Genomic DNA, 56,682 nt, shown 5'->3' with positions numbered 1-56,682 from the left:
GACCTATGGCGAGGCGCGCGAGATCGTGCGGTCGATCGGGCAGGGGCTGCTCGACCTCGACCTGTCCGAGGAACGGCCGCTTGTCATCCTGTCGGGCAACTCGGTCGCGCATGCGCTGATGGTCGTGGCCGCGCATTACGTGGGCATCCCCTCCGCCGCGATCGCGCCGGCCTATGCGCTGGTGTCGGAAGGGTTCGAGAAGCTCAAGGGCGTGCGCGACCAGATCACGCCCGGCGCCGTCTTCTGCGAGGACACCGGACCGTTCAAGAAAGCCATCGACACCGTTTTCCCCGACCTGCCGCGTCTTGGTGTGAATGGGGATGACCTGGCGATCGCTTGGGACGACCTGAAGGCCACGCCGGTGACCGACGCAGTCGACAAGGCGAACGACGCGATCACGCCGGACACGGTGGCCAAGTTCCTGTTCACCTCCGGCACGACCGGCAGCCCCAAGGCGGTGATCCAGACGCAGCGGATGCTCTGCGTGAACATCGAACAGGTGACGGATTGCTATGCCTATCTCCGGGACGAGCCGCCGATGGTGCTGGACTGGGCGCCGTGGAACCATGTCGCCGCCGGCAACCTGATCTTCAACGTGGTGCTGTCCAACGGCGGGACGTTCCACATCGACGCGGGTCGTCCGACCAAGGACATGATTCACGAGACGATCCGTAACCTGCGCGACGTGCGGACCAACTGGTACTGGAACGTGCCGGCGGGCTTCGAGATGATCCTGCACGAAATCGCGAAGGATCCCGACTTCGCCCGCACGTTCTTCTCCGAGATGAAGCTGATGTATTACGCGGGCGCGGCGATGGCCCAGCACACCTGGGACGATCTCAAGGCTGCCGCCATCAAGGCGACCGGCGAGGAAATCCTGCTGGGCACCGGGCTTGGCGCGACCGAGACGGCGCCGTTCGCGCTCTACCAGACCGAGCCGCAGGACAGCCCCGGCAACATCGGTATCCCGGCCAAGGACCTGGTGCTGAAGCTGGTGCCGAACGAGGGCAAGATGGAGGCCCGCGTGAAGGGGCCGAACGTCACCCCGGGCTACTGGCGCAACGAGAAGCTGTCGGCCGAGGCCTTCGACGAGGAAGGCTTCTACAAGCTGGGCGACGCATTGCGCTTCGCGGACCCGGACGATCCGGCCAAGGGCTTCTTCTTCGACGGGCGCGTGGCCGAGAACTTCAAGCTCCAGACCGGGACCTGGGTCTCCGTCGGGGCCGTGCGGGCCAAGCTCACCGATGCGCTGGGCGGGCTGGCGCGCGACGTGGTGCTGACCGGCGACGGGCAGGAAAAACTGGGCGCGCTGCTGGTGCCGTTCCGGCCGGCCATCGAGGAAATCGTCCCCGGCGGCAAGGAAATGGACGAAGCCACGCTGTTCACCCACCCGACGCTGCGCGAGGCGATTGCCGAACGGCTTGCCGCCTACAATGCCAAGGCGACGGGGTCGTCGATGCGCGTGCCGATCGCGATGGTGCTGATCGAACCGCTCGATCTCGACAAGGGCGAGGTCACGGACAAGGGGTCGGTGAACCAGCGCGCGGTGCTGCGTGAACGGGCCGGGCTGGTCGACCATCTCTACGAGGAAGGCGGGGACGTGATCCGCGCCTGACACGCAGGGCTTCCATTGTGGGCCACGGATTGTATACATAGGCGTGTATACACCGGAGGGCCACATGACCGAAGAACGGGGCAGCACCCACGCGAAACGGGCCGCATACGAGCTGCGACAGCGCATCGTGAAGGGCGAACTGCCTGGCGGTACGCGGCTTTACGAGGTCGCGCTGGCCGATGAAATGGCGATCTCGCGCACCCCGGTGCGCGAGGCGATGAGCCGCCTGGCCGAAGAGGGCCTGCTCGAGCGCGCGCGCGGCGGCGGCTTCGTGGTGCGGTCGTTCACCTATGCCGACATGGTCGACGCGATCGAGCTGCGCGGCGTGCTCGAGGGCACCGCGCTGCGGCTGTCGGCCGAGGCGGGCGTGAGCCCCGAGGCACTGGCGGAGCTGTCCGCGCTGGTGGATCGGCTCGACCAGATCATGGTGTTCGGAAACGACCCGGACCTGGAGCGCTACAGCGAGCTAAACGCAATTTTTCATGACGCTTTGTCGGAATTGTGCCCCTCCGAAATCATCCGGCGGGAGCTTGAGCGGGTGAAGTCCCTGCCGTTCGCGTCCCCCTCCGCCTTCGTGTTCCGCAAGCGCGATCCGGACGCGGTGGCACGGTCGCTCGTCACCGCGCAGGAACAGCATCGTGCGATTGTCGATGCGCTGGCCGCGCGGCAGGGGTCGCGGGTCGAGGCGCTGGCGCGCGAACACGCCGGGATCGCCCGGCTGAACCTTGAAGCCAAGGCGAAATCCGAGATCGACACACTCCCCGCGATGGCGCTGATCGTGGAATAACTCCGCGCCTCGCATACATTTTCCGGCGCAGATGGACGAAATCGAGAATTTTCCCTTGCAAAACCGGATTGATCAGATGCAGATGTATACATCTTTGGATTCGGGAGGACCCCATGGTCAAGACGCTTGAAGATATCATGCAGGAGTCGAACATCGTCGACGTTCTGCGCAATTCCAAAATCGGTATGTACGTGTACCCGGTCGTTGCGCCGGAATTCACCAACTGGCGTTCGGAGCAGAACGCCTGGCGCAACTCGGTCGTCGTTTACGACCAGTCGCACCACATGGACGAAGTGACGGTCGAAGGCCCGGACGCCGAGGCGTTCCTGTCCTACGTCGGCATCAACTCCTTCGCCAACTTCGGCACCGACGTCGCCAAGCACTTCGTGCCCGTGACCCCGGAAGGCCACGTGATCGGCGACCACATCATCTTCCGCCTGGAAGAGAACAAGTTCGTCACCGTGGGCCGCGCCCCGACCTCGAACTGGATCATGTTCCAGGCTGCCATCGGCAAGTGGAACGTCAAGGTCAGCCACGACCCGCGCTCGGACTCGCGTCCGGACGGCAAGGCGATCTACCGCACCCACTACCGCTTCCAGATCCAGGGCCCCGACGCCGACAAGATCTTCGAAAAGATCAACGGCGGTCCGGTTCCCGAGGTGAAGTTCTTCCGCGTGGCCGACATCAACATCGGCACCCGCAAGGTGAAGGCGCTGCGTCACGGCATGGCCGGTGCGCCCGGTCTCGAGATCTGGGGCCCCTACGCCGACAAGCACTACATCCAGACCACGATCCAGCAGGCCGCCCGTGACGTGGGCGTCGAGATGCACTTCGTGGGCTCGCGCGCCTATTCGACCAACACGCTCGAATCCGGCTGGATCCCGTCCCCGCTGCCCGGCATCTACACCGGCGGTGGCATGATGAAGGAATACCGCGAGTTCCTGACGGAGAACTCCTACGAAGCGGCCGGTTCCATCGGCGGGTCGTACGTCTCCGAGAACATCGAAGACTACTACGTGAACCCGTTCGAACTGGGCTACGGCTTCTACATCGGCTGGAAGAAAGACGACTTCATCGGCAAGGACGCCCTGGCCAAGCTCAAGGACGCGCCGTCGAACCGCAAGAAGGTCACCTTCGAGTGGAACGCTGACGACGTGATGAAGGTCATCTCGTCCTCGTTCAAGCCGGGCGAGAAGAACTACAAGTGGATCGACTTCCCGCAGCCGAACTACGCCTCGTCGTCGGCCGACATGGTCATGCACGGCGACAAGATGGTCGGCATGTCGATGTTCAACGGCTACTCGTTCAACGAACGCTGCATGCTGTCGCTCGGCGTGGTCGACTCGTCGGTCGAAGTGGGCGACGTGCTCGAGCTGGTCTGGGGTGAGCCGAACGGTGGTTCGGGCAAGACCTCGACCGAGCCGCACGAGCAGACGACGATCCGCGTCCGCGTGTCGCCGACCCCCTACTCGACGGAAGCGCGCACCAGCTACGCCGACAGCTGGCGCACCAAGGGCAACTGATAATCGCCCAGAGAACGGATGCGGCGCCCGATTTCCGGGCGCCGCATTCCCGCCATCGGAAGACCGGTTGTGCGGACAATCCGATTGGCATGCCAATAGCCACAGCTTATGGCTCCAATCGTGAATGTGATTTGTCCGGACCGTAGTTATTCCTAGGTTGCACAGCCATGTGCCCCTAAGGTGGCCAAAGATCAGACTCAACGGGAGGAAACCGAGAAATGATCACCAATCTTCTTCGCAACGCCGCCGCTGCGGCCGCGGTCACCGTCGCCGCCGCTGCGCCGGGTATGTCCGAAACCGTCAAGTTCGCGCACTGGGTTCCGCCCGCGCACACGCTGACGAAATCGACCATCGAGCCGCTGCAGGCCGCCGTCGAGGGTTCGGGTCTCGAGATCGAGGTCTACCCCGGTGGTGAGCTGGGCGCCGGCCCGCTCGAGCAGTACGTGCGCGTCGTTCAGGGCGTGGCCGACATCGTGTGGGGCCTCCAGGGCTACACATCGTCGCAGTTCCCGCTGACCATGGTCTCGGAACTGCCGGGCGCCAAGCCCGACGACATGACCGGCTACGACATGATCTGGAGCGCCTACGACGAGGGCCTGCTCGACGGTGAATTCCCGGGCACCAAGCCGCTCGCCCTGTGGCTGTCCGAGCCGAACGTGTTCATCATGAAGGACGTGGACGTGCGCACGCCCGCCGATCTCGAGGGTCTGAAGATCCGCGTGTCGGGCTCCGCCGCTGCATCCGCCGTGGAATCGCTGGGCGCGACGCCGGTGCAGATGCCGGCCGGCGAGATCTACAACTCGCTTCAGACCGGCCTGATCGACGGCGTCATCACCGGCGCCTCGGCCATCGGTGACTTCAAGCTCGACGAAGTCGCGAACTCCTACACGCTGAACGCGCCGCTGGGCCACATCTCGTTCTACGTCGTGATGAACCAGGCCAAGTACGACAGCCTGCCGGACGACCAGAAAGCCGCGATCGACTCGATCGCCGGTCGCGAGCTGTCCAAGTCGGCCGAAGAGGGCTGGTATGCCCGCGCCAACTCGGTGATCGAGGAAATCAGCGCAATGGACGACAACACCGTCTACACCCTCACCGACGAAGAGCGCGCCGCGTTCGAGGAACTGACCTACCCGATCCGCGACAACGTCGTGGCCGAAGTGGGCGGCGAGGAAGTGCTCGCCACGATGCGGGGCGAGTAAGACGTGTTCGCACGCATAAAAAACTGGGCAGACTGGCTTATCAGCCTGTCTGCCCTCATCGGCACCATCGGCCTCGTGGCCGAGGTTGCCGTGATCCTGATCGACGTGATCGGGCGGTTCTTCGGCAGCCCCCTGAGCGGGGCGCAGGACCTGGCGCAGATGGGCATGGTCCTGATCGTGTTCGGCGGCATGGCCCTGTGCGACAAGATCGGCGGGCACGTGAACGTCGACCTGTTCGAAGGCACCATGCCGCGCTGGATGATCTGGGCGGGTGACTTCGTGTCCGCGCTGATCGGCGCCGCGATCTTCATCGGGATCGCCTGGACGACGTGGCAATCCATCTACCTGATGCGGTTCCAGATGGGCATCGTCCAGACCACCAACATCATCGATCTTCAATTCGACTGGTTCAAAGCGGCCATCGTGGTCATGTCGGCCATCACCGCGTTCGCAATGATCCTGCGCGCGATCGGGCTGATCCTGACCGGCGACAACGGGCAAGAAAGCAGGGGCCACGCATGAGCGTTGAACTGATCGGCCTTCTGGGCCTCATCGCGCTGTTCATTCTTCTCGGACTGCGCATTCCGGTGGCGTTCGCCATGTTCGCCGTGGGGTTCACCGGGGTTTCGATCCTGAACTCGCCGCAGGCGGCGCTGAGCCAGTTGGCCTCGGACAGCTTCTCGCTCGCCGCGAAGATCGAACTGGTCGTCGTGCCGCTGTTCATCCTGATGGGCAACGTGGCGACCGAAACCGGCATGAGCCGGAAACTCTATGACGCGGCCTATGCCTGGATCGGGTCGATCCGGGGCGGGCTCGCCTCGGCCACCGTCGTCGCCTGTGGCGGTTTCGCGGCGCTGTCGGGCTCTTCCGTCGCGTCCGCGCTGACCATCGGCCGGGTGTCGCTGTCGGAGATGAAGCGCTTCGACTACGACGATCGCCTGTCCACCGGCGTCGTCGCGGCCGGCGGCACGCTGGGCATCCTCATTCCGCCCTCCACGGGCTTCGTGATCTACGCGCTGCTCACGCAGGAAAGCATCGGCCGCCTGTTCCTGGCCGGCGTCCTGCCGGGCCTGCTGCTGCTGTCCATGTTCATCCTGACGATCATGGTCATCACCTGGATCAAGCCGAGCATGGGCCCCAAGGGTCCGCAGACCACCTTCTCCGAGAAGATGCGCTCCACCACCGGGGCCGCGCCGATCCTGCTCGTGATCGTGCTGACCATCGGCGGCATCTACACCGGCATCTTCTCTCCGGTCGAGGCATCGGCCGTGGGCGCCGGGCTGGTGATCCTGTTCGGTATCCTCATGGGCAAGCTGAACTTCAAGAAATTCTGGAAGGCCGCGCAGGACAGCGTCGTGACCACCGCGACCGTCATGCTGATCCTGATCTCGGCCTACATGATCAAGACGTTCCTGGCGCTGAGCCACATCCCGGCCTGGCTGGGCACCTACCTGGAATCGCTGGCGATCCCGGTCCTGGGCGTCCTGGCGATCATGCTGGCGATCTACCTGATCCTGGGCTGCTTCCTGGAAGGGTTCGCGATGATGGTGCTGTCCATGCCGATCTTCTTCCCGGTGGTGCAGCAGCTGGGCATCGACCCGATCTGGTTCGGCGTGCTCGTCGTGCTGACGCTCGAGATGGGCCTGATTTCGCCGCCGGTGGGGCTCAACGTCTTCATCGTGAAATCGGTGGCACCCGACGTGTCGCTGGGCAAGATGTTCCGCGGTGTCGCGCCGTTCTGGTTCGCGATGCTGGCGACGCTGGCCCTGCTTGTCGCGTTCCCGCAGATCGCGCTCATCCTGCCGGATACGATGATCAACTGATGACGGCCATCCTGATTCCCGGCCTGCTCTGCGACCGGTTCTGCTGGGAACCGGTCCTGGAGCGGATGAACGCGTCCGTCGCCGACCTGTCGTCGCAGGACACGATCGAGGACATGGCAGCCGATTGCCTGGCCATCGCCGAGGGGCCGCTCGAGGTCGCCGGTCATTCGATGGGCGCGCGCGTGGCGATGGAGATGGCGCGGATCGCGCCCGGACGCGTCCGTCGGCTCGCCCTGCTCGACACGGGGTTCCACCCCCTCAAGCCCGGCGAGACCGAGAAGCGCGCCGAGATCGTGCAATATGCCTACGAGCACGGGATGCAGGCGCTGGCCGACCGGTGGCTGCCCCCGATGGTCCACGAGCCGAACCAGACGCCCGAGCTGATGGAGAAGCTCAACGCGATGGTCCTGCGCAGCAACGAGGACCGGCACGCGCGCCAGATCCACGCGCTGGTGAACCGGCCGGATGCGGCGAGCTATCTCGACCGGATCGCCTGTCCGACGCTGGTGATGGTCGGGCGCCAGGACCGGTGGAGCCCGGTGTCGCAGCACGAAGAGATGATGGAACTCCTGCCCAATGCGCGGCTGGAGGTCATCGAGAACGCCGGCCATTTCGCCCCGGTCGAACAACCCGACGCGGTCGCCGATATCCTGGTGCCGTTCCTCGAGGAGTGATCCCATGTTCTTTCTTATGGAAAACATCCACCACGCCGACCAGGACGACGCCCGTGACCGGCTGCGCCCGACGCACCGCGACTGGGTCACCTCCGGGGGCGAGGGCCTGTGTTCGGTCCTGATCGGTTCGGCCACCTGGGACATGGAGGGCAACGCCGTCGGCCATTGGGGCGTGCTGGAAGCCGAGAACGAGGAGAAGGCCCGCGCCTTCGCCGAGGGCGACCCATTCTACACCGAGGGCGTGGTCGCCGACCTGCGGCTCATCCGCCTGGCCGACGGGTTCCAGGCGCATCGGATCGCCGACCGGATGAGCCCGCCGCTGGGCTGACTGGACCCCGGCCCCGGCTGAGGTTATGTGCAGGCGCAGACACCCCAGGAGGCCACCATGAGCTTTGACCGCACCATCAAGATCGCCCCGTCGATCCTCTCCGCCGATTTCGCCAACTTCGGGCAGGAGATCCAGGCCATCGAGGCGCAGGGCGCCGACTGGGTCCACGTGGACGTGATGGACGGTCATTTCGTGCCGAACCTCACGTTCGGCCCGCCGGCGGTGAAGGCGTTCCGCCCCCACGTGAAGACGGTGATGGACGTGCACCTCATGATCACGCCGGTCGACCCCTACATCGACGCCTATGCCGAGGCCGGGGCGGACATCCTGACCGCGCATGTCGAGGCGGGCCCGCACACGCACCGCACGCTTCAGGCGATCCGGGCCGCCGGGATGAAGGCGGGTGTGGCGCTGAACCCGGGCACACCGGCCGAGGCGGTCGAGCACCTGCTGGACCTCGCGGACCTCGTCTGCGTCATGACCGTGAACCCGGGCTTCGGCGGCCAGAAGTTCATCGACCTGACCGACAAGGTGCGCCGCCTGCGTGCGATGATCGGGGACCGCCCGGTGCATATCGAGATCGACGGCGGCGTCGACGCGACCACCGCGCCCAAGGTCGCCGCGGCCGGGGCCGACGTTCTGGTGGCCGGGTCGGCGGTGTTCAAGGGCGGTTCGGTCAGCGCGCCGGACGTCTACGGCAAGAACATCTCGACGATCCGCACCGCGGCGCAGGTCGCGGTCGGCCAGGCGGCCTGAGCCGTTATTTCCGGGTCCGGCGGACCTTTTTCCGGGTCTTGGCGTTCTTGCGCGCGGCCTGTCCGGGTTTGCGACGCCCGGGCTTGCCGGAACGGCCGCGCGGGGAGCTCTTGATGGGCTCCCCCTCCACTTCCAGCAGGTCGAACATCAGGCCCCCGGTGACCGGTACGGCCTCGGCCAGACGAACGAGCACGTTCTGCCCCACCGACAGCGTCGTGCCGGAGCGTTCCCCGCGTAGCGTCTGTTCCCGCTCGTCGTAACGGAAATATTCCGCCCCGATGCTGGCGACCGGGACCAGCCCGTCGGCGCCCGTCTCGTCCAGTCGCACGAAGATGCCGAAGCGCTGCACCCCGGCGATGCGCCCGGTCAGCTCGCTGCCCACCCGGTCCGACAGGAACGCGGCGAGGTAGCGGTCGGTCGTGTCGCGCTCGGCTTCCATCGAGCGGCGTTCGGTCTGCGAGATGTGGGTCGCCGTCGCCTCGAGCTGGTCGATGTCCTCCCGGCTCAGTCCGTCGTCGCCCCATTGGTGGCCCGAGATCAGGGCGCGGTGCACGATCAGGTCCGAGTAGCGCCGGATCGGCGACGTGAAATGCGCGTAGTGCTTCAGCGCGAGCCCGAAGTGCCCAAAATTCTGCGGGAAGTAATAGGCCTGGGTCATCGAGCGCAGGGTGGACATGTTGATGAGCTCGTCGAACTCGCTCCCCTCCGCCTGGCTCAGAAGCTGGTTGAGGTGGCGGGTCTTGAGCACCTGGCCCTTGGCGAGCGTGAAGCCGGACGCCTGCGCCACCTCGCGCAGCGCCTCGAGTTTCTCCGGCGAAGGTTCCTCGTGCACGCGGTAGAGCAGCGGGCGGCCCAGCCGGTCGAGCTCTTCGGCGGCGGCCACGTTGGCCAACACCATCATTTCTTCGATCAGGCGGTGGGCGTCGAAGCGCTCCGCGATGCGCACGCTTTCCACTTCGCCCGCGTCCGACAGCACGATCTTGCGTTCCGGCAGGTCGAGGTCGAGCGGCTGGCGCGCCTCCCGCGCGCGGCGCAGGGCGTAGTAGGCGTCGTAGAGCGGGGTGATCACCTCGTCCATCCAGGGCGCGACACGGTCGTTCGGATTGCCGTCCTGGGCCGCCTGCACCTCGCCGTAGCTCAGCGAGGCGCGCGACTTGATCATGCCGCGGATGAAGGAATGGCTGCGTTTCTCACCGTCCGCACCGATCACCATGCGTGCAGCGATCACCGCGCGCGGCACGCCTTCGTGGAGAGAGCAGAGATCGCCAGACAGGCGGTCGGGCAGCATCGGCACGACGCGGTCCGGGAAATAGCTTGAATTGCCCCGCTTGCGCGCTTCGCGGTCGAGCGCGGAGCCCGGGGTGACGTAGTGGGCGACGTCCGCGATGGCGACCCAGATGACGTGCCCGTCGGGGTTGGCCGGGTTCTCGTCCGGGTGGGCATAGACCGCGTCGTCATGGTCGCGCGCGTCCGACGGGTCGATGGTGATCATCGGCAGGTGGCGCAGGTCTTCGCGCCCCTTGAGCCCGGCGGGCTTCATCCGGTCGGCTTCCGCGATGACCTCGTCCGGGAATTCGTCCGGGATGCCGTGCTGGTGGATCGCGATCAGGGAGACGGCGCGCGGCGCGGTCGGGTCGCCAAGCCGCGCGACGATCTTGGCCTTGGGCAGGCCCATGCGGCCCTTGGGCCCCGATTGGCTCGCCTCGACCAGTTCGCCGTCCTGCGCGCCGTCGGTGGCGCCCGCCGGCACCTCCCATTCCTTGTCGGCGCCCTTGTCGATCGGCACGATGCGCCCGCCCTCGTGGCCCTTGCGGAAGATACCGAGGATGCGCCGCGCGTTCTGCCCGATGCGCCGGATCAGCCGCGCTTCGTAGGCGTGATCGTCCGCCTCGACCTCGGTCATCCGGCACAGCAGGCGATCGCCCGCCTTGAGCGCCGGGTCGCCCTGCTTGGCGACGAAGAGCACGCCGGGGGCGGGGCCGGTGCCCTGCCACTCCAGCGGGTTGAGGAAGATGTCGCCGTCGACCGTGATCTCGGACACTTCGAGCACCGACACGGGCGGGAGCTTGTCCGGGTCCCGGTAGGTCTTCTTGCGCTTCTCGAGGTGCCCGTCCTCTTCCAGCTCCTTGAGCACGCGCTTGAGATCGATCCGGTCGGCCCCCTTGATCCCGAAGGCGCGGGCGATGTCGCGTTTCGAGGTCTGGGTCGGGTTCTCGGAAATCCAGTCGAGGATTTCGTCCTTGGAGGGAATACGTGCCATGTGACCCGCGTATCACGCGGCACCGGGCGCGTCAGTCGGAAAGTCGTGCGAGGTCGGCGGCGGTGTCGACGTCATCGAGCACGGGGAGGAGGACCGGGGCGGGGAGCGTGGCGAGCGTATCGGCCAGCGCGTGTTCCGTGGACCAGCGGGTGCCGTGGAACAGGTCACGGGGCACCGGTCGGCGGGTGTCGAGCCCCACGGCCCAGTAACCGCCGTCGCGTGCGGGACCGATGACGGCCCCATGGCGGGCAATCTGCCGGAAAGCGTCGCGGACATGGGCGCGGGTGATGCCGGGGATGTCGGCCCCGATCACGAGCACCGGTCCGCGCGGTGCGGCCTTGAGGGCGCGCGCCATGCGGTGGCCCAGGTCGCCGGTGCCCTGGGGCATGCGCGGTGCAGCGGGCAGAAGGCCGGAGTGCAGCGCCCGGTCCGGCGCGACGGCGAGGCACGTGGTCCAGTGCGGGGCGCTGAGGTCTTGCACGAGTCGGGCCAGCCGGCGCCGCATCCAGAGCGCGGCGGGCAGGGGGCCGATGTCGGCGGCGAGGCGTGTCTTGACCCGGCCCGGGCGCGGCTCCTTCACCATTATGACGAGGGTCGCCGCGGGTCTGCGCCGGTCGCGATTTTCACTTTTCCGGAAAACCGGTTTTCCGGAAAACTGGTTTTCACGGGAAAGCGGCATCGCGGGGAAGATTCCTTGGATTCAGGAGATTATCGAAAGCGCGACACGCGGCCGCTTACCCTTCCTTAACCACGATAGGCGCCCAGGTAGCCGTCGATGATCCGCCGGTAGACGGCCTTGAGTTGCCCGATCTGGGCGGTCTCGACCCGTTCGTCCACCTGGTGCATCGTCTTGCCGACCAGCCCGTATTCCACGACCGGGCAGTGGTCCTTGACGAACCGCGCATCCGACGTGCCGCCCGAGGTCGACATTTCCGGCCGGATGCCCGTCTCGGCCTCCACGGCCTCGGCCACCAGCGCGGACAGATCGCCCGGCGGGGTCACGAAGCTGTCGCCTGAGACCTTCACCGACAGGTCGATCTCGATCCCCGTCTCGCCGCCCACGCGCGCTGCCTCTTCCTCGAGCCAGGCGATCAGCCCGTCCGGGCTGTGGGCGTCGTTGAAACGGATGTTGACCGTCGCGCGCGCCTCGGCCGGGATCACGTTGGTCGCCGGGTTGCCCACGTCGATCGTCGTCACGGCGAGCGTGGAGGGGTCGAAATGGGCCGTGCCCTCGTCCAGCACGTGATCGTTCAGCCGCGCCATCAGGCGGGCCAGCGCCGGGACCGGGTTGCGCGCCCGGTGGGGATAGGCGGCGTGCCCCTGCACACCGCGCGCGGTGAAGAACGCGTTGAGCGACCCGCGCCGGCCAATCTTCATCATCTCGCCGGGATGGTTGGGGCAGGTGGGTTCGCCCACGATGCAGGCATCCATCGCCTCCCCGTTCTGGGCCATCCAGTCGAGAAGCGCGCGCGTGCCGTCCTCGGCCGGCCCTTCCTCGTCCCCGGTGATGGCGAGGATCAGCGCGGTGTCGGGGGGCAGGTCGGCGGCCGCGTCGATCGCGGCGGCGACCCAGGCGGCGACGCCGGATTTCATGTCGGTCGCGCCCCGGCCCCACAGGAACCCGTCCTTCTCCTCGGCCCCGAAGGGCTGCACGGTCCAGGCGCCGGTGTCGCCCACCGGCACCACGTCGGTGTGCCCGTTGAAGCCCAGCGTGCGCGCCGCGCCCTTCGGCCCGATCCGGGCGAAGAGGTTGGCCACCTCGCCCCGGTCCACGCGCGTGCAGGTGAAGCCCGCCTGTTCCAGCAGGTCCGCGAGGTAGACGAGCGCGCCGCCTTCCTCTGGTGTCACCGAGGGGCATTCGATCAGCCGCCGCGTGATCTCGACCGGGTCCGTATGTGCCATGGGATGCCTTCTTTGCCGTTTCGGCAGAGATACACGCGCGCCGGACGGCCCGCAACGCGGCCGGGCGCGCGAAGACCTGCCGGTGCGGTGCGGCCTTGTGGACAGTCCCCGGGGCCGGTGACAGGGTAAACCCCACTGGTTGACGGGAGACTTGCCATGCGCCGCACGTCAATGGGCCTCGCCCTCGCCGCTGTCCTGCCGCTCGCGGGCTGCTTCGACGCCGACGTGACGGCGGATTTCACGGACACGTCCGCCGTGCGGTTGGACGCGGTCATGACGATGGATCCCGAGGTCTACGACCTGACCCAGGGCATGGGCGAGGATCCCTGCGAGGACGGCGAGGGAAGCGTGAACTCCGACGGCAGCTTCACCTGCACGATGGGTGACACGCGCACGCTCGACGACCTTCTGGCCGCGATGGATGATCCGGAGAACGATCTCGGCATCGGGGAAGGCGTGGAGATCCGCGAGCTGGACAACGGCAACATCTCCGTGTCCTTCGACCTCTCCGAAATGACCGAGGACCTGCCGCCCGAGGAAGAGCGCCAACAGGTCGCCGCCATGTTCGGCGAGGCGCTGGCGGGGCACGCGATGACGCTGACCGTGATTGGGGACGAGATCGTGTCGACCAATGGCGAGATTCTCGGGGACGGCACCGCCGCGCGGCTTGTCATACCGCTCACCGTGATGTTCGACCCGGTGCTCGCCGCCGAGCTTCCGCAGAGCTTCGACACGGAACTCGTTCCGGGAGGCTGAGGGCCTTAGTCGAAGAAGAGCCAGCCCGTCTCGGCGATGTAGACCGCCAGCCCCAGAGCCAGAAGCACGATGACCGAGGCGGCGTAGGATCCGAGGATGGAGGTCCTGCGATCTTCCGTGTCCCAATTGCGCGGGCGGATGCCCTTGAGGCGGAACACCACGAGCGCGGCCAGGTTGATCGCGGCGACGTTGATGACCACGGTCGCGAAGGCGCGGGTCGCCTCGACGTAGGATCCGTCCCCGATCAGAAGACCCATCGCCGCCAGCGGGGGCAGGAGCGCGGCCGCCACCATCACCCCGACGAGCGCCGAGGTCTGGCCACCCGCCACCATCAGCGCAGCGGCGGCCCCCGAGGCCAGTGGCAGCGCCACGGTCATCAGCGACAGCGACCCGTCGTAGGCCATGATCGAGCTTTCACCGTTGAACGGCACGACGAACCCGAGCGCCACCGCCGCCAGAACGCCGACGCCCAGCCCGGCCCCCAACGCGCGCAGGGCGACCAGCATCAGGGGCACGGTGCCCAGCGTGGTGGCGAAGGAAAAGGCGAGGATCGGGCCCAGGAGGGGCGCGATCACCATCGCGCCGATCACCACCGCGATCTCGTCCTGCAACAGCCCGATGGCCGCCACCACGGTCGCGAGTCCGATCTTGATCAGGTAATCGACGGTCAGCGCCGTTCCGCGCCGGATGTCGGCATAGATCTCTTCGCGCGAATTGGCGTTCTCGGCCTGCGCGATGCGTTCCTTCTCTTCCTCGTCGGTGACTTCCGGCAGGCTCGCCTCGGTCGGCAGCGCGTGCAGGGTCCACCCTTCGCGCCCGTCCATCGCCTCGGCGATGCGGTCGAGCACCTCCTGCATGTCGACGTGGTCGAGGGCGGCGATGATGACCTGCCGGTCGCCTTCGCCGGCGGGGAAGCAGTACCAGTTCTCGTCCTTGAGATCCTCGAGGCAGTCCGTGATCGTGGGCACGTCTTCCTTGCGCGCCACGATCTGGATCAGCCGGTCGCTCATTCGGCGTCTTCGTAGAAGGGGGTCATCTGGGCGACGATCACCGCGTTCTCTGCCAGGGCGCGCTCCATGAGCGCGCGTTCCTCGTCCGGGATGTCGTGGCCCTCGTCCAGCCGCTCGTCCAGCGTGCCGTAGCCCGACACGTCCAGCGGCGCCAATTCGGCCTGTTTCAGGATCGCGACGGTTTCGCGCACCGCCTCGGCCTCGTCCACGCCCGAGGCGTAGCAGACCAGCGCGGCGCCGGTGGCCGTCTCCGGCAGCCCGTCGCCGTCCTTGCGGCCGACTTCCACCAGCAGGGTGAAGACCTGTTGCCGCTTGGGTTTCTTCTCGGCCATGACATGCGCTCCTGTTTGCCGCAAAGGGGTGCGGCGCGGGCGCGGCAAAGTCAAGCGCGGGCAAAGACCTCGACGGCCACGGCGAGGCCGTAGAACGTGATCATCAGGGCGCTTTCGATGCCGATCCGCGCGGGCCCCTGTTTCTGGCGCAGGATGAGCCCGCCCAGCAGGATGGCGGTCATCAGCATGCCGGTGGCGAGCCAGTAGAGGTCCTGCATCCCGACCGCGTGGAACAGCGACCCGTCGCGGTAGGCCACGTCGGAAAAGACGAGGAACAGCGTGTCGAAGGTGTTGCCGCCGATGATGCCGCCCACGGCAAGTTGCAGGGCACCCCGGCGCACGGCGACGAGCGTGGTCACGAGCTCGGGCAGGGAGGTGACGACGGCGGTGATGAGCGAACCGACCAGTGACGAGGTCAGACCGTAACGGTCGATGAATTGCGACCCGACGTTCGAGATGACCCAACCGGCCGCACCCATCAGCGCCACGAGGCCCGCGAAGACAAGGATCGGCCCGCGCGGGGAACGATCGGATTCGTCCGCGTCCTCGGGCTCGTCATGCCGGGTTTCGTTGGTCTCGACGGGCTCCCACATCGGCCGCTCGCGCACGCTGGTCGAGAGGCGCACGCCCCAGAGATAGGCAAGGAACAGCACGACCGACGCCGGGTGGATGCCGAAATAGGCGACATCCGGCCCCGCCATGGCCGCGATGGGCATGCTGAGCAGGATCAGGAGCATCACCGCCTGGAACATGTTCGCGGGCTCCGCCGCCGCGTGTTCGAGGTTCGCCTTTCGGTAGATCAGGTCGGCCAGGGCCAGGAACAGGGTCTGGGCGGCGATCCCTCCGACCGCGTTCGAGAAGGCGAAGCTCGCGTCACCCGACCACGCGCCCGTCACGGACACCACCACGCCCGACAGCGAGGTGGCCCCGCCAAGGACGACGCCGCCGGCCATCGCCTCGCCCATGTGGGTGCGGTCGGCGATGGTATCGGCCAGCTTGGTCGCGCGTATCGAGGCCGCGATCACGACAAGACCGGCGACGGCGAAGACCGCGAAAAGCGGGATGGTGGCGAGAGACTCGAACATCTCGGGGTCAACCCCGCGGGGAGGCTTCTGTTCCCCGGGTGGACCGCCGCGCCATCCCTTGCGAAGGACTCCGCGCGGGCCTAGGCTTTCTGCGATGCGGCAGCGCGGGGACGCCATGCTCGAGGAATTCGCCGAGGGGATCTGGCTGGCCAACGGGCCGGCCGTGGTCGCCGCGATGGGCTTTCGCTACCCGACCCGCATGGCGGTGATCCGGCTGCCTGATGGCGGGCTGTGGATCTGGTCGCCCGTTGCGCTCGACCATCAGCTCAAGTGGAAGATCGACAACCTCGGCCCGGTGCGTTTTCTCGTTGCGCCCAACCACCTGCATCACGTCTTCCTGTCCGACTGGGTCGAGGCCTATCCCGAGGCGCAGGTCGCCGCCGCGCCGGGGTTGGCAGAGAAGCGGGACGACCTGAGCGTCGACATCACGCTGGGCCGGACGCCGGACCCGGCCTGGGCCGACGTGATTCAGCAGGTGCGGGTGGACGGCAATCGCATCACCACCGAGGTGGTGTTCTTCCACCAACCGTCGCGCACGGTGCTGGTCGCCGACCTGTTGCAACAACTGCCCGTCGGGTGGTTTCGCGGCTGGCGGGCGCTGGTCGCGCGGATGGATGGCATGGTCGGGCTGGAGCCCGCCGTGCCGCGCAAGTTCCGCGTGGCGTTCCAGGACAAGGAGGCCGCGCGCACCGCGGTGCGCCGCATTCTCGCCTGGCGCGCCCGGGCGGTGGTCGTGGCGCATGGGGCGCCGGTCACGACCGACGGCAACGCGCTTCTCCGGCGCGCCTTCGCCTGGCTCGACGACTAGATCCCGGCGATCAGAACGCCGAGGTAGGCGGCGTAAGCGAGCAGGAAGAGCCCGCCTTCGCGCCGCGACACGCGCCAGCCGGTCACCGCGAAAATCAGCATCGCGGCGGTGGCGGCGAGCATGACCCAGATGTCGAGCTGGATGATCTCGGGCGGGATGGCGAGCGGATGCACCATCGCGGTGACGCCGAGGATGCCCAGGATGTTGAAGATGTTGGAGCCGACCACGTTGCCGAAGGCCACGTCGCCCTGGCCCTTTCGCACGGCGATCACGGCGGTGACGAGTTCGGGCATCGAGGTGCCGATGGCGACGATGGTGAGGCCGATGAGGGTCTCCGACAGCCCGGCCGCCTGCGCGATCCCGACAGCGCCGAAGACCAGCGCGCGGGCGGCGAGGATCGTGATGACGAGCCCGGCCAGGGTGGTGCCGAGCGCGACGGGCAGGCTCAGGGACACGGGCGGCACCGCCTCCGCTTCGGCTTCGTAGACGGCGCCGGCGGCCGTCTTGCGCCGGCGTTCGACCAGCAGCGTGCCGACGAGGTAGGCGACGAGCAGCGCGAAGAGACCCAGACCCGCGAGCCGCCCGATCGCGCCGGTGAGCACGGCGGCCAGCATGACGAGGCTTGCAACGACCAGCACCGTGCCGTCACGGCGCAGCGCTTTGGCGTCGATCAGGACCGGCTTCAGGATCGCGGCGAGGCCAAGGATCAACAGGATGTTGCCGATGTTCGAGCCGACCACGTTGCCCACGGCGATGCCGGGCGACCCGGCGAGCGCGGCCTGGAGCGAGGTGACGAGTTCGGGGGCGGATGTGCCGAAGCCCACGAGCGTGAGGCCGATCACCATCGGCGACAGCCCCGCGCGTTCGGCGACCGAAACCGCGCCACGCACGAGCATTTCGCCGCCAAGGATCAGGCCCCCAAGGCCGAGGATCACGAAAAGGATGTCCGTCATGAAAAAATCCCACCAACACGGGTCTCGTGCTGGTGGGAGATGGCCATGACATTGGCCGATTCAAGCCCCGTTGCCGGGGATTTCGCGCCGGATCAGTCGCGCAGGAGCTCGTTGATCCCGGTCTTGGAACGGGTCTTCGCGTCCACGCGCTTCACGATCACGGCGCAGTAGAGGTTCACCCCGCCACTCGACGGCATGGAGCCCGAGACGACGACCGAGTAGGGCGGCACTTCGCCCATGAAGACCTCGCCGGTTTCGCGGTCGACGATCTTGGTGGACTGGCCGATATAGACGCCCATGCCAAGCACCGAGCCCTCGCGCACGATGACGCCCTCTACCACTTCCGAGCGTGCGCCGATGAAGCAGTTGTCCTCGATGATCGTGGGGCCGGCCTGCATCGGTTCCAGCACGCCGCCGATCCCGACGCCGCCCGACAGGTGCACGCCCTTGCCGATCTGGGCGCAGGAGCCGACGGTGGCCCAGGTGTCGACCATCGTGCCCTCGTCGACGTATGCACCAAGGTTCACGAAGGACGGCATGAGCACGACGCCGGGGGCGATGTAGGCGGACTTGCGCACGACGCAGTTGGGCACGGCGCGGAAGCCGGCCTCGCGCCAGGCGTTCTCACCCCAGCCGGCGAACTTGCTGTCCACCTTGTCCCACCAGCCGCCGCCCTGCGGGCCGCCCGGATGGATTTCCATGTCCTTGATGCGGAAGCCCAGCAGTACCGCCTTCTTGGCCCACTGGTTGACGGTCCAGTTGCCGTCCTCGCCGCGTTCGGCCACGCGGAGCTGGCCGCTGTCGAGCGCGTTCAGCGTGTCCTCGATCGCTTCGCGGGTTTCCCCCCCGGTGGACGGGTTGATCGTGTCGCGCGCCTCCCAGGCGGCTTCGATGGCGGTTTCCAATGCGGCGTTCGACATGGTGTCTCCCAGAAATCCCGTGTTACGTCTTCGATCGCGACGGCTATAAAGGCGCAACGCGCCCCGCGCAACGTGGCAGAGAGGACGAGCATGACAGAACAGAGCCGCGCCCATCCGTTCCGGGACAGTTCCGAGGACCGGCAGGCGAGCCATCACATCCCGGACACGCCGCAGACGCGCAGCCCGACCTACGCGCTGGCCTTCGACGACCCGGACTTCCTGCAACGCGAAGAGCTTCGACCGGTGCGTCTTCAGCTTGAACTGCTGAAGCCCGAGATGGCGATGAACGAGGCGGGCATCAAATCGACGGTCGTCATGTTCGGAGGCGCGCGCATTCCCGCGCCCTACGAAAAGAACAGCGCGCGGACCGAAACGCTGCGCGACCTGTCGCGCTACTACGACGAGGCGCGGGAATTCGCGCGGCTCCTGACGGTCGAGGGCCTGAAGACGCCCGAGCTCGAAAAGGTCGTGGTCACCGGCGGTGGTCCCGGCGTGATGGAGGCGGGCAGCCGCGGGGCCGCGGATGCCGGGGGCAAGTGCATCGGGCTCAACATCGTGCTCCCGCACGAGCAGGCACCGAACGAATTCGTGACGCCCGAGCTGTGCTTCAACTTCCACTACTTCGCGATCCGCAAGATGCACTTCCTGATGCGGGCCGAGGCGATCGCCGTGTTCCCCGGCGGGTTCGGCACGCTCGACGAGCTGTTCGAGAGCCTGACGCTGATCCAGACGGGCCGGATGAAGCAGATCCCGATCCTGCTGTTCGGGCGCGAATTCTGGGACCGGATCATCAATTGGGCCGCGCTCGAGGATGCCGGGACGATCTCGCCCGACGACCTGAAGCTGTTTCGCTATGTCGACACCGCCGCCGAGGCGATCGAGGCGATGGAGAACTGGGAAGAGAAGGGCCAGAAGCGCCGTGTCATCCCCGGACGCTGAGCTGATCCGATTCTGGGAAAAGCGCGGGGCGGTCGATCCGCTCGTCCGGTGGGTGCCGCTCACCGGGGGCAACACGAACCTGTTGTGGCAGGTGGGCGAGCGCGTGGTGAAGCTCTATCGCCCCGGGGGCGACACGCCGCTCTTTCGCAACGATCCCGCGGCCGAGCGCATTGCGCTGCGTGCACTGGAGGGCACCGGGCTCGCCCCTGCCTTCGTGGCGGCCGGGTCCGAAAGCCTGGTCTACCGGCTGGCCGACGGGCGCGGCTGGGTTCCCGAGGACGGTGTGGCCCGCGTCGCCGAAACGCTCGTCCGCCTGCACGCGATGGAGCCGCCCGAGGGCCTGCCGGAGAATACGATGGGCAAGGACGCGCTGGCGCGCCAGACCCGCGCGCTTGGCGAAGAGGTGCCGGACGTGCCCGCCGACATGCCGCGCGCGCGGCCTGTCTTCATCCACGGGGATGCGACGGCGGCCAATGCGCTGGTCTCCGATGACGGCGTGACGTTCATCGATTGGCAATGCCCGGCGGTGGGGGATGCCTGCGATGACATCGCGGTGTTCCTGTCGCCCGCGATGCAGGTGATCTCGGGCAACCGGCCCCTGCGCGAGGCGGAGGTGGACGACTTCCTCGCGGCCTATGGTGACACGGAGGTCGCGGAGCGCTACCGGGCGCTGCGCCCGCTCTATGCCGCCCGGATGCGCGGTTACTGCCGCTGGCGCGCGGCGCGCGGGGATGACGGTTACGCGCGGGCCGCCCGGCTCGAAACCTGATCGCCTCAGAGCAGCGCTTCGATCATCACCGCGGCCAGCGTGAGCGCGCCGCCCAGCGCGACGTAACCCATCGCGCGCAGCGGGCGGGCCCGGTCGCTTTCGCGCGGTTCGCGCGACTGGTTGATGAGCGCGGCCTCGGCCAGGCCGGGCAGGCGCGGGCCGAAGCGCGACAACACGCGCGCGGTCGTGAGCAGGTCGTTCATCACCGCCTTCGGGCCGATGGCGTTCTTGATGTAATCCTCGACGACCGGCCGCCCGATTTCCCAGATGTTCATGTGCGGGTTCAGCGACCGCGCGACCCCTTCGACGATGACCATCGTGCGTTGCAGCAGGATCAGCTCGGTGCGCGTCTGCATCCCGAAACGCTCGGTCACCTCGAAAAGGTAGGCCAGAAGCCGGCCCATCGAGATGCGGCTCGCGTCCATTCCGAAGATCGGCTCGCCGACCGCGCGCAGGGCGGTGGCGAATTCCTCGACATCCTTGTCGGCGGGGACGTATCCCGCCTCGAAGTGGACCTCGGCCACGCGCTTGTAGTCGCGCTGGATGAAGCCATAGAGGATCTCGGCATAGACGCGGCGGGTGTATTCGTCGATCCGGCCCATGATGCCGAAGTCGAGCGCGACGATTTCGCCGCTGTCGGTGAACTTGAGGTTCCCCTGGTGCATGTCGCCGTGAAACAGCCCGTCGCGCAGGGCGTGGCTGAGGAAGAGCTGGAGCACCCGGTTGCCCAGGTTCTCGAGGTCGAGGTTCGACGACTTGAGTTTCTCCAGCTCGTTGGCCGGCGTGCCGTCGGCCCAGTCCATCGTCATGACCCGGCGGGAGCTAAGGCTCCAATGGATCGTGGGGACGACGAATTGCGGGTCGTTCTGCGTGTTTTCCGCGAACTCCGAGGCCGAGGCGGCCTCCTGCCGCAGGTCGAGCTCGCCCAGAACCGTGTGTTCGAAATGCCCGACCACGTCCTGCGGGCGCAGGCGGCGTGTCGAGGGCAGGAGCAGCTCGATGAACTTCGCGGCGAAGTGGAACGCGTCGAGGTCCGTGCGGAAGGCGCGTTCGATCCGCGGGCGCAGGACCTTGACCGCCACGAGCTCGCCCGTGTCGCGCAGCCGCGCCTTGTGGACCTGCGCGATCGAGGCGGCGGCGACCGAATCGGAGAATTCCGAGAACACCGCGTCCACGTCGATCCCCAGCTCGGCGGCGACCGTGCGGCGCGCCACGGCGGTGGGGAACGGGTCGAGCTTGTCCTGCAGGTAGCGCAGCTGCTCGGCCATCTCGGTGCCGACCACGTCGGGGCGCGTCGACAGGATCTGGCCGAACTTCACGTAGGCCGGTCCCAGCGCGGTGATCGCGCGGGTGACCGGTGGCATGTTCGGGTCGCCCCGCTTGCCCAGCCAGGCGAAGGTCCAGCTGACCGTGCGCGTCGTCACCTTGACCAGCGGCGGGGCGTTCATGGCGTGCAGGATTTCACCCAGAGCGCCCGTGCGTGCGAAGGTCGCGCCGGTGCGGATCAGGCGCCAGATGTTGATCGGTCCGCGCATCAGATCTTCCAGCCGGAGTGCAGCGCCGCGATGCCCATCGTCAGGTTGCGGTATTTCACCTGTTCGAACCCCGCGTCGCGGATCATCGCGGCGAAGGTCTCCTGGTCGGGGAACCGGCGGATCGATTCGACGAGGTACTGGTAACTGTCGCGGTCGTTTGCGATCACCTGCCCCATGCGGGGAATGATGTTGAAGGAATAGAGGTCATAGACCTTCTGCATCATGTCGTTCGGGATCTGGCTGAACTCCAGCACCATGAGCCGCCCGCCGGGTTTCAGCACGCGGTAGGCTTCAGCCAGCGCGTCCGCGATGCGGGTGACGTTCCGGATGCCGAAGCTGATCGTGTAGACGTCGAAGCTGTTGTCGTCGAACGGCAGCGCCATCGCGTCGCCCACGACCCATTCGAGGCTGCCGGCCATCTGGGCCGCCTCGGCGCGCTTGCGGCCCTCGACCAGCATGGATTCGGTCATGTCGCAGACCGTCGCATGGGCGCCGGGCGCGCGGCCGAGGAAGCGGAAGGCCACGTCGCCGGTGCCGCCGGCCACGTCGAGAAGCTTCTGACCGGGGCGGGGGGCGAGCCAGTCCATCATCGCGTCCTTCCAGACGCGGTGGATGCCCATCGACATGACGTCGTTCATGACGTCGTATTTCGACGCGACATTGGTGAACACGCCGTGGACCATGCCCGCCTTCTGGTCTTCGTCCACCGTCCGGTAGCCGAAATGGGTGGTCTTCTTCGCGTCGGTCATGCGGATCGCCTCTTTTCGTCAGCTTGCAGATATACGCACCTAGGGCGAGAAACAAACACCTATACGTCGCAGGGGGAAGGGCGGGTCAACGGCAGGCGGGGCACCCGAGGATGGCGTCCCACCGCGACCGGGCCTATATAGCCGGGGCGGCCCCGGGGCCGATCTCTTGAAGCAGGTGCAGGCGACAGATGCCCGAACTTCCCGAAGTCGAAACGGTGCGGCGCGGGCTCGAGCCCGTGATGACAGGCAAACGGATCCTCAACGCCGACGTGCGTCGCGAGGGGCTGCGCTGGCCTTTCCCCGAGCGCATGGCCGAGCGGCTGACCGGCGCTCGGGTGCTGGGGCTGCGGCGGCGCTCGAAATACATCCTGGGGGATCTCGACACCGGCGAAACGGTGCTTCTGCACCTGGGGATGTCGGGCCGCGTCCTGATTTCCGGCGCGCAGATCGGCGAATTCCACCACGCGCACCCGGCGCCGGAGAAGCACGACCACGTGGTGCTCGATTTCGAGGGCGGGGCGCGCGTGACGCTGAACGACCCGCGCCGCTTCGGGGCGATGGACCTGTTCACCACCGGCACCGGAGAGCTTCACCCCCTGATCGCCGCGCTGGGGCCCGAGCCTTTGGGCAATGCGTTCAACGAGGAATACCTCGTCGCGCGTCTCAAGGGCCGCAACACGCCGATCAAGTCGGCGCTTCTCGACCAGAGGGTCGTGGCGGGGCTGGGCAACATCTATGTCTGCGAAGCGCTCTACCGCGCCCGCATCCACCCGGCACGCAAGGCCGGCCGCATCTCGTCCGCGCGGATCGCGTCGCTGGTCCCGATCATCCGCGACGTGCTGAACGAGGCGATCGCGGCCGGGGGATCGTCCCTGCGCGACTACCGGCAGGCGGATGGCGAGCTGGGGTATTTTCAACACACCTTCCGGGTCTACGACCGCGAGGGACATCCGTGCAAAACACCGGAATGTCAGGGCAAAATCGCGCGGATCGTGCAATCGGGCCGCTCGTCGTTCTATTGCCCGCGCTGTCAAAGATGACTTGAAGCCCGAAGCGAGACTCGCATAGGCATGAGCGGAAGCACTGGAAGGGGTTCCCGCAGACATGGCTTATGACAACATCATCGTGGACGTGGACGACCATGTCTGCACGATCCGCCTGAACCGTCCTGACGCGCTCAACGCGCTCAACCTCGAACTGCTCAAGGAGCTGGGTGAGGCGCTGGCCGAGGGCCAGAAGAACGACAAGGTGCGCTGCTTCGTCATCACCGGGTCGGAAAAGGCGTTCGCCGCCGGGGCCGACATCAAGATGATGTCGGACAAGAGCTTCGCCGATGTCTTCGCCGGCGACCTGTTCACCCCCGAAGAGGATGCGATCATGCGCATCCGCAAGCCGATCATCGCGGCCGTGTCCGGTTATGCGCTGGGCGGGGGCTGCGAGCTGGCCATGATGTGCGATTTCATCATCGCCTCGGACACCGCGAAGTTCGGCCAGCCGGAGGTGAACCTCGGCGTGATGGCCGGCATGGGCGGCACCCAGCGGCTCACGCGGCTCGTGGGCCGGGCGAAGTCGATGGACATGAACCTGACGGGCCGCTTCATGGAGGCCGAAGAGGCGGAGCGCGCCGGGCTGGTCAGCCGCGTGGTGCCCTGCAAGAAGCTCATCGACGAGGCGACCTCGGCCGCGAAGAAGATCGCGGAGAAGAGCATGATCAGCGTCATGGCGATCAAGGAAGCGGTGCACCGCGCCGACCAGATGCCGCTGACCGAGGCGATCCTGTTCGAGCGTCGCGTGTTCCACTCGATGTTCGCCACCGCCGACCAGAAGGAAGGCATGGCGGCCTTCATCGAGAAGCGCGAGCCGCAGTTCCGCGACAAGTAGGGCCGGACCACCTGCGGCCGGTCCGCCAGGAGGAGGGCAAGTCATGCGCGTTCTGTTCACCGGGGGCTCCGGCAAGGCCGGGCGTCACGCGATCGAGCACCTGCTGGCGCAGGGGCACCGCGTCCTGAACGTGGACAAGGTGCCGCTCGATCTGCCGGGGGTCGAGAACCGGATCGTGGACATCACCGACGCCGGGCAGGTTCACGACACGATGACCAGCCTCGCGGGTTTCGACGAGCTCGACGCGCCGCGCCCGCCGTCCTTCGACGCCGTGGTGCATTTCGCGGCGATCCCGCGCATCCTCATGACCTCGGACAACGAATGTTTCCGGGTCAACACTCTGGGCACCTACAACATCATCGACGCTGCGGTCCGCCTGGGCATCCGCAAGATCGTCTTCGCTTCGTCCGAAACCACCTACGGCATCTGTTTCGCGCAGGGCGAGCGCAAGCCGGACTACATCCCCGTGGACGAAGACCACCCGACGGTGCCCGAGGACAGCTACGCCATGTCCAAGGTCGTGAACGAAGCGACCGCGCGCAGTTTCCAGGCGCGCTCGGGCGTCGACATCTACGGGCTGCGCATCAACAACGTGATCGAGCCGCACGAATACGCCCGCGACTTCCCGGCGTTCGTGAAGGACCCGGCCCTGCGCCGGCGCAACATCTTCGCCTACATCGATGCGCGCGACCTGGGCCACATGGTCGACTGCTGCCTGAAGACCGACGGGCTGGGCTACGAGGTGTTCAACGTGGCCAACGACGACAGCTCGGTCGGCATGCCGTCGGCCGAGGTGGCAGCACGGTTCTACGACGGCGTACCGGTCACGCGGGAGATGGGGGAATACGAGAGCTTCTATTCCAACGCGAAGGCCCGGCGGCTCGTCGGGTTCGCGCCCAAGCATGGCTGGCGCGACCAGATCGACGGGTAGGCGCGGCCCTGCATTAAAGGGGTTCACAAGTCCCGAAAAACCCCATATACGCCGCCGCTACATGCGTGTGAGACCCGCCAAGGTCGGAATCAGCCGGTAGAGAACCCGGTCGGGTCGTTTTGATCACGCTACAGACATTGAAACGCACCCGACGAAGGGAAGATCACCATGGCGAATTCGCCCCAGTCCAAGAAACGCGCCCGTCAGAACGAGCGCCGCTTTGCCGTCAACAAAGCCCGCCGTTCGCGCATCCGCACCTACCTGCGCAAGGTCGAGGAAGCCATCGCTTCCGGCGACAAGGACGCCGCCCAGGCTGCGCTCAAGGAATGCCAGCCGGAGCTGATGCGCGGCGTGTCGAAGGGCGTGTTCCACAAGAACACCGCGGCGCGCAAGATGTCGCGCCTGTCCTCGCGCGTGAAGGCGCTGGGCTGAGCCCGACCTCACGCAAGGTCATGAATGACGAAACGCGGTCCCTCGGGGCCGCGTTTTTTCGTTCCGGTTTGTTCGTGTTGTTTCGGTCACGACAGGGCGCCCGGGACCGTGCCCCGACCCGGTCCGACGATTCGCCCGGGGTCCGGATTTCCCTTGCTTCATTGCATTAGTGAAAGCGGCGCTGGATTCTTTTACCCGTTGTTAGAGTCAAGCTCTAAGAACAGTTGCGACTCTCACGTCGCCCCTCCTATCTTCTGTCTTGCGACTCGCGTCGCTGACTTGGGACAGAGCGGAAGAAGGGGGTGGGGATCCCCGGATTTCGCACCGAGGGGATCTTAGAAGATCTAAGGGGAAGCCTTCGGTTTATGCCGGACGTATCCGGGGCCTGCGGTACACACCGAACAGGTTCTCTATGCGTTGGTATTTCGCGTCGGACCATCATGGCCCGCGCTGCAGTCGTGTCAGCACCTGGTTGCAAACTTGTCGGGCACATCAGTGCCCGGGCCGCGGTTCCGCGGGAAATGACATGAAGCAGGCAGAGAAGAGATGGCAGACAGCATGTGGGGACAGGTTCGTGAACGGCTTGAACAATCGGTGGGACAGAACAACTACCGGAACTGGATCGAGCCGCTCGAATTCGCTGACCTCGATGGCGGTGTCGCCACCTTCCTCGTGCCCACGAACTTCATGGGCAACTGGGTGCAGCGCAACTTCGGCGAGCAGATCCTCCAGCACATGAAGACGGTCGGGGCGAGCGTGTCCCGCCTCGAGTTCGTCGTGCCCCGTTCCTCGGGCCAGCCGCGTGCGGCGGCCACGGATGCCACGCCCGCGGTCTCGGCCAACGGCAACGCCCGCCCGGCCCGCACCGGCGGGGACGATCTGCCGGGCGCGCCGCTCGACCCGCGCTTCACCTTCGACAGCTTCGTTGTCGGCAAGCCCAACGAACTGGCCCATGCCGCCGCGCGCCGCGTGGCCGAGGGCGGGCCGGTCACGTTCAACCCGCTGTTCCTCTACGGCGGCGTGGGGCTGGGCAAGACGCACCTGATGCACGCCATTGCGCACGAGATGCAGGAGCGGAACCCGGAGCTGCGCGTCGTCTACCTGTCGGCCGAACAGTTCATGTACCGCTTCGTCCAGGCGCTGCGCGACAAGGCGATGATGGATTTCAAGCACCTCTTCCGCTCGGTCGACGTGCTGATGGTCGATGACGTTCAGTTCATCGCGGGCAAGGACAGCACGCAGGAAGAGTTCTTCCACACGTTCAACGCGCTCGTGGACCAGAACAAGCAGATCATCATCTCCGCCGACCGCGCGCCGGGTGAGATCAAGGATCTCGAGGAGCGGATCAAGAGCCGCCTGCAATGCGGGCTGGTGGTGGACCTGCACCCGACCGATTACGAGCTGCGCCTGGGCGTGCTCCAGTCCAAGGTCTCGGCCTACCGCACGCAGTACCCGGACCTGACGATCGCCGATGGCGTGCTCGAATTCCTCGCGCACCGTATTTCGACCAACGTCCGCGTGCTGGAAGGGGCGTTGATGCGGCTCTTCGCCTTCGCGTCGCTCGTCGGCGGAGAGATCACGCTGGAGCGCGCGCAGGAATGCCTGACGGACGTGCTGCGCGCGTCGGACCGCAAGGTCACGGTGGAAGAGATCCAGCGCAAGGTGGCCGAGCACTACGGCATCCGCCTGTCCGACCTGATCGGTCCGAAGCGCCTGCGCTCGATCGCGCGGCCGCGCCAGGTGGCGATGAAGCTCTCCAAGGACCTCACGACGCGCTCCTACCCCGATATCGGGCGTCGCTTCGGCGGGCGCGATCACTCGACCGTCATGCACGCCGTGAAGCGGGTCGAGGAACTGGTGAATGCCGACACGCAGATGGCCGAGGATGTGGACCTTCTGCGCAAGGCTCTGGAGCACTAGGGGGCACTTGACGCCCCCCGTATTCCCACAGACAGTGCAAAAAAACTTGAGACGGGCGGGGAACCGGGTAATGTCGCCGTCCCGGGGCCTCATCGGCCCACGTAAATCCGGGAGTGGGACATGAAGATTTCCGTCGAACGCGCCGTGCTGCTCAAGGCAGTCGGACAGGCGCAATCGGTCGTCGAACGCCGCAACACCATTCCGATCCTGGCCAACGTCCTGATCGAGGCCGAAGGGGATACGGTCAGCTTCCGGGCCACCGACCTCGATATCGAGGTCGTGGACAAGGCGCCGGCGATGGTGGAACGCGCCGGGGCGACCACGGTCAGCGCCGTGACGCTGCACGAGATCGTGCGCAAGCTGCCGGACGGGGCAATGGTGAGCCTTGCCGACGACGGCACCTCGGGCCGGCTGACGGTCGAGGCCGGGCGCTCGAACTTCTCGCTGGCGACGCTGCCGAAAGAAGACTTCCCGGTGATGACCACGTCGGAATACGCCGCGAATTTCTCGGCGCCCGCGCCGGTCCTGCGCCGCCTGTTCGACAAGTCGAAATTCGCGATTTCCACGGAAGAGACGCGGTATTACCTCAACGGCGTCTACATGCATGTGGCCGACGGCGAGGACGGCAAGGTGCTGCGCTGCGTGGCGACGGACGGGCACCGTCTGGCCCGGATCGACGCCGACCTTCCGGCCGGGGCCGAGGACATGCCGGGCGTGATCGTGCCGCGCAAGACCGTGGGCGAACTTCGCAAGCTCCTGGAAGACGACGACATGCAGATCGCGGTGTCGGTCGGCGAAACCAAGGTGCGCTTCGCGACGCCCGACATCACGCTCACCTCCAAGGTGATCGACGGGACCTTCCCGGACTACACGCGCGTCATCCCGCAGGGCAATTCCAAGAAGATGGAAGTGGACGCGAGCGAGTTCGCCAAGGCGGTCGATCGCGTGGCAACGGTGTCCTCGGAGCGTTCGCGCGCCGTGAAGCTGTCGCTGGGCGAGGACAAGCTCACCCTGTCCGTCAACGCGCCGGACGCGGGCGCGGCAGAGGAAGAACTGATCGTCGCCTATGGCGCGGACCCGATGGAAATCGGGTTCAACGCGAAGTACCTGCTCGAGATCGCGAGCCAGGTGGACCGCGAGAACGCGGTGTTCCTGTTCAACTCCTCCGGCGACCCGACCCTGATGCGCGAAGGCAACGACACCAGCGCGGTCTACGTCGTGATGCCGATGCGCGTGTGACGGCCCCCGCACCCCGTGACCGGCTTGCCTTCGGCGAGCGTATTTTCGGAAAGATGAAAGGGCGCGGATGACGGGCCTTTTCCTGCGTGAACTCACCCTGTCGCATTTCCGCTCGCACCGGCGCGCGGAACTGGCGCTCGACGGGCGGCCCGTGGCGATCTTCGGGCCGAACGGGGCGGGCAAGACCAACATCCTCGAGGCGGTGAGCCTGGTGTCGCCCGGCCGGGGCTTGCGTGGCGCGTCCGCCGACGAGATGGCGCGCAAACCCGAGTCAGTGGGCTGGAAGATCACCGGGCTTCTGCAATCGCGCGACCAGCTCCACGAGATCGAGACCTGGGCCGAGCCGGGCCAGTCACGCCAGGTGACCATCGACGGCAAGGCCGCCGCGCAGGTGGCCTTGGGCCGGATCGCGCGGGTGACGTGGCTCGTCCCGGTGATGGACCGGCTCTGGGTCGAGGGGGCCGAGGGACGGCGCAAGTTCCTCGACCGGATGGCGATGAGCTTCGAGCCGGGGCACGGCGAGGCCGTGCTGAACTATGAAAAGGCGATGCGCGACCGCAACCGGCTGTTGAAGGACGGGCACAGGGACGCGCACTGGTACGGGGCGCTCGAGGCGCAGATGGCGCGCGCCGGGGCGGCGATCCAGGAAAACCGGGCGCGCACCGTGGCGCTGATCGTGGGGGCACAGATGGCGGCCGAGACCGCCTTTCCCGCCGCCGAGCTTCAGCTTCTGCATGCCGAGGGGGCGGAGATCGGGCCCGAGGGCGAGGCGGAACTCGCCACGGCCTTCGCCGAGAGCCGGCCGCGCGACCTGATGGCCGGGCGCACGCTGGTGGGCCCGCACCGGGCCGACCTTGCCGCGACCTATGCCGACAAGGGGATGCCCGCGCGCGAGTGTTCGACCGGGGAGCAGAAGGCGCTGCTCGTCTCGCTGATCCTCGCCCACGGCCGCGCGCTGGCGCAGGACTTCGGGGCGCCGCCCATGCTGCTGCTCGACGAGGTCTCGGCCCATCTCGACGCGGACCGGCGCGCCGCGCTCTACGACGAGATCGTCGCGCTGGGCGCGCAGGCGTTCCTCACGGGCACGGGGCCCGAGCTTTTCACAGAGCTCGGCGCGCGGGCCATGCATGTCGAGGTGCGCGACGAGGCGGGGCAGTCGGTCATCCGGGAGGTCGCGGCGTGACGCTGACCCTTGCGGATGCGGGGCTCTATGCCTTCGCCCTTCTCGTCCTGTTCCTGACGCCCGGCCCGGTGTGGATGGCGCTGCTCGCGCGGGCCATGTCGGGGGGCTTTCATGCCGCCTGGCCGCTGGCGCTGGGCGTGACGATCGGGGACGCGCTCTGGCCGCTCCTGGCGATCCTGGGCATGAGCTGGGTCGCGACCGAGTTCGAGGGCGTCACGGTGGTCCTCAAGTTCGTGGCCAGCGGGTTCTTCCTCTGGCTGGGGTGGACCATCATCCGCCATGCCGACCAGCAGATCGCGGCGGACAGCCGGCTGACCCGGCCGGGCATGTGGGCGGGGTTCATGGCCGGGGTCGCGGTGATCCTCGCCAATCCCAAGGCGATCCTGTTCTACATGGGCATGCTGCCGGGCTTCTTCGACCTGGGCGGGCTGACGTGGCCGGACATCGCGGTGATCGTGGCGTTGTCGATGGTCGTGCCGCTCTTCGGCAACATCGTGATGGCGGCCTTCATCCACCGGCTGCGCGCGCTCCTGAGCTCGCCTGCTGCGCTGCGGCGCCTCAACATCGCGGCGGGGCTTCTGCTGATCGTCGTGGCCGCGATCATCCCGTTCACCTGACCCGTCCGGAGCCCTTGGGCGCCCCTGTGCCGCGGCCACCAAATATGGGGTCATCCGCGTGACATTCCCCCCCGGAAAAGCTACAAACGGGCAACAGAAAAACAGGAAGGCTCTCATGGCCGAAGACGTGCAGAAAGACGCTGAATACGGCGCAGATTCCATCAAGGTTCTCAAGGGGTTGGAGGCGGTCCGCAAACGCCCCGGCATGTACATCGGGGACACCGACGACGGCAGCGGCCTGCACCACATGGTCTACGAGGTCGTGGACAACGGGATCGACGAGGCGCTGGCGGGTCACGCGGACTTCGTGAGCGTCACGCTGCACCGCGACAATTCGGTCTCGGTGCGCGACAACGGACGCGGCATCCCGGTCGACATGCACACCGAAGAGGGCGTCTCGGCGGCGGAGGTCATTATGACCCAGCTGCACGCGGGCGGTAAGTTCGACTCGAACTCCTACAAGGTGTCGGGCGGTCTGCACGGCGTGGGCGTCTCGGTGGTGAACGCTCTCTCCGACTGGCTCGAGCTGACGATCTGGCGGCAGGGCAAGAAGCACTCGGCCCGGTTCGAACGCGGCGAGACGTCGAAACACCTCGAGGTGATCGGGGATGCCGAGGGGGAAACGGGGACCGAGGTGCGGTTCCTCGCCTCGACCGACACGTTCTCGAACCTCGACTACAACTTCAAGACGCTCGAGAACCGGCTGCGCGAGCTTGCCTTTCTCAATTCCGGCGTCCGCATCATCCTGCGCGACGAACGGCCGGCAGAGCCGCTGGAGGCCGACCTTCACTACGAGGGCGGGGTCAAGGAATTCGTCAAGTACCTCGACCGGCACAAGACGCCGATGATCGAGGAGCCGATCTTCATCGAGGGCGAGCGCGACGGCATCACCGTCGAGGTCGCGATGTGGTGGAACGACAGCTACAACGAAATGGTTCTGCCCTTCACCAACAACATTCCGCAGCGCGACGGCGGCACGCACATCGCGGGGTTCCGGGGCGCGCTGACGCGGACCATGAACCTCTACGCCAATTCATCGGGCCTGGCGAAGAAGGAGAAGGTCAGCTTCACCGGCGACGACGCGCGCGAGGGGCTGACCTGCGTGCTGTCGGTGAAGGTGCCCGATCCCAAGTTCAGCTCGCAGACCAAGGACAAGCTCGTGTCCTCCGAGGTGCGCCCGGCGGTCGAGGGCCTGATGAACGAGCGCCTGTCGGACTGGTTCGAGGAACACCCGAACGAAGCGCGCCAGATCGTCGGCAAGATCATCGAGGCGGCGCTGGCACGCGAGGCCGCGCGCAAGGCGCGGGAGCTTACGCGCAAGAAGGCGACGCATGACGTGGCGAGCCTTCCGGGCAAGCTGGCGGATTGCCAGGAAAAGGACCCGGGCAAGCGCGAGCTCTTCATCGTCGAGGGTGACTCGGCCGGCGGGTCGGCCAAGCAGGGCCGGTCGCGCCAGAACCAGGCGGTGCTGCCCCTGCGCGGCAAGATCCTGAACGTCGAGCGCGCGCGCTTCGACCGGATGCTGTCGTCGGAGACGGTGGGCACGCTCATCACCGCTCTGGGCACCGGCATCGGGCGTGACGAGTTCGACATCGAGAAGCTGCGCTACCACAAGATCATCATCATGACGGACGCCGACGTGGACGGCGCGCACATCCGTACGCTGCTGCTCACGTTCTTCTACCGCCAGATGCCCGAGATCATCGAGGGCGGGTACCTCTACATTGCGCAGCCGCCGCTCTACAAGGTGTCGCGCGGGCGGTCGGAGGTCTACATCAAGGACGTTCCGGCGCTCGAGGATTACCTGATCCAGCAGGGGATCGAGGGCGCGATCCTGCGCCTGGCTTCCGGGGAAGAGATCGTGGGGCAGGACCTCGCCCGCATCATCGAGGGCGCCCGGTCGTTCAAGCGCGTGCTCGACGCATTCCCGACGCATTACCCGCGCAACATCCTGGAACAGGCCGCACTTGCCGGGGCCTTCGACCCCGGGGCGGCGGATTCGGACCTTCAGGCGGTCGCGGACCGGGTGGCCCAGCAGCTTGACCAGGTGGCGGTCGAATACGAACGCGGCTGGACCGGCCGGATCACCCAGGACCACGGCATCCGCCTGTCGCGCATCCTGCGCGGGGTGGAAGAGATCCGCACGCTCGACGGCGCCATCCTGCGCTCCGGCGAGGCGCGGCGCCTGAGCCAGGTGAGCGAGGACAGCCGGGCCTATTACCAGGATCCCGCCAAGCTGGTGCGCAAGGAGCGCGAACAGATCATCTACGGGCCGACCGACCTGCTCGAGGCGATCCTGGCAGAGGGCGAGAAGGGGCTGACCCTGCAGCGTTACAAGGGGCTGGGCGAGATGAACCCGGACCAGCTGTGGGAAACCACGCTCGACCCCGAGGCGCGCACGCTCCTGCAGGTCAAGGTCGAGGACCTGGCCGAGGCGGACGACCTGTTCACCAAGCTGATGGGCGACGTGGTCGAGCCGCGCCGGGAATTCATCCAGCAGAACGCGCTGTCGGTGGAAAACCTCGACTTCTGAGGCGCTGGCCTAAACGGACGACGCCGCGACACGCCGGGTTCTTCGACCCGGCGTGCATCGTTTCTTGGCGCACTCGAACCGTTGATTCGGAGCCGGTTGGGTCCGAAATACTTTACTTACTGAATAAAAATTCAGCAAATATTGACGACTCTAGCGCATTTACCTTACGTCAATACAAAGGGTTAAGTGTATGATTATAGATAAATAATGTGCGGCAAAGTGGATTATAACCCCGCTGAGACCCTCACCAAATTTACGTTTGAGGTACGAAAGCGTTTCGATTATCGAAGCGCCCGAATCCAGTCGAGTTGCGAGTGACCCCTTGCCCATCGACATGCCTTTTCCACACATGCGGCGGGCTTTTTGGGCGCTCTTGCGGGCTGGTGAATGTAAATTGGTACAGGAGTAACACCATGCGCAAGCTGACACTTGCTTCGACGGCGCTAGCCGCCATGACCCTCATCCCCGCCACTGCGAGCGCGCAGGACTCGGAGTGCGGTGAAGTCTCGATCGCCCAGATGGGCTGGGCCGCGGCCGAGGTCACGACGAACATCGCGAAATTCCTGCTCGAGCAGGGCTACGACTGCGACGTCACGCTGGTGCAATCGGACACCATCCCGGCGATCACCTCGGTTGCCGAAAACGGTGAGCCGGACGTGGTGACGAACCTGTGGCTCAACTCCGCCGGCGACGCCTACAAGAAGCTGGAGGACGGCGGCAAGATCGAACGCCTGACCTCGGTGCTCGAACCGGGCGGCGTCGAAGGCTGGTGGATTCCGACGGCTCTTGCAGAAGAGCACCCGGAGCTGACCACCATCGAAGGCATCATGGAGAACCCCGACCTCGTCGGCGGCCGCTTCAACAACTGCCCGGACGGCTGGGGCTGCCGCGTCGTGTCCGACAACCTCGTCGAAGCGCTCGACCTGGAAAGCTCGGGCATCGAGGTGTTCAACCACGGTTCCGGTGAAACGCTGGCTTCCTCGATGGGCGCCGCCGTCACCAACGACGATCCCTGGTTCGGCTACTACTGGGGCCCGACCGTTCCGCTCGGCAAGTACGACATGACCCGCGTGAAGCTGGGCGAGTACGACGAAGCCGCGTTCAGCGAACTTCAGAACCCCGACACCCCGGATCCGCAGGTCTCGGACTTCCCGGCCGCGCCGATCCTGACCTCGGTCACCTCCGAGTTCACCGAGGAAAACCCGGAAGTCACCGAGTTCTTCTCGAACATGACGTTCTCGACCGAGCAGATGTCCAGCCTGCTGGCCTGGAAGGATGAGAACAACGCGTCGAACGAAGAGGTCGCGGTGCACTTCCTGACCACCGCCCAGAACACCTGGACGGATTGGGTCAACGACAGCGCCGAAGAGAACCTCTCTTCGCTGATCCAGTAAGACGACGCCGCGAGGCGAAGATCAGGCGGGGCCGGGATGCCGGCCCCGCTTCTGCGTTTCACAACAGGAGGGGCGACAGCCTGACGACCGCATATGGCGACTTACGACGGACTATTCGACACGCTGGGTTTGCGTGACTGGTGCGACAGCGGCGGCGAGGCCGGACCGATGTCGATGGAAGACCTCATGGCCCAGACCAAGGGATCGGAAGAAGCGGCGAACGGCCCGGTGCCGTTCCCCTCGCTCGACGCGCTGAACGAGGCCTGCCCGGCCTGGCCGCAATCGCGCGACCTGACCGTGGGGCTCGAACAGGGGTTCCTCGACATCCGCGACGCGCTGACCGTGGTGGTGGACCCGGTCACCCAGCCGCTCAGCTGGATGCTGCGCGGCACGCTCGACGTCATGACCTCTACCCCGTGGTACGTCATGATCCCGATCCTGCTTCTCATCACATGGTTCGTGACACGGTCGTGGAAGATCATCGGCTTCGTCGCGCTCGGCATCGGGCTTCTGGCCTTCGTCGATTACTACGACTACGCGATGCAGACGCTGGCGATCATCTTCGTCTGTGCCTTCATATGCGTCTTGTTCGGGGTGCCCATAGGCATCGCGATGTCGCGGTCCGACAAGCTTCAGAGGGTGGCGATCCCGGTGCTCGACATGCTCCAGACGCTGCCGCCCTTCGTCTATCTCATCCCGCTGATCTTCCTGTTCTCCGTGACCGAGCCGAAACTCTACGGCATCGCGGTTATCCTTTACGCCATCGTGCCGGTCGTGCGTCTCACCGACCTTGGCATCCGGCTGGTGGACAAAGACGTGATCGAGGCCGCGGACGCCTTCGGGATGACCCGCCGGCAGAAGCTCTTCGGGGTGCAGATCCCGCTCGCTCTGCCCAACATCATGGCCGGTGTGAACCAGACCATCATGATGAGCCTCGCGATGGTCGTCATCGCGTCGATGGTGTCGGCGCCGGGGCTGGGCATCCTCGTCCTGCGCGGCATCCGCAACCTGGAGCTCGGTGTCGGCCTGATCGCGGGCCTTGGCATCGTGATCCTGGCGATCATCCTCGACCGGGTGACCAAGGCGTCGCTCGCGCGGATCGATGCAAGCCAGTCCAGCCGATAGGAGGTCACCATGAGCGACGACAACATCAAGGTATCCATCCGCCATCTCTACAAGATCTTCGGCGAAGACCCGGAGGGCGTGCTGGACCGTGTGAAGGACGGCATGACCAAGGACGAGCTGATGGCCGAGACCAATCACGTGCTCGGGCTGAACGACATCAACGTCGACATGCGCGAGGGCGAGATCACGGTCATCATGGGTCTGTCCGGGTCGGGCAAGTCCACGCTGATCCGCCACCTCAACCGCCTGATCGAACCGACGGCGGGCGAGGTGCTGGTGGACGGCGAAGACATCCTGTCCTGGAGCGAAAGCCGACTGCGTCGTCTGCGGCGCGAGGCGATGTCGATGGTGTTCCAGAAGTTCGCGCTTCTGCCGCACCGCACGGTGCTGGAGAACGCGGGGATGGCTCTGGCGACCGAGGGCTACAAGCGGGACGACTACGAGGCCGAGGCGCGAAAGTGGCTCGACCGCGTGGGGCTCCAGGGCCAGGACGACCAGTATCCGCACCAGCTTTCGGGCGGGATGCAGCAGCGCGTGGGCATCGCCCGGGCGCTGGCGTCCAACTCCGACATCATGCTGATGGACGAGGCGTTCTCGGCATTGGACCCGCTGATCCGCACAGACATGCAGGACCTGCTGCTGGAGCTCCAGGCGGAGCTCAAGAAGACCATCGTCTTCATCACCCACGACCTCGACGAGGCCCTGAAGCTGGCCGATCACCTGGTCATCCTGAAGGATGGCGCGGTGGTCCAGCAGGGTGAGCCGCAGAAGATCCTGATGAACCCGTCCGACCCCTACATTGAGGACTTCGTTGCCGACATCAACCGCGCCCGGGTGCTCCGGGTGCGCTCGGTGATGGAGAGCACCCCGCCGGAGGGCGATTGTTTCGGGGATGTCGACGTCAACGATACGCTGGAAAGCGTGATCGCCCGCGCCGAGGGGGCGGTCGACCGGCAGTTCCGCGTGCTGGACGGTGACAAACCGGTCGGGACGCTCACGATGGTCGACCTGATGCGGGCGCTCGTCCCGCGTGAATCGAGCGCGGCGGCCGCCTGATCCGGCGTCGCCTCAGCCGCGGGCTTTCAGGCCCGCGGCGCTGAAGCGCAGGAGGTGGTCGAGCTGCTCCTTGTCGGGGGCCGCGCCGCCCCCCAGCGCCGCGATCCGGCCCTGCGAGGTGAGCAGGGCCAGCATCGCCGATACCGAGAACACGAAGCCTTCCGCCAGCGCCGGGCGGGGCGTCTCCGGCAGGAGCGCGCCCAGTTCCGCCAGGAAAAGCTCGGCGGTCGGGTCGAAGCATTCCGCGGAAATCTCCCGCCACCTGTCGTCGGCCGACACGAACGCCACGAGCCGCGCGTAGGCGCGCCAGCCCGGGTCCGTGTCCGACAGCTCGAAGATCGGGCGCATGAAGGCGTCGAGCAGGGTCTCTAGCGTGACCTGGTTCTCCCGTTTCAGCACCCCGAGCGCTTTCAGCCGGGCCTCGGACAGCGGGGTCGCGCGCCGGGCGACGGTGCGGTGAAACAGCGCCTCCTTGCCGCCCCCGTGGTGGTGGATCGTACCAACCGGTTCGCCCGCCTCGGCGGCGATGTCGCGGATCGTGGCGCCGTCGAATCCGCGCGCCGCGAAGACCTTCTCCGCCGCATCGAACACCCGCTTTCGGGTGGCGAGCGCCCGTTTGGAGGGCGCTCTTTTTCTTTCCGTGTCAGTGGGTTGGGGCGCCGCCATGAAAATATCTTGCCTTATTTCGAACAGATGTTCAAGTTAACAGGCACAAGGGAGGACATCATGAGCGAGGCGCGCGACCGGCTTGCCCTGATCGGGGCGGGACCGATGGGACTGGCCGCGGCAAAGCTTCTGGCCGAGCACGGGATCGGGTTCCAGGGCTTCGAGCTGAACGACGACGTGGGCGGGCTTTGGGACATCGATGGTCCCCGCTCGACCATGTACGAGACCGCGCACCTGATCTCGTCCAAGCGGATGACCGAGTTCACCGATTTCCCGATGGACGACGACGTGGCCGAATACCCCTCGCACCGCGAAATGAAGCGCTATTTCCGGGACTTCGCCAGGCACTTCGACCTCTACAGGCATTACCGCTTCGGCGCCGAGGTGCTGTCTTGCGAGCCGATCGGCGGGCCGAACGACGGCTGGCGGATCACGTGGCGCGATAACGGGGGCGAGCACGTCGAAGAATTCGCGGGCCTCCTGATCGCCAACGGCACGCTGTCGACGCCGAACATGCCCATGTTCGAGGGCGAGTTCACCGGCGAGATGATCCATTCGTCGGCGTATCGTTATCCCGGCCAGTTCGACGGCAAGCGCGTGCTGGTGATCGGCGCGGGCAATTCCGGCTGCGACATCGCGGTGGACGTGATCCATCACGGCGTCTCCTGCGACCTGTCGATGCGGCGGGGTTACTACTTCGTGCCGAAATACGTCTTCGGCAAACCCGCCGACACGCTGGGCGGCGCGATCCGGTTGCCGATGGCGCTGAAGCGCATCGTGGACGGGACGATCCTGAAGTGGTTCGTGGGAGACCCGCAGAAATACGGGTTCCCCAAGCCCGACTACAAGCTCTACGAAAGCCATCCGGTGGTGAATTCTCTGGTGCTCTACCACGCCGGCCACGGCGACATCACGATCCGCCCCGACATCGACAGGTTCGAGGGCAAGACGGTGCATTTCAAGGACGGGACGCACGCCGAGTACGACATGGTTCTCGTCGCCACGGGCTACAAGCTCGACTACCCGTTCATCGACGATACGCACCTGAACTGGCGGGGCGACGCGCCGCATCTCTACCTCAACTGCATGCACCCCGAGCGCGATGACCTGTTCGTTCTCGGAATGGTCGAGGCGTCCGGGCTGGGCTGGCAGGGCCGGCACGAACAGGCCGAGATGGTGGTGCGCTACATCGAAGGGTTGAGGGCCGGCACCCCCGAGGCACGCGCCTTGCAGAAGACCAAGGCCGAGGGCTTCAGTCGGGAGACCGGGGGCATGAACTACATCGACCTGCCGCGCATGGCCTATTACGTGGACAAGGCGACCTACCGGAAGGCGGTCACCCGCTGGATCGGCAAGCTCGGGGGGCGGGCGGCATGATCGACGAGGCGGTCCTGGATTTCTCCGCGGGGTCGCTGACCCTGCTCAACGCGATTCTCGCGGTGGTCATGTTCTCGATCGCGATCGACCTGACCCCGCGCGACTTCCGGCTTCTGGCGAAGGCGCCGAAGCCGCTGGTTGTCGGGCTGTTTTCGCAATTCGTCGTGCTGCCCGCGCTGACCTTCCTGCTGGTGCTCGCGGTGCAGCCGCAGGCCTCGGTCGCGCTGGGGCTGATGCTGGTGGCCGCCTGTCCGGGCGGCAACATCTCGAACTTCATCACCCACCGGGCCGGGGGCAACGCGGCGCTTTCGGTGTCGATGACCGCCTTCGCGACGGTGGGGGCCATCGTCGCCACGCCCTTCAATATCGCCTTCTGGGGGCGGCTCTATGGGCCGTCCGCGGAAATCCTGCGCGCCACGTCGATCGACCCGGTGCGCATCGCGATCACGGTGGGGCTGATGCTGATCCTGCCGCTCGTGCTGGGCGTGACGCTGAACACCCGGCGGCCCGACATCACGGCGCGGTTGCGCAAGCCGCTCCAGTGGCTGTCGATGGCGATCTTCGTCGCCTTCGTCGCGGTGGCGCTCGCCGCCAACTGGACGCAGTTCCTGACCTATGCCGGCGCGATCATCGGGCTGGTGGTGCTGCACAATGCCATCGCGCTGGCGGGCGGCTTCACCACGGCGACCCTTGCGGGCCTGTCGGCCTTCGATCGCCGCTCGGTCACGATCGAGACGGGCATCCAGAACTCCGGCCTCGGGCTGGTCCTGATCTTCGGCTTCTTCGGGGGGCTGGGCGGCATGGCCGTGGTCGCGGCGTTCTGGGGGATCTGGCACGCGATTTCCGGCATCGCGCTGGCGGCGATCATGGGCCGGACCGAGGCGGCGCGATGACCCGCATCCTCGTCACGGGCGCGGCCGGCATGGTCGGCCGGGCACTGATCGGGGCCCTGCCGATGGAGAACCTGGTCGCCACGGACCTCGATCGCGGGGTGCTGCCCGAGGGGGTGGCGTTCCGGCGGATGGACGTGACCGGCGACGATCCCGACGGGGTGATCGGCGAGGTGCGCCCGGACGTGGTGGTTCACCTTGCCTCCATCGTCACCCCGCCGCCCGGAATGACGCGGGAGCAGGCGTTCGCGGTGGACGTGACCGGCACGCGCAACGTGCTGGACGCCTGCATCCGCCACGGCGTGCGGCGGATCGTGGTGACGAGCTCGGGGGCCGCCTATGGCTATCACCCCGACAACCCCGTGCCGCTGACCGAGGACGCGCCCGTCCGGGGCAACCCGGAATTCGCCTATGCCGATCACAAGCGGCAGGTCGAGGAGATGCTGGCCCGAGCGCGCACCGACCATCCCGCGCTGGAGCAGGTCGTGCTGCGCGTGGGCACCGTGCTGGGGGCGGGGGTCGAGAACCAGATCACGGCGCTCTTTCACCGGCCCCGGCTGCTTGCGATCCGGGGGGCCGACAGTCCCTTCGTCTTCATCTGGACCCGCGACCTCGCCCGGATCGTGGAGCGGGCGGCGACCGACGGGCCGGCGGGGATCTACAACGTCGCGGGCGACGGGTGGCTGACGGTCGACGACCTGGCACGGCAGTTGGGCAAGCCGCTGCTGCGCCTGCCCGCCTGGCTGCTCAAGGCCGTGCTGGCGGTGGCGCATCCACTGGGGCTCATCCAGTATGGCCCCGAACAGGTGCGCTTCCTGCAATACCGCCCGGTACTGGCCAACGAGCGGCTGAAATCGGTGTTCGGCTACGGGCCCGAGTTGAGCTCGGCCGAGGTGTTCGCGCTGTGGCGCAAGGAGGCGGGGCTGTGAAGACGGCGGTGATCTCCGGCGGGAACGGCGGGCTGGGCCGGGCGCTGGCCGACGCGCTCGAAGCGCGGGGATGGCATTGCGTGCTGATGGATGTGAACGTCGCCGGGCTGGAGCCGAGCGAGACGCGCACACCGGTCGCGGTGGACCTGACCGACGGGGCCGCGCTGGCGGAGGCGGCGGCGCGCGTGATCGCGGATCGGCCGAGCATCGACATGGTGATCTACAACGCCGGGGTGAGCCAGATCGGCCCGTTCGAGAGCGCGAGCGAGGACAGCCACCGGCGGGTGTTCGAGATCAACTACTTCGCCGCCGTCGCGATGGCGCGGGCGTTTCTCGGGCCATTGCGCGACGCGCGGGGGACGCATCTTGCCATCTCGTCGGTCGCGGGTTTCGCGCCGCTGCACAACCGCACGGCCTATGCCGCGTCGAAACACGCGCTGGAGGGGTTCTTCGCCTCCCTCCGGTCCGAGGAAGCGGCGTACGGGGTACGCACCCTCATTGCCGCGCCTAGCTTCGTGGCGACCAACATCGGTAATCCCGAGCGCGGGGCGGACGGCATCCTGCGCCCCGGCGCAGCGGCGGACGGCGTGGACTACATGACGCCAGACGATGCCGCGAACGTGATCCTGCGCGGCGTCGACAAGGGGCGGGAGATGATCCCGGTTGGCCGGGTGGCGCGGCTGTCATGGTGGCTGATGCGCGCCTCGCCGGGTCTCTACCAGCGTGCCATGCGGCGCCGGATCAGTGGCGAGGGCTGAGGAACCTGCGCGGCCCGGGGTGCGTTGGGCTTTCGGGAGATTGCAGGGAGACATCCATGACCACGCATCGGGCCGACGTGGCCGTCATCGGGGCGGGCACCGCCGGGCTGTCCGCCGAACGCCATGCACGACGCCACGGCGCGCGCACGTTGCTGATCGACCCGGAGTTCGCGGGCACCACCTGCGCGATGGCCGGGTGCATGCCCTCCAAGCTCCTGATCGCGGCCGCCGACGCGGCGCACGGCGCGCGCGACGCCGGCGAATTCGGCGTGCGCACGAGCGTGGATGTCGACGGTCCCGCCGTGATGCACCGCGTGCGCCGCATGCGTGACGACTTCGCCCGTGGCGTCCGCCAGTCTATCGACGACTTGCCCGACGGCACTTGCCTCCAAGCGAAGGCGGCTTTCGAGGCGCCCGGCGTTCTCTCGCTCGACACCGGCGACCGGGTCGAGGCGCGGGCCATCGTGATCGCGACCGGCGCGACCTCGGCCATTCCGAAGCCCTACGAGGCGGTTTCGGACCGCGTGCTGACCAACGCGACGCTCTTCGACATCGACGACCTGCCCGGAACGCTCGCCGTGATCGGGGCGGGGCCGCTCGGACTCGAGATGGCGCAGGCGATGCACGGGCTTGGCGTGCGGGTCGAGGTGTTCGACGCGGGCGACCGTCTGGCCGCCTTGCCGCAAGAGACGAGCGACGCGTTGAAGGCGGCGCTGTCGCCGCACTTCCCCATCCACCTCGGCTGCACGCCGGAGCCGTCGCCGGATACGGATGGAGTCGCGCTGTCCTGGGACGGTGGATCGGCCCGGTTCGAACGCGTTCTGATCGCCGCTGGCCGGCCCCCGGCGCTGGAAGCGCTCGCGCTCGAGAACGCGGGGCTGACGCTCGACGATCACGGCACGCCGGTCTTCGATCCCCAGACCATGCAATGCGGCGACGCGCCGGTCTTCATCGCAGGGGACGCCAACCATGACCGCCCGCTGTTGCACGAAGCCTCGGACGAAGGGGCGGTGGCTGGGCGCAATGCCTGCGATTACCCGAACGTCGGCGCCACTGCGCGCAAGGTGCCGTTGCGCATCGCCTTCACCCGGCCCGAGGTGGCCGTGGTCGGCACGCTGCCCGATGCGGATGACGACACGCATGTGACCGGGCGGGCGGATTATTCCGACCAGGGGCGGGCCAAGGTCATGGGGCAGGCCGTTGGCATGGTCACGATCCACGCGCGCACCAGCGACGGGTGTCTCACGGGTGCCGCGATCTGCGCGCCGCAGGGCGAGCACCTGGCGCATCTCCTCGCCTGGGCGATCCAGAGCGGGCTGACCGCGTCCGACGTGCTCGACCTGCCGTTCTATCACCCGACGCTGGCCGAGGGTCTGCAACCGGCGCTGCGCGAAATCTGCAAGCAGGCGGGGCTGGAAAAACCCTGGCAGCGCGACGACGACCCGCTCCCCGGCTCCCACGGCGGCAAGCCCCGGGGGTGAAACGGCCGGAACGTTCGGCGCCCGGCCACGTTGACCCGTGACACGTATCGCCAGGGAAGGTTGCATGGGAGAGACGCGAAACGACATCGTCCTGATCACCGGCGCCAAGGGGCGCATCGGTCAAGAGCTGACCCGGCGGCTCGGATCCCGGTACCGGGTCGTGGGCTTCGACCTGCCCGACGCGGCGGGGAACGGGGTCATCGGCTGCGACGTGACCGACCCCGACTCGGTCGCGCGGGCCTTCGAGACGTTGGCCCAGGAGCATGGGCGGCGCATCGCTTCGGTCATCCACCTGGCGGCCTATTTCGATTTCTCCGGGCGCGAGAGCCCGCTTTACGACAAGGTCAACGTGGAGGGCACGCGCAACCTGCTGCGGGCGCTGCAGGATTTCGAGGTCGAGCAATTCGTCTATTCCAGCACGATGCTCGTGCATGCGCCCGTGCGTCCCGGGCAGCTGGTGGACGAGGATACGCCGATCGAGCCCGCCTGGGCCTATCCGAAATCGAAGGCCAGGACCGAAGAGGTGATACGCGAAGAGGCAGGCGACATTCCCGCGCTCTTCCTGCGGCTCGCGGGGCTCTATGACGACAAGACGGCGGTGCCGACCCTGTCGCACCAGATCGCGCGCATCTACGCACGCGATTTCCAGTCGCATGTCTATGCGGGCGACACCTCGGCCGGGCAGGCGATGATCCACCAGGAGGACATGCTCGACCTGTTCGAGCGCGCGATCGACCGGCGCGACCGGCTCGACCCCGGGATCGCGATCCTGGCCGGTGAGCCGGAGGTGATGAACTACGCCGCACTACAGTCCCGGATCGGTGAGCTCATCCACGGCGAGGCGGAGTGGCAGACCCTGTCGCTGCCCGCGCCGCTGGCCAAGACCGGCGCGCGGATGCAGGTGAAGTCCGAACCGGTGGTGCCGGATGCCTTCGACGAAGGCGAGGCGCCGTTCATCAAGCCGTTCATGATCGACATGGCCGAGGACCATTACGCGCTCGACATTTCCCGGGCACGCGACCTGTTGGGCTGGGCGCCCGCGCACCGGATCGAGGACGGGCTGGCGAACCTGGTCGACAGCTTGAAGGACGATCCCGCGGCATGGTTCCGCGCCAACGGCATCACGCCGCCCGCGTGGCTGCGCGCGGCCGAGGACCGGCCGGAAGATGCCGAAGCCCTGCGCGCGCGCCACGAACGGCGCTACCGCGCGGCGCATCGCGACAGCCTGTGGGCGCATTGGGTCAATGCCGGGCTCGGGGCCTGGCTGATCACCGCGCCGCCGCTTCTGGGCCACCAGGATCCGTGGCTGATCGCGAGCGACGTGGTGACAGGCGTGGCGGTGATGATCTTCGCCTTCCTGTCGATGTCCTGGCGCCTGCCCGCGGCGCGCTGGGCGACCGCGGGGCTGGGGGTCTGGCTGATGGCGGCGCCGCTGCTGTTCTGGACGGACAGCTCCGCCGCCTATCTCAACGGCACGCTGGTCGGTATGCTGGTCGCGGGCCTTGCCGTGGGCGTGCGGCCCCCGCCCGGCGTGTCGCCTGCCGCGGCGCAATCCGGCCCGGTGGTGCCGAAGGGGTGGAGCTATTCCCCGTCGGACTGGTTCCAGCGCCTACCGGTGATCATCCTCGCCGTGGTGGGGCTTCTCATCTCGCGATACCTGGCGGGCTACCAGCTTGAAACCATTTCCGGGGTTTGGGATCCCTTCTTCGCCGGCACCGTGCCGGGCAAGAACGGGACCGAGCAGATCATCACCTCGCAGGTGTCGGAATCCTGGCCGGTGCCGGACGCGGGGCTGGGCGCGATGACCTATGCGCTCGAAATCCTGGTCGGTGTCATCGGGTCCGCCGCGCGTTGGCGCACCATGCCGTGGCTCACCGTCGCCTTCGGCATCATGATCGTGCCGTTGGGCGCGGTGTCGATCTTCTTCATCGTCATCCAGCCGATCGTGATCGGCACCTATTGCACGCTGTGCCTTGTCGCGGCGGCGGCTATGCTGTTGCAGATCCCCTTCTCGGTCGACGAGATGGTCGCGACCTACCAGTTTCTGCGCCGCCGCCATGCCGCGGGCCAACCCTGGCTCAAGGTGTTCTTCACCGGCGACACGGACGAGGGGGCGACGCGCTTTGCCGACGAGGATTTCGAGCGCGGGCCGCGCCCGATCATCGCCGACATGTTGGGCGGCGGCATGTCGATGCCCTGGACCCTCGTGGCCAGCGCCGGGGTCGGCGTGCTTCTCATGCTGGCGCCGCTCGTCGTTGGGTGGACCGACCCGATGGCCGCGACCTTCCACCTCGTGGGGGCGCTTGCGATCACCGCTGCGGTGACGGCGATGGCGCCGGTTGCCCGGCTCGCGCGGGTGCTCAACATCCTGTTGGGTGTCGTGCTGATCTTCGCGCCGCTGATGGTGGGCTCGGGTTGGGCCGTGCTGGGAATGTCGATCGTGGCCGGGCTCGTCCTGATCGGCCTGAGCGTGCCGCGTGGCGTGGTGCATGAAAGCTACGGCGACTGGGACCGGTTCATCCGGTGATCAGCGCCGCGTGCGGCGCAGCGCCCCGCGCACCGCGCGCGCGGTGAGGCGATCCTTCCACGTCCCCGGCGCATCGAGGTCGAGCCGCGCGAGCGCCTGTTCCTCGTCCTCCGTGATGCCGCGCAACCCTTCGAGCACGAAGGGGGCCAGGGCGCGGCGCGACCCCGAGACCTTCTTCAGCCTGGACAGGGCGCGCAGAAGCCGCGCCTCGGTCCGGGTGAAATCCGTGTCGAAGGGGAAGTCGGGCAGGCGGTCCGCGCGGAACGCCCCGATCCAGCGGCCCAGGTTGTCAGGCGTGTTGTCGCGCGCCTCTGGTGGGAGCGTGTAGTCCCGCGCGATCTTGCCCGCTTTCTTCGCCTGTTTCAGAAGCTCGTCCTGGAAGCGCGCGTCGGTGATGCTCAGCATGGCCGCGATCACGTCTTCATCGCAGCGCCCGCGCAGGTCGGCGATACCGTATTCCGTCACCACGATATCGCGCATGTGGCGCGGCACCGTGACGTGCCCGTAGGACCAGACGATGTTACTCTCGGTCTTGCCCCGCCGGGTGCGGGTCGCGGGCAGGGCGAGGATCGAGCGGGCATCTTTCAGCGCGAAGGCCTGCTCGACGAAGTTGAACTGCCCGCCGACGCCGCTGACCACTTGGCCGTCCTCGGTTCCGTCCGAGACCGCCGCGCCCATCAGCGTGGCCTTCATCGCGGTGTTGACGAAGCGGGCGTCGCGGCGGGCCTCGCGCTTGGCCTCTTCGTCGCCGTAGAGCGAATTGGTGAAGGACACCGGCTCCATGCCGATCCGGTCACGCCGGTCGGGCGGCATCTCGCGCAGGCGGCGATAGAAGTCGCGGGTCTCAACGAAGAAGCCGGCGTGGATTGCCTTGCCCGCCACCTCGCGCCGGATCACGCCGGCCTCGAAGAGTTGCAGGATGCCCTCGACCAGCATTTCGGTCACGGCATAGAGGCCGGTTTCGAATGGCCGGCCTTCGGTGAACCGGGCACCGATGGGGAAGGGACAGGCATCGTGGATGTCCGCGATCTCGCCGCGTGCGCGCAGGAGCAGGGCGCGCGCCACGGCGTCGCCCAACGCGCCGATCCCGATCTGGAGCGTACCGCCGTCGGGCACCAGCCGCGACACGTGCAGCCCGATCGCGTATTCCGCGTCGCTCACCGGCTGGCGCGGAGAGGAGAAGAGCTCGAACGGCTTCGGCGGGTCGAGCAGGAGGTCGGCCTCTTCCGCCTCGATCCGGGCGGTGCCGCCCATCGGGGGAAGCGCCGGGTTGAGCTCGCCTGCCACGATGAAGTCCTGTTCGCCCGCGCGGCGCATCTCGAGGAGATCGGCGGTGATGTCGGTGTTGCACGACAGGCTGAGGCCGTCGTCCTCCATCGGCGCCACCAGCTGGGCCAGCACGTTCGGGCGGCGCGCGGCCAGCACGTCGAGCGCGTGGGTGTAGTTGGCCGAAACATAGGTCCGCTGCATCGTGTCGTTGCCGAGCCAGTTGCCGGCCATCAGGAAGAACTCGTGCACCTCGATGTTGTCCGGCAACGTGCCGTCGTGCAGCCATCGCGCGTAGTCGATCTGCGGATAGGCCCCGAACAGCCGGTCGCGGGCCGGGGCCATGAGCCGGTGGGCGAGGTCGTCGGACGGATCGGGCACCTCGAGCGTGAGGGCGGTGAAGATGGTGAGGTGCAGATCGGAATGATCCGCCACCAGCCGCGTGAGCGCGTTGACCAGGGTCACCGGCTTGCCCAGCCCCAAAGGCAGGGCGAGCCTCATGTCGGGGCCGACGCGTTCCGCGATCTCGTGGGCCAGTTCGTCGGCATCCGTGCGGCGCAGCGGGGCCATGTCAGCTCAGCCGATCCCACCCCTCGTCGGGGCGGAAGCGGGGGCCGTGGCGCTCGGCAAGGTCCGCGAGCCGGTCGCGCACCGCGTCCACGCCCCTGTCTTGCGCGTAACGCAGCGGGCCGCCACGGAACGGGGCGAAGCCGGTGGCGAAGATCATCGCCCCGTCTACCTCGTCCGCGTTGCGCGCAACCTCGGCGCGCAGGCAGGTGACGCAGGCATTGCAGAGCGGCAGGATCAGCCGGTCGACAAGATCTTCCGGCGCATTGCCGGTGTCCGCGTCGCCCGGATCGGGGGCGCCCTCGGACCAGTCGTAGAAACCTCGGCCCGCTTTCTTGCCGGTGTGGCCGTCCTCGACCAACGCGCGCAGGCGTGCGGGGATATCCGGTAGCGGGGTGTCGAGGCGGCCCTCGAGGCTTTGAGCCACGTCGAGGCAGATGTCGAGGCCGACCTGGTCGGCCAGCGTCACCGGACCCATCGGCATGCCGAAATCCATGGCTGCGCGGTCGATGACCTCTTTCGGCACACCCTCTTCCATGAGGACCAGCGCCTCCATCAGGTAGGGGACCAGCGCCCGGTTCACGAGGAACCCCGGAGCGTCCGCGACGCGGGCGGGGAGGCGGTCGATCTCGGTGCAGAAGGCGGCCAGCCGGTCGCGCACGCCCTTGCGGGGGGTGCCGTGGCCGACCACCTCAACCAGCTGCATCTTCGAAACGGGGTTGAAGAAGTGCAGGCCCGCGAAGCGGCGCGGGTCCTTCACGCCGTCGGCAAGGTCGGAGAGCGAGAGCGACGACGTGTTGGTGGCGAGGATCGCGTCGCGGCGGATCGTGTCCGAGAGATCGGCGTAGACCTTGCGCTTGAGATCCGGGTCCTCCGGCAGCGCCTCGATCACCAGGTCGGCGCGCGCGGCGCCGTAGCCGTGCGGGTCCGGCATCAGCCGGTCGAGCGCGTCACGCGTCTCGGCCGACGTCAGGTGCGCGCCCTCGCAAACCTTGGTCGCCGCTTTCACGGCCTTGCCGAGCGCGTCGTGCGAGATGTCGGAAAGCGTCACGCGCTTGCCCTTCACGGCCGCCCAGGCGGCGATCTCGGCACCCATTTCACCGGCGCCCACGACGTGGACGCGGGTGATGTCGCTCGCGCCCGAGCCCGATTTCTTCAGCGTCTGGCGCAGGAAGAACGCGCGCGCCAGGTTGCGCGCGGTGTCGGTCTCCAGGAGCCGGGCGAAGGACGTGATCTCGCCCGCCTGCATCCGCGCGCGGTCGCCGCCCGCGTCTTCCCACAGATCGATGAGCGCGTGGGGCGCGGGGTAGTGGTCCTTCGGCGCTTTCTTCTCGGTCTCCGCGCGCATCTTGCGGCCGGCAAGACTGCGGGCGGCGGAGAGATCGAAGGCGCGGGCGCGCACGCTGCGGCTGCGCGCGTCGTCGGTGTCGTCCGCCATGGCGCGCACCGCGTTGTGGACGTGACGCTCCTGGGTCACTTCGTCCACGATGCCCAGCTTGCGCGCCTTCTTCGTATGCGCGGTCTTGCCGGTGAGCATGAGGGTCATAGCCTCGTCCGGGGCGATGAGCTCCGTCAGCCGGAAGGTGCCGCCAAGGCCCGGATGCAGGCCAAGCTGCACCTCGGGGAAGCCGAAGGACGCGCCGTCGAGCGCGAGGCGCCGGTCGCAGGTGAGCACAAGTTCGAACCCGGCGCCAAGCGCGGCGCCGTGGACCACCGCGATGGTGGGAACGTCGAGCGCCTCCAGACGGTCCAGTACGGCGTGACCCCGGCGCAGGAGATCCTCCGCGTCGGAGCCGGCCATGTCGGCGAGCGCGCCGATGTCAGCGCCGGCCGCGAACCCGCCGGGCTTGGCCGAGCGGATCACGACCGCCTTGGGCGGGTCGTCCTCCAGAGCGTCGAGCTGGGCGTCGAGGTCGGTCAGAACCGCCTCGGACACGGTGTTGGTGTCGCTGTCGGGCACATCAAGCACAAGCCAAACGATGCCGTCGTCGCCACGCGCCATGCGCCAGGTGCCGTCACGGGTCGCATCGCGGGCCGGGCCAAGTTCGAGGCGGGTTTCGCCGAGAAAGTCGAGCACGATACCCATCACGCGGCCTCCAACAGCATGGCGCCGCCCTGGCCGCCGCCGATGCATTCGGTGGCGATGCCGCGGGTCGTTTCACGCCGTCGCATGGCGTTGGCGAGGTGCAGAACGATACGGTTGCCGCTGGTGCCCACCGGGTGGCCCACGGCGATGGCGCCGCCATCCACGTTCAGCCGGTCGTGGGGAATGTCACCGAACGCGCCATCCATTCCAAGGACCGCGCGGCAGAAGTCCGCGTCCCGCCAGGCTTCGAGGCAGGCGAGCACCTGGGCCGCGAAGGCTTCGTTGATTTCCCACAGCCCGATATCCTCGCGGCTCATGCCGTGGCGCTGCATCATCGCTGTGGAGCACAGGACGGGGCCCAGGCCCATGACGGACGGGTCGAGCGCGGACCATTCGCTGTCGACGATCTTCGCGATCGGGGTGAGCCCGTGCTTCTCCACCGCCTCTTCCGAGGCGAGCAGCGTCCAGGACGCGCCGTCGGTGATCTGTGACGCGTTGCCGGGCGTGACCTTGCCGTGCGGGCGTTCGAAGGCGGGCTTGATGCCCGCAAGCGCATCGGTGTCCGTGTCGGGGCGCACGCCGGTGTCCCGGTCGAATGCCTCGCCGTCGCGGGAGAAGGCCGGTTCCACCTCGCCGTCGAGCCAGCCCTCCTGCCGGGCGCGGTCGATGCGGTGGTGGCTTTCGACGGCGTACGCGTCGGCCTCTTCGCGGGTGATTCCGAAGCGGTAGGCCAGCACTTCGGCTGTCTGGCCCATGTTGAGCGTGCTGACCGGATCGGTGAGGCCGCGTTCCAGCCCGATGACCGGCTTGAGATACTCCGGCTTGATCTTCGCCAGCATCTTCGCGCGTTCCGTCATCCCGTCGGCCTGGGCCATCTCGCCCATCCAGGCGGCGGCCTCTTCGCGCAGGACGAGGGGCGCGTGGCTCAGCGCCTCGGCGCCGCCGGCGAGCACCATGTCCTGGTGCCCGTCCTGGATGTAGCGGAACGCGGTGTCGATGGATTGCATCCCCGAGCCGCAGTTGATCTGAACCGTGAAGGCGACCTGGTCGTCACCCATGCCAAGGCGCAGCGCGGCGACCCGGGCCGGGTTCATTTCATCCGCGATCACGTTGACGCAGCCCAGGATCACGAGGTCGATGTCCTCGGGGCCGAAGGGTTGGCGCGCCAGGAGCGGCCGACCTGCCTGCACGGCGAGGTCCACGGGCGTGAAGGGCCCTGGCTTGCCGCGGGCCTTGAGGAACGGCGTACGTGCGCCGTCGACGAGATAGACGGGTCGTGTCATTCGGCAGCCTCTTTCGCAGCATCGGGACGCGTGTTGGCGTCGCGGTAATAGGCGGTGAGTTCCTCGGGCGAGAAGTCGTCGACCCGGACCACCTCTTCGACGGCCGCGTCGGCCTCGGCCAGCCGGTCGCGTTCGGCCGCAGTGATCAGGCCCGCGCGCACGCCCTCGTCCGGGGTCTTGTCCGCTTCGCGCAGTTTCTTGGCGATCGGCTCGACCTCGGTGACCAGAGCGTAGGCGTCGTTCAGGAGCCGGATACCGTCACGGGCACAGCCGGTGAACATGCGGCCGGTGAGCCGGTCGCGCGTCTCGGACGGGTCGTAGATCAGGTCGGCGCAGGCCGCCGTGAGGTCGTCGTCCGGCCCGCGTCCGTGGGCGCGCGGACGGGTGAGCGCCCGCACGGCGCCGGGGATCAGGTGCCCCGGCAGGTTGCCCAGCGTTTCGTCGAGGCTCTGCCCGATCCGGGCGAAGGCACGGCGCGCGTTGTATTCGACCAGCGGGAAATCCGCCGCCGGCCGCCCGTCGTCCTGCCAGCGTTTGAGCACGGCCGTCAGGAAGTAGAGCTCCGAGAGCGCGTCGCCCAACCGGGCCGATACCATCTCGCGCCGCTTCAGGTCGCCGCCCAGCGACAGGAACGCGGCCTCGACGGTCAGCGCGAAGGCCGAGGACCAGCGCGCGGTTTCGCGGTAGAGCGGCGTGGCCTTGCCCGCCTCCGGCGCCGGGCCGGTCCGCCCGCCGGTCCAGGCGCGCAGCGTGGCGCGGCCGGCGTTGCGCAGAAGGTGCCCGGCGTGGGCCCAGAAATGGGTGTCGAACGCATCGAGCGAGGCCTCCTCGTCCTCGTTCTGAAGCGCCTCGATCTCGTCCAGCAGGTGTGGGTGGGCGCGGATCGCCCCCTGACCGAAGATGATCAGCGAGCGCGTCACGATGTTCGCGCCCTCCACGGTGATGCCGATGGGCAGCGCCTTGTAGAGGGGGGCGAGGTAGTTGAGCGGCCCGTCGATCACAGCCTTGCCGGAATGCACGTCCATCGCGTCGTTGACCGCGTCGCGCATCGCATAGGTGGCGTTGGCCTTCATAATCGCCGAGATCACGGCGAGCTTGCGGCCCTCGTCCAGTCCCGCGCAGGTGAGGTTGCGCGCGGCATCGAGCCGGTAGGCGGCCGCGGCGATCCGGGCCATCGGTTCCTGCACACCGCCGAACTTGCCGATGGGCAGGCCGAACTGTTTGCGCATCCGGGCATAGGCCCCGGTGGTGTGGGCCGAAAGCGCGGTGGCGGCGGCGGCGAGCGAGGGCAGCGAAATGCCCCGCCCGGCGGCCAGCGCCGACATCAGCATCTCCCAGCCGCGCCCGGCGTTGTCCCGGCCCCCGATGATGTTGTCGAGCGGGATGAACACGTCCTCGCCGGAGATGGGTCCGTTCTGGAACATGGTGTCCGAAGGGATGTGCCGGCGCCCGCGTGTAATGCCCTCCAGGTCGGCGGGCACGAGGGCGCAGGTGATGCCCCGGTCCTCGTCGCCGGCCAGCAAGCCGTCCGGGTCACGCAGGCGGAAGGCCAGCCCCATCACGGTGCAGATCGGGGCCATGCTGATGTAGCGTTTCGAGAAGGTGAGCCGGATGCCGGTCACCTCTTCGCCGTTCCACGTGCCGGTGCACACGATGCCTTCGTCGGTCATCGCGGCCGCGTCGGACCCGGCATCCTCGCTGGTCAGGCCGAAAGCGGGAAGTTCACGCCCGTCGGCCAGCCGGGGCAGCCATTCGTCCCGTTGCTCCTTCGTGCCGAACTGCATCAGGAGCTCGCCCGGGCCGAGCGAGTTGGGGACCATCACGGTCACCGCGGCGACGACGGAGCGGGTCGAGATCAGGCGGACCACCTCGGAATGGGCGTAGGCGGAAAAGCCCAGGCCCCCGTATTCCTTGGGGATGATCATCCCGAAGAAGCGATGGTTGCGCAGAAAGGCCCAGACCTCGGGCGGCAGGCCCGCACGGGTCTGGTTGATCTCCCAGTCGTCCAGCATTTCGCAGAGTTCGCGGCAGGGGCCCTCGATGAAGGCGTGCTCTTCTTCGCTGAGCTCGGGTTTGGCGACGTTCGCCAGCGTGTCCCAGTCCGGGCTGCCGGTGAACAACTCGGATTCCCACCAGACCTCGCCGGATTCGATGGCCGCGGCCTCGGTTTCGGACAGGCCGGGCAGCGCCTTGCCGGCCCAGCGGTGAATCGGCCGCGTCAGCAGCCGTTTTCTGATGTCGTTCATGACTGTTGGCTCCTTGGTCCCCTCAACGCGGGCGCGGTTACCCGTGTTCCGACCGGAACACGGGTTGGTGAGCGCAAGAGAACATGGAGCCAAACCGGCCCCGTCTGCGTTGAGAGGTCAGAACCAACACGTCAGGAGGTTCATCATGCTCATTTCATACGACGACCTGAGACATTACGCGATCCGCGCCGCCGACGAGCGTACGGGGCGTGTGCAGGACATCTATTTCGACGATCATGCGTGGAAGGTGCGCTATCTCGTGGCGCATACCGGCTTCCTGCTCGTCGGCCGCGAAAGCCTTGTCGGGGCGGAGAAGCTGGGCAAACCGGACACCGAGCGCGCCGAGCTTCCGGTGGACCTGACCGCCGAAGAACTCAAGTCCGCCGAAACGCCCGAGACCGCCGCGCCGGTGAGCGAGCAGGAGAAGCAGCGCGCCATCGAGACGGGCATCTGGCCGCAGTTCATCGTGGGGCCCGGTGTGGCCTTCACGCCCGTGCTTGCACAGGAGCAGCTGGCCGACGTGTGGGCGGCGGGCGACAACGAACCCAAGACGCCCGAGCCGCGGCCGGGCGATCCCAACCTGCGCTCGATGCACGAGGTGACCGGTTACAAGGTGTCCGCGACCGATGGCGAGATCGGCTCGGTCAGTGATTTCCTGGTCGACCCCGAGGATTGGGCGGTCAAGCACCTGGTGATCGACACCGGAAGCTGGCTGCCCGGCAAGCGCGTGGTGATCATCAGCGACTGGGTGACCGAGGTCGACTGGACCGCCGGGCGCATCCACGTCGACGTGAACCAGAACGCGATCGAGGAGTCCCCGGAACTCACCAAGATCGAGGACCTACGCCGCAGCCACGACGACGACCCGCTCGGTGCCTACGGCACGCTGGGGCTCTGGCCGATGTGATCGGCCGGCCCGGAACATGGCCTGCGGGCGACACGTTGATGACCAGATACTCAAGAGACAGAAATTGGAACGCGACCCCGACATATCGAAACTTCGCGCGCCCGATGGCGACTGGATCGGGGCGGAGGAGCTTCAGGAGATCCTGGCCGCCGAGGGCTACTCCGCCGGCAACCGGGAAATGTATCTCAAGGCGCTTCTGACCGAGCTGACCCGGGCGACCGGCGGCGCGCACCGCACGGAACGCGGCCAGGAACTTCTGGCCGAAGTGCGCCGGATCCTTGCCAGGGAGCAGGGCAAGTCGGGACAGTCGCCGATTTCGGACGATACGATCTAGAACCCCGCGGCGCGGCGGCACGCCCGCCTGACGCCGGAGAAAGGAGACCACATGACACCCCCCGATACCGACATGCAGAAAGACAAGCGCCGCCACCGCGGCCCCCTTGTCGGCGTCATCCTGCTCATCGCGGTGGTCCTGCTGGGCTTCGTGGTCTGGATGGGTGGCGTCTTCGAAACGGCGCCGGGTCCGGACGATCCGGAAAGCGCGCAGCAGGACGAAACCAGTTCGGAGCAATTCCGCGAAGGCGACGTCGAGGTGCCCGAGAGCGCGCCGACCGAAACCGTCGAGCCCGGCGATCCGGACACCGACGTGAGCGATTGAGGCCCCTGGGCCGGAAGGAGGGCGCATGGCTGCGCGTGCGATCTGGAAAGGACAGCTGAGGCTGTCGCTCGTCTCGATCCCGGTCGAGGTCTACTCGGCCCGGTCATCGGGCGGACGGGTGTCGTTTCGGCAGATCCATGAGCCCTCGGGCAAGCCCGTGCATTACCAGAAGGTGGTGCAGGGTGTCGGCCCGGTGGACAGCGAAGAGATCATGAAGGGGTTCGAGACGAAGGACGGCGACTACCTTCTTCTCGACCCCGACGAGATCGACGCGATCAAGCCGGAGACGAAGAAGACGCTGGAACTCGTGCAATTCGTCGACACGACCGAGATCGCGCCGATCTGGTTCGACCGGCCCTACTACGTCGTACCCTCGGACGATCTGTCCGAGGACGCCTACCGGGTGGTGCGCGATGCGCTGCGTCAGACCAAGAAAGCCGGCCTGGGCCAGCTTACCATGCGCGGCAAGGAATACCTCTGCGCGATCCGCCCCTGCGGCGACGGTCTGTTGATGGAGACCCTGCATTACGAAGAGGACATCCGGGACGCCGATCCGCTGTTCTCGGGGATCGCGGACGACCCGGCCGACAAGGAACTTCTCGAGGTTGCGACCGAGCTCATCGACAAGAAGACCGCGCCCTTTGACGCCTCGGCATTCGAGGATCACTATGCCACGGCGCTGCGCGACCTGATCGACCGCAAGCTCAAGTCGAAGAAGACGCCCCGCGCGGCGCGCTCCGACGATGGCGGCAAGGAGGGCGGCGAAAACGTGGTGGACCTGATGGATGCGCTCAAGAAGAGCCTCAAGGAAACCAAGGGCGGGGGTAGCAAGTCCCGCAAGAAGGCCTCATGAGGTCGCTGAAGGACTACGAGAAGAAGCGTGATTTCGACGTCACGCCGGAACCCCGCGCGGCGCTGGTCGAGGCGGGAGGCGATCACCTGTCCTTCGTCGTCCAGAAACATGACGCGAGCCGCCTGCACTATGATTTCAGGCTGGAATGGGACGGCGTGCTGCTGTCCTGGGCGGTGACCAAGGGTCCCTCCGCGGACCCGTCGGAGAAACGTCTGGCGGTGCGCACCGAGGATCACCCCGTGTCCTACGGCGATTTCGAAGGCACCATCCCCGAAGACGAATACGGCGGCGGCACCGTCATGCTGTGGGACACCGGGTGGTGGGAGCCGCTTCACGACGTCTCGGAGGGCCTGAAGAAGGGCAAGCTCCATTTCCGCCTGCACGGCGCGCGCATGTCGGGTGGCTGGGCGCTCGTGAAGATGAAGGGCAAGTCAGGCGAGAAGCGCGACAACTGGCTTCTCATCAAGGAGCGCGACGATCAGGCCGGGCGCACGCCCAACGCGCTGACGAACAAGTATCGCACAAGCGTCACGACCGGCCGTAGCATGCGCGCGATCACCCACGACCACGACGCCCAGGACCCTGTCGACCATGCCAAGCCCCTGCCGCGCTTTCGCGAGGTGGAGCTCGCCACCCTGAAGGATGCCCCGCCCGAGGGCGACGGCTGGCAGCACGAGGCGAAGTTCGATGGCTATCGCTGCCTGATGGCGGTCGGGAAGGGCGGCGTGCGGCTCTATACGCGCGGCGGCAAGGACTGGTCCGACCGTTTCGAAGCGCTCTGCGCCCCTGCCGCGACGCTCGACTGTGACTCCGTGCTGCTCGACGGCGAGGTGACCGCGGGCGGCGGTGGCGGCGATTTCTCGACGCTCCAGAAGGCGCTGAAACGGGGGGATCCGCTGACTTATTACGCGTTCGACTGCCTCGCGCTCGATGGCGATGACCTGACCGGTGAACCGCTCAAGGACCGGCGCGCGGCGCTGGAAAAGCTGTTCGAGGATCAGCCGCCGCGCGGCCCCCTGCGCCTCAGCCCCGTGCTGGAGGGCGACGGGCATGCCGCGCTCGACGCCATGTGCCGCGCGGGCGGTGAAGGGATCATATCCAAGCGGACCGATGCACCCTATCGCGGCGGGCGCAGCAAGCGGTGGATCAAG

51 protein-coding genes (2 of these 51 only partly in view) are annotated in these 56,682 nt (G+C 67.2%); 36 read left to right on the top strand and 15 right to left on the bottom strand.

Annotated elements, in window-relative coordinates:
• The 9 genes from GQE99_RS03245 to rpe all read left to right on the top strand — a co-directional run.
• Nucleotides 1-1,615: the 3' portion of a feruloyl-CoA synthase gene (locus tag GQE99_RS03245; RefSeq protein ID WP_161350145.1), read on the top strand. 212 nt of this gene lie to the left of the window's left edge; 1,615 of the gene's 1,827 nt are visible here — the last part of the coding sequence; its start codon lies off the left edge, out of view; the stop codon is at nt 1,613-1,615.
• Nucleotides 1,616-1,679: 64 nt separating this feature from the next.
• Nucleotides 1,680-2,402: a GntR family transcriptional regulator gene (locus tag GQE99_RS03240; protein ID WP_161350144.1), complete on the top strand. Its 723-nt coding sequence runs from the start codon at nt 1,680-1,682 to the stop codon at nt 2,400-2,402.
• Between the two features lie 113 nt (nt 2,403-2,515).
• Nucleotides 2,516-3,925 (top strand): vanillate/3-O-methylgallate O-demethylase, encoded by a 1,410-nt coding sequence (gene ligM / locus GQE99_RS03235; protein ID WP_161350143.1) that lies wholly within the window; start codon nt 2,516-2,518, stop codon nt 3,923-3,925.
• Nucleotides 3,926-4,143: 218 nt separating this feature from the next.
• Entirely contained in the window at nt 4,144-5,127 is a 984-nt protein-coding gene (locus tag GQE99_RS03230; RefSeq protein WP_161350142.1) for a TRAP transporter substrate-binding protein, read from the top strand.
• A 3-nt stretch (nt 5,128-5,130) separates the two neighbouring features.
• Complete coding sequence (locus tag GQE99_RS03225) at nt 5,131-5,649, top strand: TRAP transporter small permease (RefSeq protein ID WP_161350141.1); 519 nt, start codon at nt 5,131-5,133, stop codon at nt 5,647-5,649.
• A complete protein-coding gene (locus tag GQE99_RS03220; protein ID WP_161350140.1) occupies nt 5,646-6,950 on the top strand; it encodes a TRAP transporter large permease in 1,305 nt (434 codons plus the stop codon). The genes GQE99_RS03225 and GQE99_RS03220 overlap by 4 nt, the downstream gene beginning before the upstream one ends.
• On the top strand, nt 6,950-7,624 hold the full coding sequence (locus GQE99_RS03215) for an alpha/beta fold hydrolase (protein ID WP_161350139.1): 675 nt from the start codon (nt 6,950-6,952) through the stop codon (nt 7,622-7,624). The genes GQE99_RS03220 and GQE99_RS03215 overlap by 1 nt, the downstream gene beginning before the upstream one ends.
• 4 nt (nt 7,625-7,628) lie before the next feature.
• Nucleotides 7,629-7,952: a YciI family protein gene (locus GQE99_RS03210; protein WP_161350138.1), complete on the top strand. Its 324-nt coding sequence runs from the start codon at nt 7,629-7,631 to the stop codon at nt 7,950-7,952.
• Nucleotides 7,953-8,009: 57 nt separating this feature from the next.
• A complete protein-coding gene (gene rpe, locus GQE99_RS03205) occupies nt 8,010-8,708 on the top strand; it encodes a ribulose-phosphate 3-epimerase (RefSeq protein ID WP_161350137.1) in 699 nt (232 codons plus the stop codon).
• Between the two features lie 4 nt (nt 8,709-8,712).
• Here the strand turns inward: rpe and rnr are convergent, their stop codons facing one another.
• From rnr to dapE, 3 genes are all read right to left on the bottom strand, one after another.
• Nucleotides 8,713-10,968 carry a ribonuclease R gene (gene rnr / locus GQE99_RS03200; RefSeq protein WP_161350136.1) on the bottom strand — a complete coding sequence of 752 codons (2,256 nt, stop codon included), beginning with the start codon at nt 10,966-10,968 and terminating at the stop codon, nt 8,713-8,715.
• Nucleotides 10,969-10,999: 31 nt separating this feature from the next.
• The gene (locus GQE99_RS03195; RefSeq protein ID WP_235917091.1) at nt 11,000-11,551 is read right to left on the bottom strand and encodes a TIGR04282 family arsenosugar biosynthesis glycosyltransferase; all 552 of its coding nucleotides are present in this window, start codon (nt 11,549-11,551) and stop codon (nt 11,000-11,002) included.
• Nucleotides 11,552-11,712: 161 nt separating this feature from the next.
• Nucleotides 11,713-12,870 carry a succinyl-diaminopimelate desuccinylase gene (gene dapE, locus GQE99_RS03190; protein WP_161350134.1) on the bottom strand — a complete coding sequence of 386 codons (1,158 nt, stop codon included), beginning with the start codon at nt 12,868-12,870 and terminating at the stop codon, nt 11,713-11,715.
• Nucleotides 12,871-13,026: 156 nt separating this feature from the next.
• Here dapE and GQE99_RS03185 point away from each other — a divergent pair, with 156 nt between their 5' ends.
• Entirely contained in the window at nt 13,027-13,626 is a 600-nt protein-coding gene (locus GQE99_RS03185; protein WP_161350133.1) for a hypothetical protein, read from the top strand.
• Nucleotides 13,627-13,631: 5 nt separating this feature from the next.
• Here the strand turns inward: GQE99_RS03185 and GQE99_RS03180 are convergent, their stop codons facing one another.
• Genes GQE99_RS03180 through GQE99_RS03170 form a run of 3 tightly spaced genes read right to left on the bottom strand, consistent with a single transcriptional unit; the run spans nt 13,632 to nt 16,053 of the window.
• Complete coding sequence (locus tag GQE99_RS03180; protein WP_161350132.1) at nt 13,632-14,636, bottom strand: TIGR00341 family protein; 1,005 nt, start codon at nt 14,634-14,636, stop codon at nt 13,632-13,634.
• A complete protein-coding gene (locus GQE99_RS03175; protein WP_161350131.1) occupies nt 14,633-14,968 on the bottom strand; it encodes a hypothetical protein in 336 nt (111 codons plus the stop codon). The genes GQE99_RS03180 and GQE99_RS03175 overlap by 4 nt, the downstream gene beginning before the upstream one ends.
• Nucleotides 14,969-15,018: 50 nt before the next feature.
• On the bottom strand, nt 15,019-16,053 hold the full coding sequence (locus GQE99_RS03170; protein WP_161350130.1) for a sodium:calcium antiporter: 1,035 nt from the start codon (nt 16,051-16,053) through the stop codon (nt 15,019-15,021).
• Between the two features lie 94 nt (nt 16,054-16,147).
• Between GQE99_RS03170 and GQE99_RS03165 the strand changes: the two genes are divergently transcribed.
• The gene (locus GQE99_RS03165) at nt 16,148-16,861 is read left to right on the top strand and encodes a DUF4336 domain-containing protein (protein ID WP_235917090.1); all 714 of its coding nucleotides are present in this window, start codon (nt 16,148-16,150) and stop codon (nt 16,859-16,861) included.
• Here the strand turns inward: GQE99_RS03165 and GQE99_RS03160 are convergent.
• Both GQE99_RS03160 and dapD read right to left on the bottom strand, forming a co-directional pair.
• Nucleotides 16,858-17,814: a calcium/sodium antiporter gene (locus GQE99_RS03160; RefSeq protein WP_161350129.1), complete on the bottom strand. Its 957-nt coding sequence runs from the start codon at nt 17,812-17,814 to the stop codon at nt 16,858-16,860. The genes GQE99_RS03165 and GQE99_RS03160 overlap by 4 nt on opposite strands.
• 92 nt (nt 17,815-17,906) lie before the next feature.
• Entirely contained in the window at nt 17,907-18,734 is an 828-nt protein-coding gene (gene dapD / locus GQE99_RS03155; protein ID WP_161350128.1) for a 2,3,4,5-tetrahydropyridine-2,6-dicarboxylate N-succinyltransferase, read from the bottom strand.
• A gap of 90 nt (nt 18,735-18,824) precedes the next feature.
• Between dapD and GQE99_RS03150 the strand changes: the two genes are divergently transcribed.
• Nucleotides 18,825-19,673 (top strand): LOG family protein, encoded by an 849-nt coding sequence (locus GQE99_RS03150; protein WP_161350127.1) that lies wholly within the window; start codon nt 18,825-18,827, stop codon nt 19,671-19,673.
• Nucleotides 19,654-20,442, top strand: a complete 789-nt coding sequence (locus GQE99_RS03145; protein ID WP_161350126.1) for a phosphotransferase — start codon at nt 19,654-19,656, stop codon at nt 20,440-20,442. The genes GQE99_RS03150 and GQE99_RS03145 overlap by 20 nt, the downstream gene beginning before the upstream one ends.
• A gap of 5 nt (nt 20,443-20,447) precedes the next feature.
• Here GQE99_RS03145 and ubiB read toward each other — a convergent pair whose 3' ends face one another.
• Entirely contained in the window at nt 20,448-21,977 is a 1,530-nt protein-coding gene (gene ubiB, locus GQE99_RS03140) for a 2-polyprenylphenol 6-hydroxylase (RefSeq protein ID WP_161350125.1), read from the bottom strand.
• Nucleotides 21,977-22,726 (bottom strand): bifunctional demethylmenaquinone methyltransferase/2-methoxy-6-polyprenyl-1,4-benzoquinol methylase UbiE, encoded by a 750-nt coding sequence (ubiE, locus tag GQE99_RS03135; protein ID WP_161350124.1) that lies wholly within the window; start codon nt 22,724-22,726, stop codon nt 21,977-21,979. Before ubiE ends, ubiB begins: the two co-directional genes overlap by 1 nt.
• A gap of 188 nt (nt 22,727-22,914) precedes the next feature.
• Here ubiE and mutM point away from each other — a divergent pair, with 188 nt between their 5' ends.
• The 12 genes from mutM to GQE99_RS03075 all read left to right on the top strand — a co-directional run bounded on the left by mutM (nt 22,915) and on the right by GQE99_RS03075 (nt 37,037).
• Complete coding sequence (gene mutM, locus GQE99_RS03130) at nt 22,915-23,766, top strand: bifunctional DNA-formamidopyrimidine glycosylase/DNA-(apurinic or apyrimidinic site) lyase (RefSeq protein WP_161350123.1); 852 nt, start codon at nt 22,915-22,917, stop codon at nt 23,764-23,766.
• Nucleotides 23,767-23,830: 64 nt separating this feature from the next.
• Nucleotides 23,831-24,607 carry an enoyl-CoA hydratase gene (locus GQE99_RS03125; protein WP_161350122.1) on the top strand — a complete coding sequence of 259 codons (777 nt, stop codon included), beginning with the start codon at nt 23,831-23,833 and terminating at the stop codon, nt 24,605-24,607.
• Between the two features lie 43 nt (nt 24,608-24,650).
• Nucleotides 24,651-25,538, top strand: a complete 888-nt coding sequence (locus GQE99_RS03120) for an NAD-dependent epimerase/dehydratase family protein (protein WP_161350121.1) — start codon at nt 24,651-24,653, stop codon at nt 25,536-25,538.
• Between the two features lie 168 nt (nt 25,539-25,706).
• Complete coding sequence (rpsT, locus tag GQE99_RS03115; RefSeq protein WP_161350120.1) at nt 25,707-25,970, top strand: 30S ribosomal protein S20; 264 nt, start codon at nt 25,707-25,709, stop codon at nt 25,968-25,970.
• 546 nt (nt 25,971-26,516) lie between these two features.
• Complete coding sequence (gene dnaA / locus GQE99_RS03110; RefSeq protein ID WP_161350119.1) at nt 26,517-27,890, top strand: chromosomal replication initiator protein DnaA; 1,374 nt, start codon at nt 26,517-26,519, stop codon at nt 27,888-27,890.
• A gap of 120 nt (nt 27,891-28,010) precedes the next feature.
• Nucleotides 28,011-29,129, top strand: a complete 1,119-nt coding sequence (gene dnaN / locus GQE99_RS03105; protein ID WP_161350118.1) for a DNA polymerase III subunit beta — start codon at nt 28,011-28,013, stop codon at nt 29,127-29,129.
• A gap of 67 nt (nt 29,130-29,196) precedes the next feature.
• Entirely contained in the window at nt 29,197-30,312 is a 1,116-nt protein-coding gene (gene recF, locus GQE99_RS03100) for a DNA replication/repair protein RecF (protein ID WP_161350117.1), read from the top strand.
• Nucleotides 30,309-30,929 carry a LysE family translocator gene (locus GQE99_RS03095; protein WP_161350116.1) on the top strand — a complete coding sequence of 207 codons (621 nt, stop codon included), beginning with the start codon at nt 30,309-30,311 and terminating at the stop codon, nt 30,927-30,929. Before recF ends, GQE99_RS03095 begins: the two co-directional genes overlap by 4 nt.
• A 115-nt stretch (nt 30,930-31,044) precedes the next feature.
• Nucleotides 31,045-33,462 carry a DNA topoisomerase (ATP-hydrolyzing) subunit B gene (gyrB, locus tag GQE99_RS03090; RefSeq protein WP_161350115.1) on the top strand — a complete coding sequence of 806 codons (2,418 nt, stop codon included), beginning with the start codon at nt 31,045-31,047 and terminating at the stop codon, nt 33,460-33,462.
• Between the two features lie 413 nt (nt 33,463-33,875).
• Complete coding sequence (locus GQE99_RS03085; protein WP_161350114.1) at nt 33,876-34,856, top strand: ABC transporter substrate-binding protein; 981 nt, start codon at nt 33,876-33,878, stop codon at nt 34,854-34,856.
• A 93-nt stretch (nt 34,857-34,949) separates the two neighbouring features.
• The gene (locus GQE99_RS03080) at nt 34,950-35,981 is read left to right on the top strand and encodes an ABC transporter permease (RefSeq protein WP_161350113.1); all 1,032 of its coding nucleotides are present in this window, start codon (nt 34,950-34,952) and stop codon (nt 35,979-35,981) included.
• Nucleotides 35,982-35,990: 9 nt separating this feature from the next.
• Nucleotides 35,991-37,037: a quaternary amine ABC transporter ATP-binding protein gene (locus tag GQE99_RS03075; protein ID WP_161350112.1), complete on the top strand. Its 1,047-nt coding sequence runs from the start codon at nt 35,991-35,993 to the stop codon at nt 37,035-37,037.
• 12 nt (nt 37,038-37,049) lie between these two features.
• On the opposite strand, the gene GQE99_RS03070 is transcribed toward GQE99_RS03075, so the two are convergent.
• Entirely contained in the window at nt 37,050-37,703 is a 654-nt protein-coding gene (locus GQE99_RS03070) for a TetR/AcrR family transcriptional regulator (protein ID WP_161350111.1), read from the bottom strand.
• A gap of 60 nt (nt 37,704-37,763) precedes the next feature.
• Here GQE99_RS03070 and GQE99_RS03065 point away from each other — a divergent pair, with 60 nt between their 5' ends.
• From GQE99_RS03065 to GQE99_RS03040, 6 genes are all read left to right on the top strand, one after another.
• Nucleotides 37,764-39,080 carry a flavin-containing monooxygenase gene (locus GQE99_RS03065; RefSeq protein ID WP_161350110.1) on the top strand — a complete coding sequence of 439 codons (1,317 nt, stop codon included), beginning with the start codon at nt 37,764-37,766 and terminating at the stop codon, nt 39,078-39,080.
• Nucleotides 39,077-39,973, top strand: a complete 897-nt coding sequence (locus tag GQE99_RS03060) for a bile acid:sodium symporter family protein (RefSeq protein WP_161350109.1) — start codon at nt 39,077-39,079, stop codon at nt 39,971-39,973. Before GQE99_RS03065 ends, GQE99_RS03060 begins: the two co-directional genes overlap by 4 nt.
• Nucleotides 39,970-40,899 (top strand): SDR family oxidoreductase, encoded by a 930-nt coding sequence (locus GQE99_RS03055; protein WP_161350108.1) that lies wholly within the window; start codon nt 39,970-39,972, stop codon nt 40,897-40,899. The genes GQE99_RS03060 and GQE99_RS03055 overlap by 4 nt, the downstream gene beginning before the upstream one ends.
• The gene (locus tag GQE99_RS03050; protein WP_161350107.1) at nt 40,896-41,657 is read left to right on the top strand and encodes an SDR family NAD(P)-dependent oxidoreductase; all 762 of its coding nucleotides are present in this window, start codon (nt 40,896-40,898) and stop codon (nt 41,655-41,657) included. Before GQE99_RS03055 ends, GQE99_RS03050 begins: the two co-directional genes overlap by 4 nt.
• Before the next feature lie 56 nt (nt 41,658-41,713).
• Nucleotides 41,714-43,138 carry a dihydrolipoyl dehydrogenase gene (locus GQE99_RS03045; protein WP_161350106.1) on the top strand — a complete coding sequence of 475 codons (1,425 nt, stop codon included), beginning with the start codon at nt 41,714-41,716 and terminating at the stop codon, nt 43,136-43,138.
• A gap of 64 nt (nt 43,139-43,202) precedes the next feature.
• Complete coding sequence (locus tag GQE99_RS03040) at nt 43,203-45,665, top strand: vitamin K epoxide reductase family protein (RefSeq protein WP_161350105.1); 2,463 nt, start codon at nt 43,203-43,205, stop codon at nt 45,663-45,665.
• Here GQE99_RS03040 and GQE99_RS03035 read toward each other — a convergent pair whose 3' ends face one another.
• Genes GQE99_RS03035 through GQE99_RS03020 form a run of 4 tightly spaced genes read right to left on the bottom strand, consistent with a single transcriptional unit; the run spans nt 45,666 to nt 53,113 of the window.
• Nucleotides 45,666-47,501, bottom strand: a complete 1,836-nt coding sequence (locus GQE99_RS03035; RefSeq protein WP_161350104.1) for an acetyl-CoA hydrolase/transferase C-terminal domain-containing protein — start codon at nt 47,499-47,501, stop codon at nt 45,666-45,668. It abuts the gene before it with no gap.
• A 1-nt stretch (nt 47,502) separates the two neighbouring features.
• A complete protein-coding gene (locus GQE99_RS03030; protein WP_161350103.1) occupies nt 47,503-49,584 on the bottom strand; it encodes a 3-hydroxyacyl-CoA dehydrogenase NAD-binding domain-containing protein in 2,082 nt (693 codons plus the stop codon).
• The gene (locus GQE99_RS03025) at nt 49,584-50,867 is read right to left on the bottom strand and encodes an acetyl-CoA C-acetyltransferase (RefSeq protein ID WP_161350102.1); all 1,284 of its coding nucleotides are present in this window, start codon (nt 50,865-50,867) and stop codon (nt 49,584-49,586) included. Before GQE99_RS03025 ends, GQE99_RS03030 begins: the two co-directional genes overlap by 1 nt.
• Nucleotides 50,864-53,113: an acyl-CoA dehydrogenase gene (locus GQE99_RS03020; RefSeq protein WP_161350101.1), complete on the bottom strand. Its 2,250-nt coding sequence runs from the start codon at nt 53,111-53,113 to the stop codon at nt 50,864-50,866. Before GQE99_RS03020 ends, GQE99_RS03025 begins: the two co-directional genes overlap by 4 nt.
• Before the next feature lie 145 nt (nt 53,114-53,258).
• Between GQE99_RS03020 and GQE99_RS03015 the strand changes: the two genes are divergently transcribed.
• The 5 genes from GQE99_RS03015 to ligD form a co-directional block, all read left to right on the top strand.
• Nucleotides 53,259-54,020, top strand: coding sequence for a PRC-barrel domain-containing protein (locus GQE99_RS03015; RefSeq protein WP_161350100.1), 762 nt, complete (start codon nt 53,259-53,261; stop codon nt 54,018-54,020).
• A gap of 64 nt (nt 54,021-54,084) precedes the next feature.
• Nucleotides 54,085-54,354, top strand: a complete 270-nt coding sequence (locus tag GQE99_RS03010; RefSeq protein ID WP_161350099.1) for a hypothetical protein — start codon at nt 54,085-54,087, stop codon at nt 54,352-54,354.
• A gap of 51 nt (nt 54,355-54,405) precedes the next feature.
• The gene (locus GQE99_RS03005; RefSeq protein WP_161350098.1) at nt 54,406-54,678 is read left to right on the top strand and encodes a hypothetical protein; all 273 of its coding nucleotides are present in this window, start codon (nt 54,406-54,408) and stop codon (nt 54,676-54,678) included.
• A 25-nt stretch (nt 54,679-54,703) separates the two neighbouring features.
• Nucleotides 54,704-55,531: a non-homologous end joining protein Ku gene (gene ku, locus GQE99_RS03000; protein WP_161350097.1), complete on the top strand. Its 828-nt coding sequence runs from the start codon at nt 54,704-54,706 to the stop codon at nt 55,529-55,531.
• On the top strand, nt 55,528-56,682 hold the start of the coding sequence (gene ligD / locus GQE99_RS02995; RefSeq protein ID WP_161350096.1) for a DNA ligase D. It continues 1,287 nt past the right edge of the window; only the first 1,155 of its 2,442 coding nucleotides appear in the window; its start codon is at nt 55,528-55,530; its stop codon lies off the right edge, out of view. Before ku ends, ligD begins: the two co-directional genes overlap by 4 nt.

This window comes from Maritimibacter harenae (assembly GCF_009882975.1).
GTDB lineage: Bacteria > Pseudomonadota > Alphaproteobacteria > Rhodobacterales > Rhodobacteraceae > Maritimibacter > Maritimibacter harenae.
This window is presented reverse-complemented; position numbering and strand designations above follow the sequence as displayed.

What these genes read in the sequence shown, in the direction of transcription:
- GQE99_RS03240 (WP_161350144.1), top strand. Translation starts at nt 1,680, where the DNA reads ATGACCGAAGAACGGGGCAGCACCCACGCGAAACGGGCCGCATACGAG.
- ligM (WP_161350143.1), top strand. Translation starts at nt 2,516, where the DNA reads ATGGTCAAGACGCTTGAAGATATCATGCAGGAGTCGAACATCGTCGAC.
- GQE99_RS03230 (WP_161350142.1), top strand. Translation starts at nt 4,144, where the DNA reads ATGATCACCAATCTTCTTCGCAACGCCGCCGCTGCGGCCGCGGTCACC.
- GQE99_RS03220 (WP_161350140.1), top strand. Translation starts at nt 5,646, where the DNA reads ATGAGCGTTGAACTGATCGGCCTTCTGGGCCTCATCGCGCTGTTCATT.
- GQE99_RS03215 (WP_161350139.1), top strand. Translation starts at nt 6,950, where the DNA reads ATGACGGCCATCCTGATTCCCGGCCTGCTCTGCGACCGGTTCTGCTGG.
- GQE99_RS03210 (WP_161350138.1), top strand. Translation starts at nt 7,629, where the DNA reads ATGTTCTTTCTTATGGAAAACATCCACCACGCCGACCAGGACGACGCC.
- rpe (WP_161350137.1), top strand. Translation starts at nt 8,010, where the DNA reads ATGAGCTTTGACCGCACCATCAAGATCGCCCCGTCGATCCTCTCCGCC.
- rnr (WP_161350136.1), bottom strand. Translation starts at nt 10,968, where the DNA reads ATGGCACGTATTCCCTCCAAGGACGAAATCCTCGACTGGATTTCCGAG.
- GQE99_RS03195 (WP_235917091.1), bottom strand. Translation starts at nt 11,551, where the DNA reads ATGGTGAAGGAGCCGCGCCCGGGCCGGGTCAAGACACGCCTCGCCGCC.
- dapE (WP_161350134.1), bottom strand. Translation starts at nt 12,870, where the DNA reads ATGGCACATACGGACCCGGTCGAGATCACGCGGCGGCTGATCGAATGC.
- GQE99_RS03185 (WP_161350133.1), top strand. Translation starts at nt 13,027, where the DNA reads ATGCGCCGCACGTCAATGGGCCTCGCCCTCGCCGCTGTCCTGCCGCTC.
- GQE99_RS03180 (WP_161350132.1), bottom strand. Translation starts at nt 14,636, where the DNA reads ATGAGCGACCGGCTGATCCAGATCGTGGCGCGCAAGGAAGACGTGCCC.
- GQE99_RS03175 (WP_161350131.1), bottom strand. Translation starts at nt 14,968, where the DNA reads ATGGCCGAGAAGAAACCCAAGCGGCAACAGGTCTTCACCCTGCTGGTG.
- GQE99_RS03170 (WP_161350130.1), bottom strand. Translation starts at nt 16,053, where the DNA reads ATGTTCGAGTCTCTCGCCACCATCCCGCTTTTCGCGGTCTTCGCCGTC.
- GQE99_RS03165 (WP_235917090.1), top strand. Translation starts at nt 16,148, where the DNA reads ATGCGGCAGCGCGGGGACGCCATGCTCGAGGAATTCGCCGAGGGGATC.
- GQE99_RS03160 (WP_161350129.1), bottom strand. Translation starts at nt 17,814, where the DNA reads ATGACGGACATCCTTTTCGTGATCCTCGGCCTTGGGGGCCTGATCCTT.
- dapD (WP_161350128.1), bottom strand. Translation starts at nt 18,734, where the DNA reads ATGTCGAACGCCGCATTGGAAACCGCCATCGAAGCCGCCTGGGAGGCG.
- GQE99_RS03150 (WP_161350127.1), top strand. Translation starts at nt 18,825, where the DNA reads ATGACAGAACAGAGCCGCGCCCATCCGTTCCGGGACAGTTCCGAGGAC.
- ubiB (WP_161350125.1), bottom strand. Translation starts at nt 21,977, where the DNA reads ATGCGCGGACCGATCAACATCTGGCGCCTGATCCGCACCGGCGCGACC.
- ubiE (WP_161350124.1), bottom strand. Translation starts at nt 22,726, where the DNA reads ATGACCGACGCGAAGAAGACCACCCATTTCGGCTACCGGACGGTGGAC.
- mutM (WP_161350123.1), top strand. Translation starts at nt 22,915, where the DNA reads ATGCCCGAACTTCCCGAAGTCGAAACGGTGCGGCGCGGGCTCGAGCCC.
- GQE99_RS03125 (WP_161350122.1), top strand. Translation starts at nt 23,831, where the DNA reads ATGGCTTATGACAACATCATCGTGGACGTGGACGACCATGTCTGCACG.
- GQE99_RS03120 (WP_161350121.1), top strand. Translation starts at nt 24,651, where the DNA reads ATGCGCGTTCTGTTCACCGGGGGCTCCGGCAAGGCCGGGCGTCACGCG.
- rpsT (WP_161350120.1), top strand. Translation starts at nt 25,707, where the DNA reads ATGGCGAATTCGCCCCAGTCCAAGAAACGCGCCCGTCAGAACGAGCGC.
- dnaA (WP_161350119.1), top strand. Translation starts at nt 26,517, where the DNA reads ATGGCAGACAGCATGTGGGGACAGGTTCGTGAACGGCTTGAACAATCG.
- dnaN (WP_161350118.1), top strand. Translation starts at nt 28,011, where the DNA reads ATGAAGATTTCCGTCGAACGCGCCGTGCTGCTCAAGGCAGTCGGACAG.
- recF (WP_161350117.1), top strand. Translation starts at nt 29,197, where the DNA reads ATGACGGGCCTTTTCCTGCGTGAACTCACCCTGTCGCATTTCCGCTCG.
- gyrB (WP_161350115.1), top strand. Translation starts at nt 31,045, where the DNA reads ATGGCCGAAGACGTGCAGAAAGACGCTGAATACGGCGCAGATTCCATC.
- GQE99_RS03085 (WP_161350114.1), top strand. Translation starts at nt 33,876, where the DNA reads ATGCGCAAGCTGACACTTGCTTCGACGGCGCTAGCCGCCATGACCCTC.
- GQE99_RS03080 (WP_161350113.1), top strand. Translation starts at nt 34,950, where the DNA reads ATGGCGACTTACGACGGACTATTCGACACGCTGGGTTTGCGTGACTGG.
- GQE99_RS03075 (WP_161350112.1), top strand. Translation starts at nt 35,991, where the DNA reads ATGAGCGACGACAACATCAAGGTATCCATCCGCCATCTCTACAAGATC.
- GQE99_RS03070 (WP_161350111.1), bottom strand. Translation starts at nt 37,703, where the DNA reads ATGGCGGCGCCCCAACCCACTGACACGGAAAGAAAAAGAGCGCCCTCC.
- GQE99_RS03065 (WP_161350110.1), top strand. Translation starts at nt 37,764, where the DNA reads ATGAGCGAGGCGCGCGACCGGCTTGCCCTGATCGGGGCGGGACCGATG.
- GQE99_RS03060 (WP_161350109.1), top strand. Translation starts at nt 39,077, where the DNA reads ATGATCGACGAGGCGGTCCTGGATTTCTCCGCGGGGTCGCTGACCCTG.
- GQE99_RS03055 (WP_161350108.1), top strand. Translation starts at nt 39,970, where the DNA reads ATGACCCGCATCCTCGTCACGGGCGCGGCCGGCATGGTCGGCCGGGCA.
- GQE99_RS03045 (WP_161350106.1), top strand. Translation starts at nt 41,714, where the DNA reads ATGACCACGCATCGGGCCGACGTGGCCGTCATCGGGGCGGGCACCGCC.
- GQE99_RS03040 (WP_161350105.1), top strand. Translation starts at nt 43,203, where the DNA reads ATGGGAGAGACGCGAAACGACATCGTCCTGATCACCGGCGCCAAGGGG.
- GQE99_RS03035 (WP_161350104.1), bottom strand. Translation starts at nt 47,501, where the DNA reads ATGGCCCCGCTGCGCCGCACGGATGCCGACGAACTGGCCCACGAGATC.
- GQE99_RS03030 (WP_161350103.1), bottom strand. Translation starts at nt 49,584, where the DNA reads ATGGGTATCGTGCTCGACTTTCTCGGCGAAACCCGCCTCGAACTTGGC.
- GQE99_RS03025 (WP_161350102.1), bottom strand. Translation starts at nt 50,867, where the DNA reads ATGACACGACCCGTCTATCTCGTCGACGGCGCACGTACGCCGTTCCTC.
- GQE99_RS03020 (WP_161350101.1), bottom strand. Translation starts at nt 53,113, where the DNA reads ATGAACGACATCAGAAAACGGCTGCTGACGCGGCCGATTCACCGCTGG.
- GQE99_RS03015 (WP_161350100.1), top strand. Translation starts at nt 53,259, where the DNA reads ATGCTCATTTCATACGACGACCTGAGACATTACGCGATCCGCGCCGCC.
- GQE99_RS03005 (WP_161350098.1), top strand. Translation starts at nt 54,406, where the DNA reads ATGACACCCCCCGATACCGACATGCAGAAAGACAAGCGCCGCCACCGC.
- ku (WP_161350097.1), top strand. Translation starts at nt 54,704, where the DNA reads ATGGCTGCGCGTGCGATCTGGAAAGGACAGCTGAGGCTGTCGCTCGTC.